This is a genomic window from Scopulibacillus cellulosilyticus, assembly GCF_042665295.1.
In the GTDB taxonomy this organism is placed as follows: Bacteria; Bacillota; Bacilli; order Bacillales; family Sporolactobacillaceae; genus Scopulibacillus_A; species Scopulibacillus_A cellulosilyticus.
The window spans coordinates 288,358-344,054 of the sequence record NZ_JBHTCO010000005.1; the positions used below are offsets into that span (position 1 = coordinate 288,358).

At 39.1% G+C, this 55,697-nt stretch carries 50 protein-coding genes and 2 pseudogenes (1 of these 52 running past the window's edge); 8 read left to right on the forward strand and 44 right to left on the reverse strand.

Features of this window, described 5'->3' with window-relative positions:
• The 3 genes in view from ACFQRG_RS07925 to ACFQRG_RS07935 are tightly spaced (at most 37 nt apart) and all read right to left on the reverse strand, a layout consistent with a single transcriptional unit that may run on beyond the window.
• A protein-coding gene (locus tag ACFQRG_RS07925) for a (Fe-S)-binding protein (protein ID WP_380965321.1) crosses the window boundary here: on the reverse strand, positions 1–958 show its 5' portion. The gene continues 446 nt to the left of window position 1, outside the view; only the first 958 of its 1,404 coding nucleotides appear in the window; its start codon is at positions 956–958; its stop codon lies off the left edge, out of view.
• A 1-nt stretch (position 959) separates the two neighbouring features.
• Entirely contained in the window at positions 960–2,276 is a 1,317-nt protein-coding gene (locus ACFQRG_RS07930; RefSeq protein ID WP_380965322.1) for an FAD-binding oxidoreductase, read from the reverse strand.
• A 37-nt stretch (positions 2,277–2,313) separates the two neighbouring features.
• Positions 2,314–3,054 carry a FadR/GntR family transcriptional regulator gene (locus ACFQRG_RS07935; protein WP_380965391.1) on the reverse strand — a complete coding sequence of 247 codons (741 nt, stop codon included), beginning with the start codon at positions 3,052–3,054 and terminating at the stop codon, positions 2,314–2,316.
• 390 nt (positions 3,055–3,444) lie between these two features.
• Between ACFQRG_RS07935 and ACFQRG_RS07940 the strand changes: the two genes are divergently transcribed.
• On the forward strand, positions 3,445–5,139 hold the full coding sequence (locus ACFQRG_RS07940; RefSeq protein WP_380965323.1) for an L-lactate permease: 1,695 nt from the start codon (positions 3,445–3,447) through the stop codon (positions 5,137–5,139).
• 132 nt (positions 5,140–5,271) lie between these two features.
• On the opposite strand, the gene ACFQRG_RS07945 is transcribed toward ACFQRG_RS07940, so the two are convergent.
• The 8 genes from ACFQRG_RS07945 to ACFQRG_RS07980 form a co-directional block, all read right to left on the reverse strand.
• Entirely contained in the window at positions 5,272–5,916 is a 645-nt protein-coding gene (locus tag ACFQRG_RS07945; protein WP_380965324.1) for an SDR family oxidoreductase, read from the reverse strand.
• A gap of 118 nt (positions 5,917–6,034) precedes the next feature.
• The gene (gpmA, locus tag ACFQRG_RS07950; protein ID WP_380965325.1) at positions 6,035–6,790 is read right to left on the reverse strand and encodes a 2,3-diphosphoglycerate-dependent phosphoglycerate mutase; all 756 of its coding nucleotides are present in this window, start codon (positions 6,788–6,790) and stop codon (positions 6,035–6,037) included.
• 217 nt (positions 6,791–7,007) lie between these two features.
• Positions 7,008–7,172 carry a Fur-regulated basic protein FbpA gene (locus tag ACFQRG_RS07955; RefSeq protein WP_380965326.1) on the reverse strand — a complete coding sequence of 55 codons (165 nt, stop codon included), beginning with the start codon at positions 7,170–7,172 and terminating at the stop codon, positions 7,008–7,010.
• A complete protein-coding gene (locus ACFQRG_RS21960; protein ID WP_465270220.1) occupies positions 7,169–7,402 on the reverse strand; it encodes a hypothetical protein in 234 nt (77 codons plus the stop codon). The genes ACFQRG_RS07955 and ACFQRG_RS21960 overlap by 4 nt, the downstream gene beginning before the upstream one ends.
• Before the next feature lie 432 nt (positions 7,403–7,834).
• On the reverse strand, positions 7,835–9,058 hold the full coding sequence (locus ACFQRG_RS07965; protein ID WP_380965328.1) for an MFS transporter: 1,224 nt from the start codon (positions 9,056–9,058) through the stop codon (positions 7,835–7,837).
• Positions 9,059–9,099: 41 nt separating this feature from the next.
• Positions 9,100–9,864 carry an IclR family transcriptional regulator gene (locus ACFQRG_RS07970; RefSeq protein ID WP_380965330.1) on the reverse strand — a complete coding sequence of 255 codons (765 nt, stop codon included), beginning with the start codon at positions 9,862–9,864 and terminating at the stop codon, positions 9,100–9,102.
• 201 nt (positions 9,865–10,065) lie between these two features.
• Positions 10,066–11,943, reverse strand: coding sequence for an ABC transporter ATP-binding protein (locus tag ACFQRG_RS07975; protein WP_380965332.1), 1,878 nt, complete (start codon positions 11,941–11,943; stop codon positions 10,066–10,068).
• On the reverse strand, positions 11,940–13,667 hold the full coding sequence (locus ACFQRG_RS07980; RefSeq protein WP_380965333.1) for an ABC transporter ATP-binding protein: 1,728 nt from the start codon (positions 13,665–13,667) through the stop codon (positions 11,940–11,942). The genes ACFQRG_RS07975 and ACFQRG_RS07980 overlap by 4 nt, the downstream gene beginning before the upstream one ends.
• 329 nt (positions 13,668–13,996) lie before the next feature.
• Here ACFQRG_RS07980 and ACFQRG_RS07985 point away from each other — a divergent pair, with 329 nt between their 5' ends.
• Positions 13,997–14,449, forward strand: a complete 453-nt coding sequence (locus ACFQRG_RS07985) for a hypothetical protein (protein WP_380965334.1) — start codon at positions 13,997–13,999, stop codon at positions 14,447–14,449.
• 214 nt (positions 14,450–14,663) lie between these two features.
• Here ACFQRG_RS07985 and pabB read toward each other — a convergent pair whose 3' ends face one another.
• From pabB to ACFQRG_RS08035, 10 genes are all read right to left on the reverse strand, one after another.
• Positions 14,664–16,406, reverse strand: a complete 1,743-nt coding sequence (pabB, locus tag ACFQRG_RS07990) for an aminodeoxychorismate synthase component I (RefSeq protein ID WP_380965335.1) — start codon at positions 16,404–16,406, stop codon at positions 14,664–14,666.
• A gap of 469 nt (positions 16,407–16,875) precedes the next feature.
• Positions 16,876–18,660: a serine hydrolase gene (locus ACFQRG_RS07995; RefSeq protein WP_380965336.1), complete on the reverse strand. Its 1,785-nt coding sequence runs from the start codon at positions 18,658–18,660 to the stop codon at positions 16,876–16,878.
• Between the two features lie 285 nt (positions 18,661–18,945).
• Positions 18,946–20,565, reverse strand: a complete 1,620-nt coding sequence (locus ACFQRG_RS08000) for an amidohydrolase (RefSeq protein WP_380965337.1) — start codon at positions 20,563–20,565, stop codon at positions 18,946–18,948.
• A gap of 5 nt (positions 20,566–20,570) precedes the next feature.
• Positions 20,571–21,824: a M20 family metallo-hydrolase gene (locus tag ACFQRG_RS08005; protein WP_380965338.1), complete on the reverse strand. Its 1,254-nt coding sequence runs from the start codon at positions 21,822–21,824 to the stop codon at positions 20,571–20,573.
• A 48-nt stretch (positions 21,825–21,872) separates the two neighbouring features.
• Positions 21,873–22,850 carry an alpha-ketoacid dehydrogenase subunit beta gene (locus ACFQRG_RS08010; protein ID WP_380965339.1) on the reverse strand — a complete coding sequence of 326 codons (978 nt, stop codon included), beginning with the start codon at positions 22,848–22,850 and terminating at the stop codon, positions 21,873–21,875.
• Positions 22,851–23,921 (reverse strand): pyruvate dehydrogenase (acetyl-transferring) E1 component subunit alpha, encoded by a 1,071-nt coding sequence (gene pdhA / locus ACFQRG_RS08015; RefSeq protein WP_380965341.1) that lies wholly within the window; start codon positions 23,919–23,921, stop codon positions 22,851–22,853. It abuts the gene before it with no gap.
• A gap of 22 nt (positions 23,922–23,943) precedes the next feature.
• The gene (locus tag ACFQRG_RS08020) at positions 23,944–25,122 is read right to left on the reverse strand and encodes a dihydrolipoamide acetyltransferase family protein (RefSeq protein WP_380965342.1); all 1,179 of its coding nucleotides are present in this window, start codon (positions 25,120–25,122) and stop codon (positions 23,944–23,946) included.
• A 184-nt stretch (positions 25,123–25,306) separates the two neighbouring features.
• Positions 25,307–25,855: a chromate transporter gene (locus ACFQRG_RS08025; protein ID WP_380965343.1), complete on the reverse strand. Its 549-nt coding sequence runs from the start codon at positions 25,853–25,855 to the stop codon at positions 25,307–25,309.
• 12 nt (positions 25,856–25,867) lie between these two features.
• Complete coding sequence (locus tag ACFQRG_RS08030; RefSeq protein ID WP_380965345.1) at positions 25,868–26,476, reverse strand: chromate transporter; 609 nt, start codon at positions 26,474–26,476, stop codon at positions 25,868–25,870.
• 385 nt (positions 26,477–26,861) lie between these two features.
• A complete protein-coding gene (locus tag ACFQRG_RS08035; protein WP_380965346.1) occupies positions 26,862–27,431 on the reverse strand; it encodes a cysteine hydrolase family protein in 570 nt (189 codons plus the stop codon).
• 245 nt (positions 27,432–27,676) lie between these two features.
• Between ACFQRG_RS08035 and ACFQRG_RS08040 the strand changes: the two genes are divergently transcribed.
• Positions 27,677–28,069 (forward strand): hypothetical protein, encoded by a 393-nt coding sequence (locus ACFQRG_RS08040; protein WP_380965348.1) that lies wholly within the window; start codon positions 27,677–27,679, stop codon positions 28,067–28,069.
• A 14-nt stretch (positions 28,070–28,083) separates the two neighbouring features.
• On the opposite strand, the gene ACFQRG_RS08045 is transcribed toward ACFQRG_RS08040, so the two are convergent.
• From ACFQRG_RS08045 to ACFQRG_RS08055, 3 genes are all read right to left on the reverse strand, one after another.
• Positions 28,084–28,644 carry a histidine phosphatase family protein gene (locus tag ACFQRG_RS08045; RefSeq protein ID WP_380965349.1) on the reverse strand — a complete coding sequence of 187 codons (561 nt, stop codon included), beginning with the start codon at positions 28,642–28,644 and terminating at the stop codon, positions 28,084–28,086.
• A 66-nt stretch (positions 28,645–28,710) separates the two neighbouring features.
• Positions 28,711–29,223, reverse strand: coding sequence for a GNAT family N-acetyltransferase (locus ACFQRG_RS08050; RefSeq protein WP_380965350.1), 513 nt, complete (start codon positions 29,221–29,223; stop codon positions 28,711–28,713).
• A gap of 542 nt (positions 29,224–29,765) precedes the next feature.
• A complete protein-coding gene (locus ACFQRG_RS08055) occupies positions 29,766–30,479 on the reverse strand; it encodes an alpha/beta hydrolase (RefSeq protein ID WP_380965351.1) in 714 nt (237 codons plus the stop codon).
• Between the two features lie 98 nt (positions 30,480–30,577).
• Between ACFQRG_RS08055 and ACFQRG_RS08060 the strand changes: the two genes are divergently transcribed.
• Positions 30,578–31,003 carry a hypothetical protein gene (locus tag ACFQRG_RS08060; RefSeq protein WP_380965352.1) on the forward strand — a complete coding sequence of 142 codons (426 nt, stop codon included), beginning with the start codon at positions 30,578–30,580 and terminating at the stop codon, positions 31,001–31,003.
• A gap of 84 nt (positions 31,004–31,087) precedes the next feature.
• Entirely contained in the window at positions 31,088–31,300 is a 213-nt protein-coding gene (locus ACFQRG_RS08065) for a methionine aminopeptidase (protein WP_380965353.1), read from the forward strand.
• A gap of 33 nt (positions 31,301–31,333) precedes the next feature.
• Here ACFQRG_RS08065 and ACFQRG_RS08070 read toward each other — a convergent pair.
• The 6 genes and pseudogenes from ACFQRG_RS08070 to ACFQRG_RS08095 form a co-directional block, all read right to left on the reverse strand.
• Positions 31,334–31,732, reverse strand: a pseudogene (locus ACFQRG_RS08070) (DUF2332 family protein).
• 213 nt (positions 31,733–31,945) lie between these two features.
• Entirely contained in the window at positions 31,946–32,032 is an 87-nt protein-coding gene (locus ACFQRG_RS08075) for a putative holin-like toxin (protein ID WP_380965392.1), read from the reverse strand.
• Positions 32,033–32,201: 169 nt separating this feature from the next.
• Positions 32,202–32,528 (reverse strand): annotated as a pseudogene (locus ACFQRG_RS08080) (DinB family protein); the annotation flags it as partial.
• Positions 32,529–32,809: 281 nt separating this feature from the next.
• On the reverse strand, positions 32,810–34,480 hold the full coding sequence (locus ACFQRG_RS08085; protein WP_380965354.1) for an IS200/IS605 family accessory protein TnpB-related protein: 1,671 nt from the start codon (positions 34,478–34,480) through the stop codon (positions 32,810–32,812).
• Between the two features lie 114 nt (positions 34,481–34,594).
• Entirely contained in the window at positions 34,595–34,810 is a 216-nt protein-coding gene (locus ACFQRG_RS08090) for a DinB family protein (RefSeq protein WP_380965355.1), read from the reverse strand.
• A 73-nt stretch (positions 34,811–34,883) separates the two neighbouring features.
• A complete protein-coding gene (locus tag ACFQRG_RS08095; protein ID WP_380965356.1) occupies positions 34,884–35,777 on the reverse strand; it encodes a LysR family transcriptional regulator in 894 nt (297 codons plus the stop codon).
• 142 nt (positions 35,778–35,919) lie between these two features.
• Between ACFQRG_RS08095 and ACFQRG_RS08100 the strand changes: the two genes are divergently transcribed.
• Positions 35,920–36,468 (forward strand): flavodoxin family protein, encoded by a 549-nt coding sequence (locus ACFQRG_RS08100; protein ID WP_380965393.1) that lies wholly within the window; start codon positions 35,920–35,922, stop codon positions 36,466–36,468.
• A 139-nt stretch (positions 36,469–36,607) separates the two neighbouring features.
• Complete coding sequence (locus ACFQRG_RS08105) at positions 36,608–36,931, forward strand: hypothetical protein (RefSeq protein ID WP_380965357.1); 324 nt, start codon at positions 36,608–36,610, stop codon at positions 36,929–36,931.
• Positions 36,932–36,997: 66 nt separating this feature from the next.
• Here the strand turns inward: ACFQRG_RS08105 and ACFQRG_RS08110 are convergent, their stop codons facing one another.
• The 14 genes from ACFQRG_RS08110 to ACFQRG_RS08175 all read right to left on the reverse strand — a co-directional run bounded on the left by ACFQRG_RS08110 (position 36,998) and on the right by ACFQRG_RS08175 (position 53,511).
• Positions 36,998–37,423, reverse strand: coding sequence for a VOC family protein (locus tag ACFQRG_RS08110; protein WP_380965358.1), 426 nt, complete (start codon positions 37,421–37,423; stop codon positions 36,998–37,000).
• Between the two features lie 314 nt (positions 37,424–37,737).
• Positions 37,738–38,484 (reverse strand): SDR family NAD(P)-dependent oxidoreductase, encoded by a 747-nt coding sequence (locus ACFQRG_RS08115; RefSeq protein WP_380965360.1) that lies wholly within the window; start codon positions 38,482–38,484, stop codon positions 37,738–37,740.
• 16 nt (positions 38,485–38,500) lie between these two features.
• A complete protein-coding gene (gene menB / locus ACFQRG_RS08120) occupies positions 38,501–39,316 on the reverse strand; it encodes a 1,4-dihydroxy-2-naphthoyl-CoA synthase (RefSeq protein WP_380965361.1) in 816 nt (271 codons plus the stop codon).
• A gap of 49 nt (positions 39,317–39,365) precedes the next feature.
• Positions 39,366–40,520 (reverse strand): acyl-CoA dehydrogenase family protein, encoded by a 1,155-nt coding sequence (locus ACFQRG_RS08125; RefSeq protein ID WP_380965362.1) that lies wholly within the window; start codon positions 40,518–40,520, stop codon positions 39,366–39,368.
• Between the two features lie 259 nt (positions 40,521–40,779).
• Positions 40,780–42,009 carry an MFS transporter gene (locus ACFQRG_RS08130; RefSeq protein ID WP_380965363.1) on the reverse strand — a complete coding sequence of 410 codons (1,230 nt, stop codon included), beginning with the start codon at positions 42,007–42,009 and terminating at the stop codon, positions 40,780–40,782.
• 125 nt (positions 42,010–42,134) lie between these two features.
• Positions 42,135–43,499 (reverse strand): aspartate aminotransferase family protein, encoded by a 1,365-nt coding sequence (locus tag ACFQRG_RS08135; RefSeq protein WP_380965365.1) that lies wholly within the window; start codon positions 43,497–43,499, stop codon positions 42,135–42,137.
• Positions 43,500–43,635: 136 nt separating this feature from the next.
• Positions 43,636–44,463 carry a molybdenum cofactor biosynthesis F family protein gene (locus tag ACFQRG_RS08140; protein WP_380965366.1) on the reverse strand — a complete coding sequence of 276 codons (828 nt, stop codon included), beginning with the start codon at positions 44,461–44,463 and terminating at the stop codon, positions 43,636–43,638.
• 118 nt (positions 44,464–44,581) lie between these two features.
• Positions 44,582–45,352: an SDR family NAD(P)-dependent oxidoreductase gene (locus ACFQRG_RS08145; protein WP_380965367.1), complete on the reverse strand. Its 771-nt coding sequence runs from the start codon at positions 45,350–45,352 to the stop codon at positions 44,582–44,584.
• 36 nt (positions 45,353–45,388) lie between these two features.
• The gene (locus ACFQRG_RS08150; protein ID WP_380965368.1) at positions 45,389–46,810 is read right to left on the reverse strand and encodes an APC family permease; all 1,422 of its coding nucleotides are present in this window, start codon (positions 46,808–46,810) and stop codon (positions 45,389–45,391) included.
• A gap of 45 nt (positions 46,811–46,855) precedes the next feature.
• A complete protein-coding gene (locus tag ACFQRG_RS08155; protein ID WP_380965369.1) occupies positions 46,856–47,980 on the reverse strand; it encodes a class II histone deacetylase in 1,125 nt (374 codons plus the stop codon).
• Between the two features lie 132 nt (positions 47,981–48,112).
• Positions 48,113–49,492, reverse strand: coding sequence for an aminotransferase family protein (locus tag ACFQRG_RS08160; RefSeq protein WP_380965370.1), 1,380 nt, complete (start codon positions 49,490–49,492; stop codon positions 48,113–48,115).
• Between the two features lie 90 nt (positions 49,493–49,582).
• Positions 49,583–51,055 (reverse strand): aldehyde dehydrogenase family protein, encoded by a 1,473-nt coding sequence (locus ACFQRG_RS08165; protein WP_380965371.1) that lies wholly within the window; start codon positions 51,053–51,055, stop codon positions 49,583–49,585.
• A 220-nt stretch (positions 51,056–51,275) separates the two neighbouring features.
• Positions 51,276–52,160: an MBL fold metallo-hydrolase gene (locus ACFQRG_RS08170; protein WP_380965373.1), complete on the reverse strand. Its 885-nt coding sequence runs from the start codon at positions 52,158–52,160 to the stop codon at positions 51,276–51,278.
• Between the two features lie 76 nt (positions 52,161–52,236).
• On the reverse strand, positions 52,237–53,511 hold the full coding sequence (locus ACFQRG_RS08175) for an MFS transporter (protein ID WP_380965374.1): 1,275 nt from the start codon (positions 53,509–53,511) through the stop codon (positions 52,237–52,239).
• A gap of 254 nt (positions 53,512–53,765) precedes the next feature.
• Here ACFQRG_RS08175 and ACFQRG_RS08180 point away from each other — a divergent pair, with 254 nt between their 5' ends.
• Positions 53,766–55,529, forward strand: a complete 1,764-nt coding sequence (locus ACFQRG_RS08180) for a sigma-54-dependent Fis family transcriptional regulator (protein WP_380965375.1) — start codon at positions 53,766–53,768, stop codon at positions 55,527–55,529.
• Positions 55,530–55,697 lie beyond the last annotated feature (168 nt).

Sequence of the window (55,697 nt, forward strand, 5' to 3'; positions counted from 1 at the left end):
TTGACACATCAACCACTTTATTTGCAAAAGCTTCAGCTTTCTCTCTATATTCCGGATCTTCGCGGAAGAGTTCAGGGTACTCTTGTAAGGCGCAGCCGCAGCCTGCCGCATTGACAATCACTTTTTCGCAGTCTTTGAATGCATCAATGTTTTGCTTGGCAAGTCTTCTTCCCTCTTCGCGATCCCCGGCATGGATATGAAGCGCCCCGCAACATCGCTGTTCTCTTGGGACCGTAACCTCATACCCATTCCGAGTCAACACTCGAAGGGTCGCTTCATTCACATCACTGAACATGACATCCATCACACAGCCGGTTAACATTGCAACCCGTTGTTTTGTTGGTCCCTCGGCGGGATTGACCTTAGGGTATTTTTTCATAACAGGCTTTTGAACTTTTGGCATAACGGCTTCCATGTCACGTAAATGTTGAGGAAGAATATTTAACATCCCAGTCTTTTTGGCAAAGCTCTCAAGACCGCTTTTTTGTAAAAATTGCAGCAAACGGCCCAATGTGTGCAAGCGATTTGGATACGGGAATATCCCGCGAAGGAAGACTTTATGCATCGATCCCTTCCATCCCTTCAGAGGCATCGCTTTACGAACCTGTCCCCGCGCTTCCTCAATTAATCCGCCGACTTGAACATTCGCAGGACAAGCCGTTTCACAGGCGCGGCAATCAAGGCAGGTGAAAACAGGATCCATAAACTGCTCATTAAGTTCGATTTTACCTTCTGATACCGCCTTGATTAAATGGACGCGTCCTCGCGGTGATTGATGTTCATGCCCCGTTTCTAAATAGGTCGGACAGGATTCAAGACACATGCCGCAATGGACACAATCCGCCCATTTATTTTCATCAGGCTGATCAACTCCTTCAAGAAAGTTACTTAAACTTTTCGATGGACAAGGGGGTATATCAGGAGCAGCCAGTGCGTCGTTAATCTTATGATTACCCATTTTATAACCCTCCTACAAAACGATTAGGATTTAACACACCGTTAGGGTCAATGGCACGCTTAATGCCTTCCAGCAAAGAAAAGTAATTTGGTTTTTCGCCCCAGATATTTAATCTCTGTCTTAATTTCAGCGGCGAATGTTGAACAACTACATAGCCCTTTTTTTGTTCGACAAACTGACGGATTTTTTCCACAGAGGCGATCAGCGTCTCATCATCACCCTCTAAATAGACACGGGAAATACCATGCCCCATCCCTCCATGAGCTTCTACGTCCAACCCATCGGATTTACCCAGTCTGTGGCAGTATTCAAGAATCGTAAACACATCACTATTTTTGCTGCCGACTTTTAAGGCTATTTTGACATTTCCTTGATCTGTGACATTCTCCAAGGAACCGTTTGGGCCTATCCTGGAAAATGTACCCCACCAATCTTTTGCTTCCTTTTGCCGGAAAATATGACAATTCCAATTCTGAGGCATGTTCGCTTTGAGCCAATTCTCTTGATAACGGACTGCTTTTTCCCGATCTTCAAATGTCACCGCAAGAGCATATGCCCTCTCACCTAATAATTGATAGGTTAGGTCAGGTGTCAGGCATTCTAGTGTCACAGGTTCGATCACAGAGTTTAATACGGATGCCATAAAAGGATGAATCTCTTTCATTTGTTCTTCGGAAAAGGTCAATACTATTAAACTTTTATATTTGGGCAATGGCCGGAGCTTGAGCGTCACTTCACTAATTACACCAAGCGTCCCCATCGAACCCACAAACAGCTTGTTCATATCGTAACCGGCCACATTTTTTACGACCTTTCCGCCAGTGCGAATCACCCTTCCGTCAGGGTAAACCACGCGAAGACCGATAACAAAATCTCTTGCAGATCCATATTTCAGCCGCTTTGGTCCGCTGTCATTTGCCGAGATGACGCCGCCGATTGTCGCATGCTCCGGCCAGGCGGGGTCAATAGGGATCATTTGCCCGCGATTTGCGAGATAATCCATCATTTCTTTTATTGTTGTTCCTGGGCGTACAGTCATTGTCAGGTCACCTGTTGTATGCTCAAGTATCCCTTTGAATTGGGACAATGAGAGCAAGATATCAGCTTTATCTGTTGTACCGCCGAATCCCCTTTTTGTCCCTCCGCTTACAGGTATAATTTTTTTTCCATTTTGATTTGCATATTTTAAAATAGCAGCTATCTCATTCTCAGACCTTGGAAAAACGTGATACAACCCGTTATTCCCTAATTGATGGGGAAAATCTCCCTCTTTTAACTGGTCTTCTTCCACTATTGTCCGTAAATCGGAAATTACCAATGTCTCCCCTCCTCTTGTTCTTATTGAGCAGCAAACATTATTTGTTTTGATGACGCCCTGTTACAGTTTGCTGCAATAATTCTTCAACATAGGATAAATGGTAAAACATCTCCTTACGCGCTTTTTCTGTATGACCGCTTTCAATTGCCTGGTAAATAGCAATATGTTGCCGCTGAATCGTTTCCTTTAATCTGTTGTCCGACTGAATAATCGTATGGCAATCAATCATCGCCTTTTGAATGCTTGATGAGACAGTTTGCATTAATTGTACAAGGATGTCGTTTTGGGTGGCTTTCACAATGGCAAGATGGAATTGATAATCAGATTCCCATCCTTGGTTGTTTTCTTCATTTTTTAAATAATCGAGAGCTTCCTTCATCTCATGCAAATGATACGGTGTATGGTAAATAGCGGCGGTTTCAGCAATGCCCGTCTCTAAAACCTTGCGGACGCCAAAAAGCTGGCTAATATCCTTTTCATTTAGAAGTAATAGGCCATCAAATAAAAGCGAGGTGTCAAATCTGCGAATAAAAGAACCCTCACCTTGCTTGACATCCAGAACCCCTTTGCCTTTCAATGTTGTTAAGGCATCACGAACAGCGGAACGCCCAACACCAAAAAGCTCGCATAATTCCCGGACAGAGGGAAGTTTGTCTCCGGGATTGACTTGGCCTTTTTCAATCCACTGTTCGATTTGTTCAGAAATGCGATCCGAAACATTTTTTGTTGTTTGTTTTTCCGCCTCAAACAGATGTGCCCCCTCCTTTATTTCTTTCAGTTATCAGATATCTGATAAGTTAAATCTATTAAAACATCGGGATATTTATTCGTCAACTGACAATTTAGAATTTTTTAATAAATATTTTTAAAATTGAACTATAATCTATACATTGAAAAGACCATTCTTTTTCAGGTTTGAAACGGGTTTTAAACAACAAACAGAATTGTGTTGCAATTCAAAAAATAAAATGGTAAAATTTCTAAAAATAAGAAAGGGGGAATCTTTTTAGGGTAACATCAATTAATTACCCTAGATGCAGGCGATAATAGGCTTCATAATGAAAGCGCTGTCAATATTTCTAAAGAGACTTGGCATCTCCGTTTTTAACGATAAAAGGTTAAAGTGTGACTTAAATATCACTAATCTTAAAAGAATTAGGAGGTACATATGAACTGGACACAGGTTTATAATCCAACAGGAAACATGGTTTTGTCTTTTATAGTGGCACTTATTCCGATTTTATTTTTCTTTTGGGCACTTGCAATTAAAAAGATGAAAGGCCATTATGCTGGATTATTAACAGTTCTGATTGCTATATTAGTCGCTGTCATCTTTTATGGCATGCCAATCTCTCTGGCGATCGAATCAACTGTTCTGGGTGCGGCAAATGGCTTATGGCCGATTGGATGGATTATTGTTGCTGCTGTATTTCTTTATAAGTTAGCAGTCAAAGCTGGACAGTTTGAATTGATGCGGAGCTCGATTGCCAGCCTGACAGAAGACCGCCGGCTGCAGGCGTTATTAATCGCCTTTTCATTCGGTGCATTCTTAGAAGGGGCTGCCGGGTTTGGAACACCTGTAGCCATTGCTGGCGCTTTGCTTGCGGGCATAGGCTTTAATCCTTTTTATGCGGCGGGACTTTGTTTAATTGCCAATACGGCACCTGTAGCTTTTGGTGCCATTGGCAGTCCGATTATTGCCGCCGCTCAGGTATCAGGAATTAATTCCGATATTTTAAGCCAAATGATCGGCAGACAGTTACCTGTATTGTCCGCCTTTGTTCCGTTCTGGCTAATATTTATTATGGCCGGTTGGAAGAAAACAATCGAAGTTTTACCGGCAATATTGGTTTGCGGGCTTTCCTTTGCCGTCACTCAATTTTTAACTTCCAACTACCTGGGTCCCGAGCTGCCGGATATCGCTTCATCTATTGTCAGTCTTGTCGCACTCGCCCTTTTTCTAAAAATTTGGCGTCCAAAATCCATCTTTCGTTTCAAAAATGAAGAACCTCCCGAGAACAAAACTCCAAATAAAACAGCTTACGCCGGGAGCGGCTTGGGAACAACAGAACAAGCTGCAGCACTTCTTAAAAACAAAAAACACAGCGGAGTGCAAATCTTCAAGGCCTGGTCACCATTTCTTTTATTAATCGTGATAATCGGACTTTGGGGAGGGTTTAATTCTGTAAAAAAATTATTAAGCTATGCTACTGTTGAATTCCCCATTCCCGGATTGAATAATGCTATATTTAAGGCGCAGCCTATCGTCGATCACTTAACACCGTATGCCGCCTCCTATAAATGGGATATCTTAGGTGCAGCAGGAACGGCCATTTTGATCACTGCATTTGTTACGAAATTTATATATTCAATGCCATGGAAAATCTGGTGTCAGACATTTATTGAAACGCTGAAGGAATTACGTCATCCGCTGATTATGATTGCTTCTGTCTTGGGATTAGCTTACATTTGCAACTATTCCGGCATGAGTGCAACGCTCGGGCTTGCGTTTGCCTCAACAGGGGTTTTATTCCCATTCTTCGCACCATTGCTTGGATGGACCGGTGTGTTCCTTACCGGTTCAGACACCTCGTCAAATGCCCTTTTTGGTAATTTACAAAGGATTACCGGTCAGCAAATCGGTGTCGATCCGACATTGCTTGTAGCGGCTAATTCCAGCGGGGGTGTCACAGGAAAAATGATTTCCCCGCAATCGATCGCTGTTGCCACTGCAGCCACCGGGCAAGTAGGAAAAGAAGGAAGTTTGTTCCGTTTTACAATGAAACACAGTTTGTTATTTGTTCTTATCGTAAGTGTCATCACTGTTCTGGAAGCTTACGTGATCAGCTGGATTATTCCGTAACCTGCTCTCCATTCTTAATTTTAATGCGGATAAGACTGGTGCGGTTCATAAGGAAAGCCCGAGATAAACTCGGGCTTTTTCAAGTTAATTTAGCTAATTAATCACGACAGACCTGTGATGGTAATTCCACCTTTATAAGGATTTTAATGCTTCAGGAATTGGCGTGCTTCCGGAAACAAGATCAAAGGAACGGTTAAACGTATTTTCCTCAGTAATAGCTGCCAATAAAGTATTCGCTACATCTTCGCGGGGAATAGAACTTCTCGTTAGATTTTCTTTTGCTGTAACCTTTCCTGTCCCCGGTTCATTTAATAATCCTCCGGGTCGAACAATCGTATATGTTAAGCCGCTTGCCTCGAGGATTTTATCTGCATAGTGCTTGGCAACATAGTATGGCTTAATTTGTTCGTTCCAATTTTCGCGGTTGTTCGCTTGAAGGGCGCTTACCATTATAAAGCGTTTGATGCCAGCTTGTTTAGCTGCTTCAATCGTTTTTGCCGCACCATCAAGGTCGATAAGCAATGTTTTATCATACCCTGTTTTACCGCCTGATCCGGCTGTAAAGATCACCGCATCGCATCCTTTGGCCGCTTCTACAATTTCAGACACCGTTCCTTCCAGATTAGCAACCTTAGTTTCGGCTCCTATCTTCTCAAGATTCTCTGTTTGTTCCGGTTTTCTTACCATACCCCTAACAGTATGTTCACTGCTATTTGCCAGAAGTTCTGTCAGCTGACGGCCAATTTGTCCGTTTGCACCTACGACAAAGATCTTCATTTCATCGACTCTCCCTTTTCATAGAATGATCACTATCTTCTTAAGTATCAAAAACATTATAAAGTTATTCAACAATTCTGCTTGGCTGAAATTCAAAAGTGTATTTCATTAATTTGTTTTATTTTTTACTTGGCATATGTTTTGGAATCTCATCCTTAGGAATTTCACCATCGTTTCCCAAATAATAATGCCTCATCGGTTTTAGATGTTCATCTAATTCATAAACAAGCGGTACACCCGTTGGAATGTTCAAGCTCATAATGCCATCAGCCGGAATATTATCCAGGTATTGTACGAGCGATCTTATAAGCGATCTTATCGTATTTCCATGAGAAGATATAATAACCTTCTGACCTGATTGGATTGCCGGTGCTATCGTCTCATGCCAGTATTTTAAGACCCTTTTTTCAGTATCTGCAAGATTTTCAGTTAGAGGAAACTCTTGTTCCTTTAAATCTTTATATTTAGGGTCCGTTGCTTCATATCTTGGATCGTTTTTATGCAACTCGGGAGGTCTGACATTCATTGATCTTCTCCATAAATGTACCTGTTCATCGCCATATTTTTTAGCAGTCTCAGCTTTATTTAATCCCTGCAGTGCACCGTAATGCCTTTCATTTAATCGCCATGACTTATATACCGGAACCCACATAAGGTCCATTTCATGAAGAACAATCCATAACGTTCGGATAGCTCTCTTGAGAACAGACGTGTAGGCCGCATCAAAGATGTAGCCATGTTTCTTTAAGATACACCCCGCATCCCTTGCTTCTTTCAGTCCTTTTTCCGAAAGATCAACATCTGTCCATCCAGTAAATTTATTTTCTAGATTATACAGGCTTTGTCCATGACGAACGAGTACAAGTTTTATCATAATGACTCCTTTCAACAAAAGAACACACATTTAATTGTAATATTTTAAACTGGTACTTATTCTTTGTTTTTACATCCCGTCTATTCAGAACATACCACTTGATTACGATTTATAAACATCAGCAAGAAACGAAAACTATGTAAAAATCAAACTGGTTTTCCTTTATAGTACGGAAAACCAGTAATCAGCCGCTATATCATGCAGAAATCTAAAATTATTAACCGTGACTTTGCCGTGCGGTTATCTGAAAAATTCTTTCAAGTTCACTTAAGGTAAGACGATATAACTGTCTATTCGATACCTTATAAATTCCGGCATCGAGCAATTTTTCAATGTAGTACTGTTTTTTTGCTTCAATGGCCTCACGTAATTGATTGTTCACCCTACTTCCCCCCTCTTTATACCTTCACAAGAACAGACTCTTTTACAAAAAGAACGTAACCCCGTCCCACCCAATCCAGCTTGATAACCCGGCAAAGCAGTAAAAGAAATAATATCAGCATCCCAATGAAACTTCCGGGGATTGGCAAATGAAACAAATATGCCAGACCGTTTCCAATCACTAAAAAACCCGAAAAGGATTAAAAGTTGACTTAACCATTGCCATTTCAATGATCCTTCCCTCCTAACCCTGTCATTTATTTTCCTTTTCAGTTTAAGAAATTCTAAATAGGATTTCAGTATTCTTGTTATAAAAACTGACATGCTTTTTAATTTATGTTATTTAATGTCAGCTTTTATAACATCATCTTGATTAAATTTGAAATAGAAGCTAACTAATGACTTCCTTCAACGTTAAATCTTTTTAGAAATAAAAAATCCAGACCCCCTTAAACTAAAGAAAGTCTGGATTTTTACTTACCTTCATTTAGGAGAACGGTACTTAAATATGGCTGCACGGACATTTTGGATGTTTTTGTTGGAATTTTAAAACTTTAGATACCCATTAAAAGTGTAATTTCTTTGTTGGAAATATAAGCCAATCCCCTAGCACCAAAGGAGATTGGCTTAATTATCTTATACGTTCTCTATGATGTGCTATTTCTATTTATCTTTTAAAACTTTAGCCCTGCGACGATCAATCACATAACTAACTACCGTTATAATTAACCCAATTATTGTTACAAGAGACGCTATCCATGGAACGGTATGCAGACCTGTATGATCAACGGCGAACCCGCCAAGAAATGCACCGCCGGCGTTTCCTAAATTGAACGCTGATTGGTTGGATGTTGAAGCTATCGTCGGAGCATCTTTGGCTACGTTCATAATCCGTACTTGTAATGAAGGGACGATCCCAAAAGCGGCGATTCCCCATATAAAGATCGTTGCAACTGCTAAAATTTTATGTCCATCAGTTATGGAAAACACAGCTAAGATAATTGCTAATAGTGTAAGATTAACGATTAAACTTGGCATTAAACGCCAATCTGCCAGCTTCCCGCCGAGAATATTTCCAATTGTCACCCCAACACCAAACAATACAAGGATTATTGTAACGCTATGTTCTGCAAATCCTGTAATTCTCTCAAGTATAGGTGTAATATAAGTAAATGCTGTAAATACACCGCCAAATCCGAATATGGTCATTAACAATGCAATTGAAACCTGCGGATGCCGGAAAATATTGATCTCTTTACGAAGACTTTGCTGATTATTTGTTTGGACACGCGGCACTAACATCATAATACCTATAAAAGCGATCAATCCTAAAAAGGTGATGATCCAAAAGCTTACCCTCCAGCCGAATTGCTGGCCTATAAATGTGCCGAACGGAACCCCAAGGATGTTAGCAAGTGTCAGACCTGTAAACATAATCGCGACAGCACTTGCCCGTTTTTCCGGACGCACCAGACTTGAAGCGATAATAGAGCCTACACCGAAAAATGTACCGTGAGCAAATGCTGCCACAATACGGGCGATCATTAAGAATGTATAATTTGTTGAAACCGCAGCAAGCGCGTTACCAACAATAAATATAGCCATTAAAATACAAAGAAGCGCTTTGCGCGGCGTACGATAGGTTAGCGCGGTTAGAACAGGTCCGCCTACAGCTACGCCAAGAGCATAACCGGTAATGAGTTGACCGGCTTTAGAGATTGAAACATGCAGATCACCGGCAACATTAGGGAGAAGACCCATAATGACAAATTCGGTCATACCGATGGCAAATGCTCCTATTGTTAATGCTGCTAGAGCAATCGGAAATCCTTGTGTCCGTTTTTTAGGACTGGCTGCTATATTATTTTGCTTTGTTTGTGTACTCATTTTTTACAACTCCTTCCCAATTTTGATTAAGTAAAAAAATGTTAACTATCATTTCTAGCTATTGCCGAAGAAATTTTACCTGCACATTGCTTAACTAATTGACCATAGGTGTCATCCTTCTGCTTCGAGACGCGAACCGAAGGGCCTGAAAGTGCGATAGCTGCAACGACTTTGCCGTTTTTCCAAATAGGGGCAGCTATACAACGGTTCCCGGGTTCTCCTTCTTCATCATCTATGGCATAGCTCATTTCTCTTATATGATGAAGCTCCTTCTCAAACCGGAAGCGATCCGTAATTGTGTTCTCGGTATATTTTTTATAGTCTAAAGCCTTGACGATTCTTTTTTGAACGTCTTCGGTTTGATAAGCAAGAATACATTTTCCTATTGCACTCGTATGGATATCGCTTTTGTTTCCAATTTCCGAGTGTGTGCGTGTTGAATAATGCCCGCTCACCACTTGCGTTGTAACAACTTGTAAACCGTGAATAATACCTATATAGATAGTCTCATTCGTCTTTTCGCACAGTTCCTGCATGGCAGGTACTGCACCCCAATTCCAATCAAAATGAAATGGCGCCTGATTTTGTTGCAAGACAGTTAACACAAGCTCACTGGAAACTTGATAACGATTTTGATCATTTCGTATAATGAAATTGTTTTGTTCCAATGTGTTTACTAAACGATAAGTCGTACTTTTATTGAAACCAAGTGTTTCCATAATCTCTTGAACTGTAATGCCGGGCCGTTCCAGCAACAACCGAAAAATATCTAATCCTTTTTTCAAGGTACCAACTTCATTTGTCAAGGCAACCACCACCCTAATCATATTAAGGGACTTTTAAAAACCGATTTTCATTATATGAGAGGGACTTATCAGTGTCAAATAAAGAAAACCCTTTCTTGAAAATTCCCTATAAAAGGGAAAAGCAAATAGTTAAATACAAAAACGCACCCTGGCCATGTATGTAAAATACAGGCTTTGGGTGCGTTTTTTTAATCTTTTAATCTATATAATTTCTTTGCTTGTACTTCTCCCAGTAAACTGACTGTTATAAAGATCGGCATAAAAACCGTCTTTTGCGAGCAGCTCCTCATGGTTTCCTTTCTCTATCACGCTGCCATTATTCATTACTAGGATAAGGTCAGCGTCCCGAATAGTCGACAGTCTGTGGGCAATGACAAAGCTCGTTCTTCCTTTCATGAGTTCGTTCATCGCCTTTTGAATATACACTTCCGTCCTTGTATCAACACTGCTTGTTGCTTCATCAAGAATAAGGATGGCTGGGTCGGCCAGGATGGCGCGGGCAATGGTCAAAAGCTGTTTTTGACCTTGGGAAATATTCGATCCATCTTCATTCAAGACCGTATCATAACCGTCAGGAAGCGTTCTGATAAAATGATCCGCATGTGCGGCAGTTGCCGCTTCGATAATTTCTTCTTCTGTTGCTTTTTCACGTCCGTAGGCAATATTGTCCCGTATTGTTCCGTTAAATAACCATGTATCTTGAAGCACCATACCAAACAGGCTGTGCAGATTGCCTCGTTTTAATTGTGTAATGTCAATGCCATCAATGGTAATTTTCCCGCTGTTAATTTCATAGAATCGCATTAATAAGTTTACTAGAGTTGTCTTACCGGCCCCCGTTGGTCCTACAATAGCGATTGTTTGGCCCTGTTTGACATCAATATTCATATCTTCGATAAGAATTTCATCTTCTTTATAGCCGAATTTGACATTCTTAAATTGAACATGGCCTTGAGGAGACTGAATAACTTTAGCATCTGTTGCTTCAGGGACTTCTTCCTCTTCATCAAGCACTTCAAAGACACGCTCGGCTGAGGCAATTGTTGATTGAATAATATTGGCGATATTTGCTATTTGTGTTATCGGTTGGGCAAACTGTCTCGCATATTGAATAAACGCTTGAATGTCCCCGATTTTAATAGCATTTTTTGTGACGAGGATACCGCCAACGACACAAACGAGTACATATCCAATGTTAGTGATAAAGCTCATAATCGGCATAATAATACCGGAAATAAACTGCGCCTTCCAACCCGAGTGATAAAGCTTTTCATTAATATCATTGAACTTGGCAACCGATTGTTCTTCTTTACCGAATGCTTTTACAACTGTATGGCCTCCATACATTTCCTCTACATGACCGTTAAGTTCGCCAAGCGCTTTTTGCTGTCCCATGAAATAGGATTGCGACCTTTTAGCAATTGCTTTAGTAGCGAGAAAGCTAAGCGGCAAGGTTATAAAAACGATCAATGTCATTAAGGGACTGATCGTCAGCATCATCACAATAATGCCAATGAAAGTAATGACGGATGTCATCAGCTGCGTCAAACTCTGTTGTAAAGTATTACTGATATTATCTACGTCGTTTACAACTCTGCTTAAAATCTCACCGTGAGTTTTCGAATCAAAAAATTTAAGCGGCAAGCGCGAAAGCTTATCATTCACCCGGTTGCGAAGATCATAAACAATTTTCTGGGCAACACCTGCCATAATATATTGCTGAAAATAACTGAACAAGGCACTTAATATATATAAACAAGCTAATATCAAAAGGATATCCAATATGTAATGAAAATCAATTTTAGCGCCCGGCACGCCTTTGATTTTCATCATGATACCCTCAAATAGTTTCGTTGTAGCCTTCCCCATAATTTTCGGTCCAAGTATACAGAAAAAAGTACTAAGAACAGCTGTTAGGAACACTATAAGCACTTGATATTTATGCGGCTTAAAATAACCAATAAATCGTTTTAGCGTCCCTTTAAAATCTTTTGCTTTTTGTACTGGCATAAAGCGTCCGGGTCCGTGCCCTCTTCCCCGTCCGCCGATCGGCATTTGATTTCTTTGTTGATTACTCATGCGATTTCCTCCTCTGAAAGCTGTGAGGAAACAATTTCTTTATAAACTTTGCAAGTTTCTATCAGCTCTTGATGATGACCGATTCCGGCAATTTCTCCTTCATGTAATACTATAATCCTGTCAGCATCCATGACTGTACTAACCCTTTGAGCAACAATCAGTACCGTAGCATTAACCGTTTCCTCTTTCAATGCCGAACGCAATTTGGCATCTGTTTTGAAATCAAGGGCCGAGAAGCTGTCATCAAAAGCATATATTTCCGGTCTTTTTACAAGCGCACGGGCAATCGAAAGGCGCTGTTTTTGCCCGCCGGATACATTAGTACCGCCCTGCGAAATTACCGAATCAAAGCCGTCTTTCATATGTTTAATAAATTCAGTTGCTTGGGCAATGTCAGCGGCATGCTGCACCTCATCATCTGTTGCATCTTCTTTTCCATAACGAATATTATCCGTAATCGTCCCTGAAAAAAGCACTGCTTTTTGCGGTACCAGACCAATTTTTTCTCTAAGATTTTTTTGGGACATTTCTCTTATATCCACCCCGTCTACTAAAATACTGCCGCTGTCAACATCATAGAATCGAGGAATGAGATTAATAAGCGTTGATTTTCCTGAACCCGTACCGCCAATAATGGCTGTTACTTCACCTGGTTTCGCGCTAAACGAAATGTTTGACAGTGCAGGCTGTTCAGCGCCGGGATAACTAAAGGTTACATTCTGAAATTCAACGTAGCCTTTTTTCGTATCAGCGTCCTTAACCTGTATTGCATCCTTAATATCAGACGATGTATTTAATACTTCGTTAATCCTAACCGCTGAAGCGGACGCTCTGGGAATCATAACGAACATGATAGAAGCCATTATAAGGGCAAACATGATTTGCATAGCATATTGGAGAAATGCCATTAAATCACCGACTTGCATATGTCCATGATTAATACGGAGCCCGCCAAACCAAATAATAGCGATTGAGGAAAAGTTAAGAACGAGCATCATCAGCGGCATTAACGTGGCCATAATTCTATTAACCTTGACTGCTGTACTTGTCAAATCCAGATTCGCTTCGTTAAAGCGCCGTTTTTCATGATCAGTACGATTAAAAGAACGAATGACCCGATTGCCTGTAAGCCCTTCACGCAGTACGCGGTTTAATTTATCCAATTTAACTTGCATGGCTTTAAATAAGGGCATGCCTTTCTTCATGATTGCCAATATCGCAATAGCAAGGATCGGCATTGCAACAACGATGACCAATGACAGCTTTGCATCTTTAGAAACAGCCATAATTATCCCGCCGATACACATGAGCGGTGCACTGATCATCATTCTCATCATTACTGTTAATACTTGCTGTACTTGTGTAATATCATTTGTCGTCCTTGTAATAAGCGATGCTGTACCGATTTTATCAAACTCTTGAAGTGAAAAATTTTCAACATGCGTGAAAACCTTTTGACGCAATATTTTTCCGAAGCCTACTGAGACTTTGGAGGAAAAATAGCTTGCTGCAATCGAAACAACCATCCCCCCGGCAGCAACCAGCAGCATGAACCCGCCAATTTTTAATATATAAGGGATATTTTTCTTCACAATCCCTGTGTCTACAATGTCTGACATCAAAGTCGGCAAATATAGATTAGCAAGGGATTGCATAAAGGTAAGCACTAAAACAATACTGATAGAAATACGAAAAGGTTTTAAAAACCTAAAAAGTCTTATCATGCATGATCATCTCCACTCCATAGTGAATGGTTAATATCGTTACATTAATATAAGTATAACTTAAAAAACGCAGCCATACCTGAAGGGTTTGTTCTTTACTTAAGGATGCTAATAATCCATTAAAAGAGTAGGTTACTTAATAATTTAATATGTAATCTATTAAGAACCTTAATTGTATTTAGTGCGAAACGATATTGTCAAGCATAAAATTATATTTTAATCTAGTAAAGTCCATGAATATTGCCGAAGGAAATCGCTGATGCATGTAGAATAATTGTATTTAAAATCATGCCTTTCTAACACTTTAGTGCATGACTGGAGGTGTTTACATGACTAAATGGTTTTCTGTTATGGAGATTGAAAAAGTAACAGGTATTCCTAATGCCCTTGTAAGAGGCTACATACGAAATCATGGCCGCCATTTAATATTAAAAAAGAAGCATAAAGATTTTCTTATTGCGAGTGATTCGGTTAATGTTGTAGAAAGCATATACCTCCTTTATACGAATGGGATGAATACTGAACAAGTAGAAAAATGCCTTGAAGAGATTATCGTCCCTAAGACCGCAGCTGTAACCGATGAAAATGGTAATACCTTACAGGATTTGAACGAAGCTGTTATTGAACAGGTATATGAACAAAATCTGTTAAACCAAAGGCAAAAGCAGGCAGTAGATGAAAAACTAAAAAAACGCGATGAGAAACTAACCACGGTTCTGAGACGGAAAAAACATATTGAAGAAAAGCCCGGTTTTTTCAAACGATTATTTAACAAGAGCTGAATTTAAAACCGGAATAAAATGAGATCGATAAATCTATTTAAATAATAAATGTATGCTTTCCTTTCAGCTTAGAAATATAATGTAACTCCCACATTAAGATTTGCAGGTGGGAGTCGTTTTGTTTATACAAAGCCAAAGCAAATCTTAGGGTCCTTTTTATAGCAATATCCGTTTGAACTAAATCATTGGAGATCTTGATATTGTTAAGGAGTCCTTAAATCAATTTTACTTGAACCCAACCTCTGACACTGTTAATAAGCCATATAGATGAACAAGCTTTTAAATCATCAATTTTAAGTACACGTTCTCTTATTTTCCCTGATGAAAGCAGTTCATCACGAAAAGTTCCTGCCAGCAATCCGCTTTTACAAGGGGGTGTCCAAAGTTCGCCATCTAATTCTAAGACAACATTCCCAATCGTAAATTCTGTTAGTTCCCCTTCTTTATTCCATAAAAGGACATCAAAGACATTAGAATAATTTAGCCGGCATTGATCATATACTCTGCGATGTGTTGTTTTATGGTACAGAAAAGGGTTATCTTTTGAAATCGGCGCATCCGCTAGAGCGACATGCTTAGGCTCTGTTAATGAGGTTATCATTTGTCCTTCAACACTTACTTTCCCATTTTGTGAAACTAATAAGCGAACTTTATAAATTCCCTTATTGTGAGATTCAGCGAATTCATTTAAAGCATTATTAATATCCTCTACTGATAAAGGAAAACAAAAATATACCGCTGATTTCTGCAGCCGGTTAATATGCCGGTCAAATAAATAATAATGTCCGTTTTCTAACTTTAAGCTTTCTATTAAGTCAAATTCAGGAAGTTGGTTTGTTAATAATTCAGCCTTTGTCACCATCTCGTTATATTCGCTTTTTGTCGTTGAGTCCCATGTTATGCCGCCGCCAACACCATATTCCGCTTCATTTGTATTCATATTAATTACTACTGTACGAATCGGTACATTAAAAACAGCTTCACCTTTAGGAGACATAAATCCAATAGCGCCGCAATATACTTCCCGCGGTGAATCTTCAATATCAGAAATAATCTGCATAGTACTGACCTTTGGCGCGCCGGTAATTGATCCGCATGGAAAAAGAGCGGAAAATATATCCTTCAGTTGAATTTCCGGCCTTGTCAAAGCTTTTATCGTTGATGTCATTTGTAGAACTGTAGGATATTTTTCAATTTCAAAGAGTTGACTAACTTCTACCGAACCGGTTTCAGCGATATTCCCTAAATCATTCCTGAGTAAATCAACGATCATGACGTTTTCAGCACGATTCTTTTCCGACTCAAACAGCCATTTCGCATTTTGTTCGTCTTCTTCCCATAAAAGCCCGCGCTTTGTCGTTCCCTTCATTGGACGGGTAACAATTTCCTTGCCGTCCCAACAAAAAAACAGCTCCGGTGATGCTGATAAAATCCGGTATGTACCAATATTTAAATAAGCACTATAGTTAGAAGACTGAGCTCTTGAAAGTTGTTTGTAAAAACTTAAATCATCACCTTCAAATTGTGAATGTAAGCGCATCGTATAATTGACTTGATATGTAGCACCTTCACCTATCTTTTCTTTTATTTTGGAAATTTCACTTTGGTAATGATCGAATGTTGTTGCGGATTCCCAGTTAGAAACAGAATATCCACCATCACTTGGTATATTATCTATCATTTCCGGCTCTTGAAAGACGCCAAACCACAGTAACGGCATTTTGTTTCCGCTTTTTACTGAATAAGCTTGATCAAAGGCTGGTGCCGCTTCATACGATAGATAGCCTGCCGCGTAATATCCGGAATTAACAGCATTCTGTACTTTTATAAGCGCTGGAACAATTTCATCTATAGAATCAACAACAATGATTTCTTTAGGATTTTGAAAGCACATCGGGTTTTTCTTCCCGTCCTGGCCGGTAAATTCAAAAAATAAAAATGGACTTGCCACATTCATCTCCTCCACTAGTTAAAATGAGTCACGATTTGATTCTATACTAAATCAATCTGAAAAGCATTTTAAAATTCTATTTTTACACTTAAGTTAAATAACTATAAATATATTATGTAAACCATTGTTCGTTTAAAAAACTATTAAATACTTTATAACAGAAAAAATTGTAGAGGTAATTAATCGAAATTTCATATTAATATCCGATATTTATCATCCTTTCCAACCTTTAAAATCGTAAAGCCACATTTTCTATTAAAAATGCGGCTTACAGCTATGCCCAAAATAAATAATAAAAAGTTGGGTTATTCTTAAGATACCATCGGATTCCAAAAAATAGAATAAGATAATTCTTTATGAATATGTTCTTAGGGATCTTAATGACAAGCTACTTTTGCTAAAGTAAAAAGATCACATCACTTCTTCTTAAAAATTAAAAAAACTAACTTTTTCAAAATAGAAGGATTTTCACCAATTAGTTATTTTCATCACCACTGCGCTCACTTCGTTTTAACACAAACGTCCCATTCGGTTGCTTGAACCTGGCCTCGGAACAAACACTGTTCCCGTCTAACACAAACTGAATCCCGTAGCCGGACAGCCCTTTTATTTCAAACTCATCATGGCTTATTGGAACCAATTCAAACATAGGTTGACCCGGCACTGTAACGGTTAATGCTTTTCCTCCACGAAGTTCAACTAAAGCCGACTGACCGGCAAGATCGTATTCACCAATGTATTTCTTCCATATGTCAAGATTTGGGGGATTTGACGCAGCTTTTCTTACAAATTCAATCGGTTCAAGCATCTTTTCAAATTGAATGGCTAAGCGATTGATCTTCCCGCGCAGGTCACTATAAAACTGGACCTTGAATTCTTGGGTAAGGATACTCTCTCCGAATGTGAACGAAAACACATCGTAATGAAAGTGCTCAAGTTGCAATGGTTCTGCGAATGCATGATAATGTACATACAGTTGGTTGTCTTCTTCCGCAATCGTGATGGTCCCATAGGCCGGATGCTTAAATTCACCTGCATAGGCCGATTGATCATGGGATGGCTTTGCATTTAGAGCCCGATCCATTTTACTTTGTCCTGCTCCCTCGCGCATTGAAGCAATAAGCTTATCCAACTCCCCCTTCATTAATGTGTTCCAATTAACGGTTGGAAGTCCCAACAGCTTATCAAATATTGTGTATGCCGCGGCCTTCGGGAGCACACTGTTTTCCTGATTGGTCAGCACTACGATCCCAATGTTTTCTTTTGGAACCATTGCAACAATCGAAGTAAATCCATCGATATTTCCACCGTGATGCACGATATGATGACCTCGATATACTTCAGTAAACCAGCCCAATGCGTAACTCGGGAAGAGAATCCGCTCGTCTTGAGAAGGTCCGATTGAGATTTGCGGGTTGTGCATTTGTGTAATGTTATTTTCACTGATCAAAGAAGACGACCGAAAAGTTCCTTTACCGAGATGCAGCCTGACCCACTGTGCCATCTCCGTAACAGACGAATTCATGGATCCCGCCGGCCCTATCGTATCGATATTGGCGAATGCCGTCTCTTCAATCTCTTGATTGACAACCTTGTATGGCTTGGAAAAATCATGATCACGTTGAGATTCGTCTACGGAGAAATTGGTCCTCTTCATACCGAGCGGTTCAAGAATCCGTTCCTTAACGAAGGTCTCCCAACTTTGCCCCGTTATTTTTTCTACAATGTATCCAAGCGTCAGATACATCATGTTTTGATATTGAAAAGTTGTCCGGAACGGTTTCGAGAAGGCAAGATGCGATAAACGATTTATGATTTCTTCGCCGGAGAGCCGCGCCTTGTACCAGACCAAGTCATGCCGCGGAAGGCCAACGCGGTGTGTAGCGAGATCCCGCAAAGTGGCGTTTTCACTCGCATATTTGTCATGGAGCTTAAACTCTGGGAGATAAGATACTACAGGTTCGTCCCAATTAAGTTTGCCATCGTCAACCAACATCCCGATAGCCATGGTTGTGAATGCTTTCGTACTCGATCCGATAGCAAACAGTGTGTCCTGTGTGACAGGTAAGCCTTGCTCAATGTCCCGTACGCCGAAACCATCCTGAAAAATCACGTCGTCATCTTTGATCACAGCCAAAGCCGTACCCGCAATGTGGAACTCTTCCAAACTGCGTTTTATATACTCTCGAATCGTTTCTAACTCTTGCTTATGTATTGTCACACTGGGACAAGTTATTTGTCTCACACATATCAATGACACCTCTATATTCTTTAATTTATCCTACACTATCACTACTTATAAGGAATTGACTTCCTGCCTGTTTAAAGTGTGTCGTGTAAAGATTTTAGCTGATATATTTGAAAAATTATCCTTAATAAAATTTCTTTACTAATAACCAAATTTCCTTTATTTATTGTTTCAATTCACGTGGTATAAAAGTGATGTCCCCCATCCTGTCAAAGTTAAATAAAAAAAGCCGATTCCTACTTAAAGGAATAATCGGCTTGAGGGTTTTACTCTTAATTCTATTCAATTCCAGTTCATTTACTTCTGTCCTATCTTTTCCCTTTGATATAAAATTTCACCATCAATCATGGTCAGTTCAACCTTTAGATCCTTAATCTTTTCTTGTTCAACATTAAGAATATTGTCGTTTAGAACAACGAGATCAGCCAGTTTTCCGACTTCAATGCTGCCTTTTATATTTTCCTCAAAGCTGGCATATGCCCCGTTCCAAGTGTAAAGTTTTATAGCCTCGAGTACGCTTATACATTGATTTGCGCCAATGTCAGCACCCGTCTGACTCTTTCGGTTCACAGCCGTATGAATGCCTAATAATGGATCAAAGTGAGTGACTGGCGCATCTGAACCGCCGGCTGCGATAATATTTTTATCAATAAAATCACGGGCCGGATACATATCATTAACCCGTTCACCATAGTTATGAACATAAATGTCGCCAAATTCGTATGGAAAAGGCGGATTTGGAATTGGTATAACCTCAAGCTTCTTGATTCTCTCTTGTAAGTCAGGTGAAGAAATCCCCGCATGCTCAATACGGTGACGATGATTCTTGCGCGGTGACTCTTCTAACGCTTTTTCAACGCAGTTTAAATACATTTCAATGGCCAGGTCGCCTTGGGCGTGAACGGTAATTTGATAACCTTTTTTATGTGCATCACCTAAGATGCGATAGATTTCTTCCTCCGTATAATATAAGATCCCTGAATCATTTGGATCACTCGTATATGGCTCCCTTGTTGCAATAGTTGGACCCGTACTGCTTCCATCCGTAAATAATTTCGCCGGACCGATTCTGAACCGCTCATCGCCTGTTCCCGTTAACACACCGGCATTCACCATTTTATCAACAAATTCATGTGAATGATTTAACGAACAAATGAAGGCATATACTCTGACACGAACATCATTGTCATTAATCGCCTGCTGCAATATTCGATAACTATCCGGTCCATAGGCCCCAGCTTCATGAATACTCGTAATGCCCGAGGCAATAAAATCGTCGGAAGCTATCTTCATCCCTTGTCTTAATTCGTCTTCCGAATAGGTTGCGACATCATTCATATACATATTGGCGGCCTCTATTAAACGGCCAGTGAGTTGTCCGTTTTGATCGCGCTCAATAATACCTCCCTCAGGATTAGGCGTTCGTTCATCAATTTCTGCTAACTCCAGCGCTTTATTGTTTACAATGCAAATATGGCCGCATGTTCGGGTAACGATGATTGGATGATCAGTTGAAATGGCATCCAGTTCATCAATGGTTGGGTAACGTTTCTCCTTAACAGCCGTTTCATTAAAACCAGAAGCCCGTATCCATTCACCTTGAGCTGTTTCATCCGCTTTACTTCGCAATTCAGTAAAAATATCTTCTATAGAATCGATATGTTCAGCTTTACAATTGACCCCAAGCTGATTAACACCATACATAGTTAAATGCAAATGCGAGTCTATGAAACCTGGAAGAAGCGTCTTCCCTTCCAGATCAAACACTTCAGTTTCTTCACCAATATACTCCTGAACTTCTTTTATAGAACCAACCGCTATAATCCGGTTATCTTTAACGGCAACACCCTCAACGATCCGATTATTATTGTCTATCGTAATCACTTCACCATTTATAAATACAACATCAGCATTCATCCATATCACCCTTTCATTTTATTAATCATTTGAACAGTTGTTTGATATAAAACTTCTGTACCAATGGTGATATCCTCATAAGTTGCATATTCTTTCGGATTATGGCTAATTCCGTCTTTGCAGCGGACAAAAATCATTCCGTAATCACAGGCATAAGACATGACCAAAGAATCATGGAAAGGACCGCTCATCAGTTCAGGCGGATTTAAACCTTGCTTTTTACTCTCATTTCTAATAATATCTTTGATCCAATCTGCGCAATACCTAGGTTCAGAGTTGGTATCCTCTTTAATACTGCAACTCAAACTATTTTCCCTGGCAATGTGACCTATTATTGTTCGCAGTTCAGTTTCATAGCGGTTTCTTCTTTCAAGATCTATATCTCTTAAATCGATAGTAAACGTCACTTTTTCTGGAATGATGTTGCGTGAATTAGGGAAAACCTCTAAATTTCCGACTGTCCCTACTGTAGGCGTCTCGGAATCCTGCTTGGCAATCTCATTTAAAGCTGTAATGACTTTAGCGGCTCCAACTAAAGCATCTTGACGCATAGACATCGGAACGCTGCCGGCATGTCCGGCAAAGCCTGTCATTTCCACAGTCAGCCAAAGCGGTCCGGATATTCCTGAAACGATGCCGATCGGTTCATTTGAATGATCAAGAATCGGTCCTTGCTCAATGTGCATCTCTAAAAAGGCGCCGATGCTTCCCTCTGGATATTCAGATTCCTTAAATTTTGCCGGGTCACACCCAAAATCTAGCAACGCTTGCCTTCGCGTCACGCCGTCTTTATCCGTTCTCTCTAATTCACCATCCTCCAATTTTCCTGTCATACCGCGAACGCCAAAAATCCCTTTATTAAATCGGCAGCCCTCCTCATCACAAAACGAGACGACTTCAATGGGAACATCCGGGACGATATGCTGTTCATGCAATGATTGAACCACTTCTATGGCGCCAAGGACACCAATCGTCCCATCGAATCTTCCCCCATAAGGCTGGGAATCAATATGTGAACCCAACATAAGTACCGGTAAATGAGGATTTTTTCCCTCCAATCTGCCAATTAAATTTCCAAAATGATCAATTCTTGTTTCCATACCCGCTTCATTCATCCATCCTTTGACCAATTCAACCGCTTGACGATCTTCTTTTGACAGAGCCAAACGGCATACACCCGTTTCGCCAATTTTTCCGATTTGGGACAACGCTTCAATTCTTTTTCGCAATCTGGTTGCATTAATCGTTTGGACGATCAAACCTATCCCTTCCCCTCGTGGAAAATTTTAAATTTTCTTTCACTATAATTAATACTGTAAAACTTCCTCAATCCCTTTAAAAATCCGTTCCTTATTTGGCAGCCAATCATCTTCAACCGTTGGGACAGGGTAGGGTGTATCATAACCCGTGACTCGAATGATTGGAGATGCAAGATAAAATAAAGCGTGTTCACTGACTAAAGCAGCAATTTCACCGGCAACACCGCCGCTTTTTACAGCTTCATGGACAATAATGAGTCTGCTTGTTTTTTTAACTGATGCCAAGATCGCCTCTAAATCTAGTGGCTGAATCGTCCTGAGATCTATAACCTCTGTGCTGATACCTTTTTCGGCAGCTTCTTCAGCTGTTTTTAAAGCGAGAGAAACCATAGCGCCCCAAGCGACAATCGTGACGTCCTCTCCTTCTTTGACAACCTTGGCTTTCCCAAGCGGCACTTGATAGCTTTCTTCCGGTACTTCCATTTTAAAAGCACGGTACAGCTTTAAAGGCTCCAAAAATAACACCGGATTATCGTCACGTATTGCAGATATCAGCAAGCCTTTGGCATCATATGGATTTGATGGTGTGACAACCTTTAATCCTGGTGAATGCAAAAACAATGCTTCAAGACTATCAGAATGAAGTTCAGGTGTTCTTACCCCTCCGCCATACGGGCTGCGAACTACAATCGGTACAGAAAAACGTCCGCCGGAACGAAATCGAATTCGAGCAGCCTGTGCCGCAAGCTGATCCATTGTTTCGTATATAAATCCTAAAAATTGTATTTCCGCCACCGGTCTAAACCCATTAATGGATAATCCGATCGTCGTACCGACAATGCCTGATTCCGCAAGCGGTGTATCAAATACTCTATTTTCTCCAAACTTTTCTTGAAGGCCGTCTGTCGCTCTAAAAACGCCTCCGTTTTTGCCTATATCCTCCCCTAAAAGGATCACGCGTTCATTATTTTCCATTTCTTGTTCCAACGCCTGGTTAATCGCCTGAACCATTGTCAATTCCGCCATTTAAACCCTCTCCTTTATAAACGCTTTTGCTTCTTCTTTTTGCATTAGCAGCAATTCGTGAGGTTTATCATAAACATGGTCGAATATCTCATCAAGAGTTGGAGGCGGGGTTTCTTCAGCTGCTTTAACAGCCTGGTCAATGTCATTTTTGATAGTTTGCAGTTCATCACGTTCTTTTTCTTCTGACCATAACTTGTTATCTGTTAAAAAACGCTTAAAGCGAACGAGCGGATCTTTGTTCTGCCAAGCTTCAGCATCCCGTTCTGATCTGTATTTGGTCGGATCATCTGCAGTTGTATGCGGTCCTTGCCGATAGGTAATAGCTTCGATCAGTGTCGGCCCGTCGCCGTTCCGCGCACTGTCTGCAGCCGCCTTCATCACTTGATAGACGGCTAAGCAATCGTTGCCATCAACTTGAACACCTTTCATGCCATAGGCCAAAGCTTTTTGGGCGATAGACCTACTGGCGGTTTGTTTATTACGGGGAACGCTGATCGCCCATTGGTTATTTTGACAGAAAAATACCGCAGGCACTTGGTTAACGGATGCGAAATTTAATGCTTCGTGAAAATCGCCTTGCGAGGTAGCGCCGTCACCAAAATAACAAGCTGAAACAACCTTTTCCCCTTTCAGCTTTGAGGCCCACGCACAACCTGCCGCGTGAAGCGTTTGCGCACCGATAATAATTTGGATTGGGAATATGTTTTCATCAGTTGACCCGCCAACACCGAAGTTTCCTTTTGAGCGGAGGATGTTTTGTTTGAATGTGGCTCCGTGTACGAGTGTTGCTGCAACCTCTCTATAGCTTGGAAACATCCAATCATCTTTTTCTAAGGCTAGCGCACTGCCAATTTGGGCGGCCTCCTGTCCCTGAAAAGGCGCATATGTACCGATACGTCCTTGCCGCTGCAGCTTGACCATACGAATATCAAATTGCCTAGCTTTTAGCATCCACTTATACATTGATAGCAGCAATTGGTTATCGAAGGATTTGATTTTAATAGGATTATAATCTCCTGTTTCATCTAAAAGCTGAACCATCTCTATTTGTAATTGTTGTTCATCAATCATTAAATCCCACCTCATGATTTTTTTATCTGACATCAAGCAATAACATTTCTGGTTTTTCTAAGACGTTCTTGACGAAATTCATAAACCGTCCCGATGGCTCCCCGTCAATCACCCGATGATCAAACGTCAAAGACATCCCCATCATTTGCCGGGCGACAATTTGATCATTATCGGTCACAACCGGTCTTTTCTGAATGGCATGAACCCCCAAAATAGCAACTTCCGGGTAATTGATAATCGGTGTCGCGAACCAGCCGCCATTTGATCCGGTGCTTGAAATCGTAAATGTACCATCGCGTACATCATCAAGTGATAATTTTTGCGTTCTGGCTTTTTCCGTTAATTGTGATATGTCTTTGGCGAGTTCAAAAATGGTTTTGTGATCGGCATTTTTAATGACCGGAACAACCAGACCTTCTTTTGTCGCAACGGCAATACCGATGTTATATCTTTTTTTGAGAACAATTTCATTTGTTTCATTATCTAATGATGAATTGAATATTGGGATTTCTTTTAACGCTTTGATTACAGCTTTGATAATAAAGGGAAGGTATGTCACTTTAGGATCATCTGGTCCAAGGTTTGCTTGAATAGCTTTTTTCGCCTCAACTAGCTTTGTCACGTCAACTTCGGACATGCCTGTGACATGCGGAGCAGTATAGTAGGATTGCACCATTTTTTCGGCGATTTTTTTTCTTATGCCTCTGACCGGAATGCGCTCCTCTATTTTAGAGATTTGGTGAGCTGTTTGCGTGTTATCCAATGTCGAAGAAGATGATTTATTTTTCTTTTCGTTTAAGTATTGATAAAGATCTTGCAGCACAATTCGTCCGTCTTTTTCCGATCCGGTTACTTTAGTAATATCAATACCCAGTTCACGTGCTTTTTTCCTTACTGTAGGCGCAGCAATCACTCTTTTTCTTGATTTTTTCTGCAAATCTTCATTAAGTGAGAGATGGGAATCATGCTGTTCTAAGGTGACAAGAGTCTCCCCAACAACAACGCTATTTCCTTCTTCCCCCGCCATAGACAGAACAGTTCCTTTAACCGGAGAAGATATTTCAACAGTTGCCTTGTCTGTTTGCACCTCGGCAACAGGCTGATCCTCTTCAATCCGTTCACCTTTCTTAACTAACCATTTAACGATTTCAGCCTCACGAAGTCCTTCACCAATATCGGGCAATTTAAATTCATACGGCATATAATTCCCCTCTCTTTTTTGTCTATGACTTAAAAACTCTTACAAATCAATGATATAATCTTCTGAATTTATAATCAATATTTTGAAAAAAATCACAAAAAAATTGACGTTAGACTTAATCTAACGCCTTATTTATCTTGTATATTATTTTTAATTTGTTAATACATAAGGACATTTTTGTTCATTAAGCCATAAACCAGCCGCCAAGTACACCGATAACGCCGAAACTAAGTATTAAAACAAGGGGATGGACTTTTTTATAAAATAATAAAAAGAGTGCGATTATCAGCATGATGATACCGAATAAGCTTTTCCACAAATCCGAACTGACCAGATGATTTTGTATCGCGAACCGGCAAGCTGCAAATAAAATAAAAGCTGTTATCACCGGCCGCAAACCATAGAAAATAGATTTCGTAACGGGATGATCTTTAATTTTATAAAATACCATACCCAAGATGACAATAATTAATAACGAGGGTAATGAAATGCCAAGAGTAGCAGCTATAGCTCCGGCAACTCCGGCTGCTTTATATCCGACAAAAATTGCTGTATTGGTTGCAACAGGGCCTGGGGACATGCCTGCAACAGATACACTATCAGTAAAGGCAGATGATGAAATCCATCCGTGACTGACAGATTCATGCTCAATAACAGGAATCATCGCGTAACCGCCTCCAAAAGAGAAGACGCCTATTTTAAAAAACGTTAAAAATAAATCGAGCAACATCATATATTTCACCCCCTACTGATTCACTGAATGGCGGCTGATTTCATTATCCTGTTCTTTATTGACGCTCTTCTTATGTTTTATCCAGCCGATCGTACCGCCAAAAGCACCGCCCATCACCAATATAATAATAGGATTCATTTTTGTAAGAAAAAGTAATAGAAATGTTCCAATCATAAGAAAAAGACATACAATGTCTTCAACGGAAGATTTTATTGTTCTTAGCCCAGCAAATAGAATAAGGCCCACGACAGCAGGGGCAATGCCAAATAAAGCCCAACGAACCTGCGCTACATCTTTAATAATTAAAAAAAATACAGCCAAACCCAAAACGATTAAAAATGTTGGCAGGAGCATGCCAAGGCTTGCAACAAACACGCCGGGAATACCTGCGATCCGGTAACCGATAAATGCAGCGGAATTCAACGCTACTGAACCCGGAATGGTTTGAGCAATTGACAATACATCTAGAATTTCATCTCTCTTACACCAATGGTAACGATTAACCATGGCTTCTTCCAAAGCAGGTATAATCGCATAACCGCCGCCAAAGGTAACTGGACTGATTTTACAAAAAGCAATAAATAATTGCCAAAGTGTTTTTAGAGATAGTCTTTGCTGCATGTTTGCCCCCCTTTTCAACTAATTTCCGCCCATTTAAAATTAATTCAATTTCTAAAAGTTGTTTGATAAAGGTTCTTTTTATTTTTTGCTTATTATAATGTTAATCTTAATTGACTTTATATAATAATGTCATGACATTCCTATAAATCTAGGTTAATTGAATTTTGTCAAAATGTTAAGCCCCATTATAATTATGGGGCTTAGTTCATCTTAATTAAATTATCATATTACCTTTCAATAAAACGGTATACAATCGAATCCTCTCTCGATTCATAACCAAGCTTCATTTTTCATTAAAAAGATTCAACTTTGGAAAGACATTGATGGGCAGTATTGAATTGTTACAATTTCATTGTTATACTCTCCTCGATTCATATACTGAATGTTACTCGGTAACCTCGCTATTTATCTGTGATTCAGAAAAATCAAAATTAATATCTTCTGCAGCTTGCAGTTCCACAAACCAGCTTGAGAGAACCTTGTTATGATGCTCAATAATTTGCTGTGCGTTAAGGTGCGGGGAGTCCCATGTTGTATGTGCATCTTTGACTAATATCACATCATATCCCAAACTATAAGCGCTTCTGCAAGTCGTATCAACGCACATTTCTGTTGAAACACCGCATATCACTAAATGAACAATCCCCATTTTTTTCAATTCTGAATGTAATTTAGTTTTGTAAAAAGCGTTTGGCGTTTCCTTTGCTATAATCCAATCTTCTTTCTCAGGTTTGATGGAAGAATGAATCTCCCAACCCGGTGAGCCTTCTTCAAGAGGGTCGTTTTCTTCGCTGCTTTGATGCTGAACATATATAATCGGAATCCCTTTACGGCGGGCCTTTTCAGCAAGCCTTTTAATTTTTTCCAGGCATTCATCGCCGTTATGTGCAGGGGTGTCTTTTGAAAACATGGCTTCTTGAACATCAATTATTAATAGCGCGGAATTTTTTATCATTAGTCTCCCCCTTCGTAGTTGCCTGTTACTTCAGTAAACCTCTCTCTCTATCTTTATTCTTTTCTCTTTCTTGTTTACTAAATCCTCCATTTTTCACACTTGATTTAGTTTTTGAAAACAATTTTGGCAAGTTCAAATCTTGTTCTAGTTAACTTTTATACTTCATACATTTTTTATAAATCAGCGTTTATTTTCAGAAAATAACTGCCACAATAAAGTTAGAAAATAATTTAGGGGCGTCACTTATGAATATTTTAATAAAAAATGGCCTGCCAATCGTATCTTTAAAACTGCAAATTGGAAATAAGTCAACTATTTTAAGTAACGTCCTTCTTGATACAGGATGTGCGGTATCTGTATTTGATACAGACAAGTTAAAAGAAATTGACTTATTTATTAATTATACAGAAGGAAAGGCTGTCAGAATGTACGGCATTGGCGGTATGAGCGAGTGGTGTTATGAGCAGGCGATACCCTCCATCTTTATTAATATGCATGAATTTAAAGGTTTAAAACTGCAATTAGGCTCAATAAATAACACACATGGGTTTGACGGTATTATAGGCAACGACATCATGATGAAAATTGGCATGGTCATTGATTTCCGCCAACTTAAAATCTTAGAAGTCCCATCCTGATTTGATTGAGATTTTTATAGCAGACTCTTTTCATGCCATACTTGTGTTATTTTAGATTGCATATGTTCATCAAAACTCAATTGATAAATATCCGGATTTGTGAGTTTTTCCCACTCTTTAGATCCAAAGCTTGAATCATAATGTTTTAGTATCAACGCCATCAGACAACCATGCGTGACAACGACATAAGTTTCCCGATTCGATTTTAAAATATTATCCATGCAACTTACAGCTCTCTTTGTTGCCTCTAATGAAGATTCTCCGCCTTCAAATTTAAGAGTCATGTCATCAAAAGACCTTCTTAATTTTTCTATCCAATCTGGCAGATCACACGTGCTTAACACTTTCTCCGATAAACGACGGTCCGCATGAATGGGTATGCCTGTCTCATGGGACAATGGTAAAATTGTTTGCTGTGCTCTTAAAAATGGACTGCAATATATCTCATCAATATCTTTATTAGATAAATATTGAGCAAGACGCTTAGCATCCAGATGCCCCTCTTTAGTTAATGGCGCTTCGGGTGACTGACCTTCAGCTTTACAATGTCTTACAAGATAGATTTTTTTCGACATATTTATTACCTCTTCTACAATTTTTTCTTTCCAGTAATTAATAGTCTTAAAATTAGACACCAAATACTATTTTTTAGCATCCAAATGATAATGCAAAATATATTGCATGCCCTTTGGACCCATTCTTTTATTTCCTTTATCTTGAAAGCCTGATTTTTCGTATAACTGTTTGGCTGCAAGATTTTTTTCATTAACTGCTAAGACGATCTCATCTATATCCGGAAAATGTTCTATAACAAATTCGGGTACCAAGTGCATTGCCTTCTTACCATAACCTTTTCCCTGATGGATATGGTTAATTGAAAAAGAGCGAAGCAATATTGCGTTAGGATTATCAGTAAAAGACCTAATACCCTCACCGTAATGCAGGATGAAAAAACCTACAGCTGTATTTCCTGATAAAACGACTACTGGATGCATCTTTTCATCTTGGATGGCTTGATCTATCGCTTTATTTGGCAACCGGGTAAATTGCATTTGTTCATCCGGAAGAGAAAAGCCTCGAAGCTCTTTACCATGCTCAGGTTGATAGAAACATAGGTCGGTCATTATAATCTCCTCAAAATTATTTGTTAACATCGTATCATCTCCTTGGATAGCAATTGCTTGATAGATAAATGACATTTTTACTGCATAGCTCTAGGTCAAACATCACTATCTGCCTTGGAATTTAGAAAAAAGTGTATTATAATAAACAATTATGAATAATATAAAAATGAACGCCGGTGGGGCCCGACGTTCGATACAGATACGCCGCAAGGTTTGCGGTGGCTTTGAGAGAAAAAAATAACCTATTTTCCCTACTGGCCGGCAGGGTGGGTTACTTTTTTCTGTTTTGGATCAAAACAACCAATGCGGCAAACTGATCATTAAGGTAAGTGCCTCATAAGTTGTCATCCGGCAACACCCCCTTTCCCGTTGTGACATATCACAAAAACGAGAATCGGTTAACGGTGCCGCCGCCCACCCTACTTATGCAACTGTATTATTATTGTATCATAATTTTCAGATATAGGGAACAAACATTCCTTTTTGAGGTGGATTTAATTTTAGAACTCTTCAACTGCCCTCCTATTTACAATATGTTTTTCATACCAATTTCCCGCTAGTTGTTTGAGAGTTTACAAATGTCCTAAAAAGCTGTGATTGGCGCCATCAATAATCTCCAATTTTGATTCTTCTGGGAGATATTGCATGCCTTTTATTGATCTTTGTAAAAGAAGGCATTCCTCTTCATCGTTTTTGTCATTTCCATGAATCATTAACACCGGACAAGCTACTTGTTCTAATAACTCTTTTTGATTAATCTCTTCAAAGGCTTTTAGCATTTGTTTATCCACTAAGATGTTTCTTCTTAATTTATCATCCCTGCGTATCGTTATACAGCCTTTTTCTTTCAATTCTCTCATCTGTTCCCTTGAAAAATATTCATGCCAATTATATTTCATAGCATCCGTTAAAGCACCTGATAGAACCATTGTAATGATTTTAGATGTATAGCACTTTAAACAAATCAAGCTGCCAAGGCTATGACCATAGAGTGCTATCTTTTGATAACCTCTTGACATGACAAAGCTGATTGCTGAATTTAAGTCATCAATTCCTTTATCTGCGGTTAAGCTATCGTTGTCACTTTCACCGCAGCCGCTAAAATCAAATGTTAAAGCATCAAAGCCTGATTCATTAAAGGCTTTAGCTAATATGTCAAACCTGCCCTTTGAAAATTTATCTGATGTAAACCCATGTACCATAATAATGATTGCTTTAGACTCCGATGAAAATAAGTGCCCTATCAAAGTCTTATTTCTGGAATTTTTAAAGGCCACACGTTCCATAACTTAATCTCCTCTATAAAATGAATATGTATGTTAAAAACTTTTTGTTGGGAAACCCTTAATTATAGAAATGTTTTAAAGAAAGTAGTTGATTCGGCATGATGACTTTTCGCGGTGATGCTCATAAATTTTATCTTAAATTGAAAAAAACGGTTAGTAATGATAAAGAAATATCCAATCTTCCTGAAATTAAGGAAATTCGTTCTATTGATCATTTTTATGATCAATTAGGTGATACTGACTTAACAATGATTCGCTATCGAATGCTTAAAGAAAAAGATGGCAACGGTATCATTCCGATTTTAATTTCCGCTTTGCCTTGGCTTGGATTTCTTCTTTCTAAACAACTGCAAACTTTCCTAATGAAAAGCTACCTCTATATCTTCATATTTTTAGTTTTATATACTGTTATCACCATCGCCAGCATCATTGTCCATTATAGAGAAAAAGCATGGGCGGCCATACATATAGATATTATTGATCATAAATTAAAACAAAGGCGGGAAAAGAATAAAAAACCTTAAATAGCGAATGACCCTTTAAAAGTATAATAAGTTAAAAACTAACAAACACTAGAGGCAGCTTATCTAATATGAGGTGAAAAAATAATGGGTCTTTTTAATGCTATTTCAAATTGGAAATCCGAAAGGCACGGAAAACATGTTTCACAAATGCGAGCTTTAGGCAGGTGCCCAGATTGTAACGGAAAAGGATTCACAACTTTATTCAATTATGAATTCTCAGCACCATTAGACTGCCAAGGCTGTAACGGCAGCGGTTTATATTCGGATTGGGCTAAAAATAACGAAATTGATGATTAGCCGTTCTATTTCTTAAAAAAATTTTGCATTTCCTTAAAAAGTTCGGATCCAGGTTGGATATAAATAGGTACAGCGCCTCACTTCGTTTGTTTGCACCCGTTTAGTTTGAAGAACTGAAACGATTTCATTTCTATTTTTTGTCAAAAGTCTTTAAAATGAAAAAGTGATTGTTCAGGTTCTATAGGATTATCAACAACACTGCTATAGTATTCTCTTAACCCATGATCTGCCCCTTTTTAATAACAGATTCTGAACAGCGCCAAAGAAAAGATTGGGAATCGGCTGTCCAGGGTTAGCATTTGATGCCATTTCAAGCAGTTCTTCATCTTTAGCAATGTTTAACGACAGGTGATAGTATAAATTACTTGAACCGCTGCATTCTTTTATTGCGAAATTTTTGAACAAATTAGAGATAGCTTCCTTATTCATCATTTGTTCTCCTAGGAATAAACGATTATTTTTTATATGTGTATAATTTGTTTTTGTGCTATAATACACATAGAAAAGGAATATATTGAATAAGTTAATAAAGTCGACAGTGTTTTAAGACACTGCCGACAAAACAATAGACCGAACCCCATCAAGAGGGTTAGGCTGCACTAAGGAAAATAATCCCCTGAGTACCTGCCAAAGCACATGAGGGGATTATTTCTTTTGGTTTTTGTTGGACATTATCAGAGCAATAAGTGCTCCGAAAGACATCATCAGAGACAAAGCCTGATATATATCCATAGGCAACACCTCCCTTCCTGGGAAGTCTCCCAAAAAGAGACACTTCAGAAAGGTCAAAAGTGCGCCTTACCCCTCATGTGAAATCAATCTATTGTATTATGTCATCCAAACTATTACATGTAAATAGACTTAAAATAACTAAATTCCCATTTTTCAATAAATAAAGGGTCTAATCATCAGTTCCTAACACATCTGTATTTGGAGGCTCATAACCCAATTGGCGTGCCATAGCTGCAATTTGTCCCTTGTGATGGAATTCGTGAGTGATCGTATGTGTCAGTAATTTACCTGGTGTAATTAATAACTTTTCTCCTTCTCTCCAAGGAATCTCCCTATGAATTGGCTCATCCATGCGATGTCCCAGCACTTCAAATACCTCATTAACAAAAGAATCTATATGTTCAAAGCGTATCTTTATTTTATCCAAATCAAATTGCTTCAGATTTTCTTTTGGAGTAAGCGGTTTTTTCGTTTTTATTGAACAACTCCCACCTAGCGGAGCTTGAGATGGGAGATTCTAGTTAAAAAAACCTAGAATCCCCTCCGTTCAACAAGAGGGTACAACCATACCTATTATCCGACGTATTCCTTCGAATGACCAGTTTGTGTCTTCTTTTTAAGCAAGCACAAGAAGGTTCACCATCTTCAAATAAGCATAGAGGTTTCATACAGCACTCATTATAATGCGCCCAGCTCCTAGAATAGCCATCTGCTCCGGTGACTAGAGTAAAAGACTGGTACAATGGTGCTTTGATTTTATTTAATCATAAGTTAATATCAAGCTAATGCCTTAAATAACTTTTTTCGTTCATTTTCTATGAGATTGTGATCATGTAGGTTAATACTTTGATAAGGGGTATTGACATTGAAAAGTGTGTAAAAAAGATGAGTTCTAATGTTTAGCTTTTTGTTTAACGTGTACCAATGACGCCAATGATGAACGTTATGACGAACGATATATTGATGAAGGATCTTTGGCGGTTTATCTTTGTATCCGAGACCGCGCCTTCCTATAGTGAATGCGGCGGCTTGATGAATAGATATACCAAATTTGCGCATATATTTCAGTTTTCCGGCGACAGATGTATATTTCGGATTAACTTGAATCACATCGATGCCCATTTTTTCTGCACGGCTCGTGACCGCAATGATCATCTTTTTATAGGCAAATAGACTCTTTAAACGGTTCGCTTTCTTATCGGCATATCTATTACCCGTTTTAGATAGCGTTGTATCCAGATTTTCGAGAACAATGGGCTTGTTTTTTTGAACCGCTATATCGACTAAACCGATGGCTTGGGCTTCTATGACTTTTGTTATTTGACCGCTTGTTTTACCTTCGATAGAAAATTTTAATTTTCCACTTTCAAGGTAGTTGCCGTCATTTGTGAGGTCAGCCCAAGCAAAGTGGTCAACATTACAATCCACGCCGATAACGCCATCAGAAGTACTAAAATTAACATATGGGTTAGGTGTAACCTCTGCCAAACATTTGATAATATAGTAGTCTCTGTGATCCTCAATTGACCACGAGATCGGTTGGCCATCGGCTTTTTTGTTTTTACAGGCTTGTTGGGTTAAAATCACGTTGTTGACAATCTCTTGTCCGTACGGGAACAAAACGAACGGGATAGTAAAAGCTTTACCTCTCATGGAGGTGAAGCGCAATTCCTGATTCTCTATATTGTACTGGAAAACAAAATTTCCAGACTTGGCATCCTTCCGGCCAGAAATCATCATTTGTTTCGTCCGTGCTTGATGAAAGATTTCTTGCCATTTTTCATGGTTTCGTTGATATTCTTCTATAGTAAATTGTGACTTAAACAACTTTTTACCGCCAAATACGCAACTGGGTATATGAGTTTTATATTTTTGTTTCCTTTCTTCCAGACGGTAGAGACGAAAGACTAAACGTCCGATCTGCGACTTTGTATGTTTAATTTGAACATCAAGATACTGGTGTTCAAACAAATAATCATTTAACCAAATCCGGGTTTCATTTTTTAAATGAAGGGCAATCATGTTGTTTATCTTCAAAAAAGGGCTGTTTTTAGGCAGATGAAGTTTTCCTTTGATTAAACTGTCTTTGACTTTAAGAAGCTTTGTTAGTTTTATTCGTTCCTTTTTTAATTTTTTCTTTAGACCTTTTATCTTTTCGTCCGTTTGTTTGATATATAATTTTTGTAACTCTGTTAAAGAAGAGGATAGGGCTAGAGTCTCTTGACGGGCACTGTTGGCATAGTAATCGTTCAGACCAAATTTTTTCTTTAACACTTTATGTAGACTTTCTTTATTTAATTGACGGCCCCAACGTTTTTCCCGGACCAAAGTATGGAACGCAAAACGCTTGGCATGGTTGAACGTTTGTAGCACACCATTTAATTCATGAATGAGATAGCAAGGTAGCTCGTTTTTATAGATTCTTCTAGAAAAATAAGCCTTTTTCATTTTTACCTCCAAAGGGAACGTGTGTTCTGAACCTTAACACTATTATAGATTATACAAAAAACAAAGGCAAGTACAAAATGGCAAAAGCCCAAAAGCATCCGATTCATCCCCCACCTAGCAAAGCTTGAGGATGGGGTCTTCTCGGATAAATGATAAAACAAATGAACCAAGCCAAGCGTTATAACAGTCTGCTACGTGAACCAGAGTGTCCCGTACGCTTTGCCAACCAAACCCCATTTGGCGGGTAAAGTCTTTTGGCTCTAGTTCAATGCAAAAATCAAGAAGTACACCCCGAGTCTGTCTGACCCATTTGTAATCATTTTGATTCATAATAGACACCTCATTAAAGAGTAATTTTATGGACCAAGTATTTGAAATAATAATTTTTCAACAATTAAACAGTTTAATTGATCCCTTTAAATATTTTACGAGTTAACTCAATAAAAGCCTGAAAAGGAGGTGTCATCCATTTATCCTTGTGCCAGGCAATTTGGGTAAAAATAGGAGATTTAAAGTTTTTCCATGCTAGCTCTTGGATACTGCCCTTTTTAATATCATCCTCAACAACCATCTTGGGTAATATCGCTATACCAAGCCCGGCAATGACACATTGTTTGATTGCTTCTATACTAACGAATTCGAATTTATTTAATGGATATACCCCGGCAGATTGGAAAGATTCTTCAAAAACTGTGCGGTAAGAGCAACCGGTTTCAGTAAGTAACAGGGTTTCATGTTCAAGATCCTTTAGGGAAATTTCCGTCTTAGCCAGTAAAGGATGATCTGGAGAAGCAACCATCAATATCTCTTCTTGTATTAGCGGCTCTATTTTTAAAGCATTTGCCGGCTTTGATATATCCATAATGAAAGCTAAATCGAGCAATCCTTCAAGCAGCTGCTCTCTTGCCTTTTCATCTGAATGAGCCGGCTTAAATATGAGCTTAACGTTAGGGTGCTGATTCTTGAATTCTTTTAGTATAGGGGGAAGACGGTAAGTGCATTGACTTTCCTGTGCCCCAATAATAAGAGTGCCAGTTGTTTCTTTCCCGCTTACAGCCGATTTTGCTTCATTATTTAACATAATCATTTTATCCGCATAAATTTTAAACTTTCTTCCGGCTTCTGTTAATACTAAACGTTTCCCCAGCCGTTCAAATAATGGGTTTCCAAGTTCAGATTCAAGAGCTTTTATTTGGGCGGTTACACTTGATTGAGCAAAATTTAATAGCTTAGCTGTTTGAGTAAAATTTAAATTCTCTGCCGCTGTTTTAAAGGTAATTAGTTGTTTTATCTCCAAATTCCCATACCTCCGTTAATTTTCTAAATCGAAATTTACGATTAACGTAATCGAAATAATCATCTTTATTAATTAATTATTTCATAATAAGATATGGGTAATCAATCGACAGTTTAAGTAAAATGTAAAGGAGCGGTTAATGATGACGATTGCAGTTATTTATGGAGGGACGCGTGAAAAAGGCAATACTGAGACTTTAACAGAGAAAGCGGTTCAAGGGTTAGAACTTGAAAAAATATATCTTAAAGATTATAGCATTCAGCCTATTGAAGATCTGCGCCATTCACCGGAAGGATTCAAGAATGTAAATGATGATTATAACTCAATTATTGATCGTATACTCGAACATGATATTCTGATATTCTCTACTCCTATTTATTGGTACAGTATGTCGGGAATAATGAAGAACTTTATTGATCGTTGGTCACAAACATTGAGAGATTCGAAATATCCCGATTTTAAAAATAAAATGTCTGAAAAAAAGGCATATGTGATTGCGGTTGGTGGAGACGAACCATCTTTGAAGGGATTACCTTTGATCCAGCAATTTCAACATATTTTTAATTTTATTGGTATATCTTTTGACGGATATATCCTTGGAAATGGGAATAGACCCGATGATATCCTTCAAGACAAAGATGCATTATTCGCTGCTAGCCAATTGAGAGAAAAGTTTATAATCAGCGACTAAAAGTACATTATGCTCTTGTTGGAAACAATAGGCCCTTTATTCCGCATCGCTTAATTTTTAAAAAGTACAATCACCCCAAACATAAAACTTATTTTCAATCATACTTTTTACAAACCAATAAAAATGGGGTGCTTAGTTCATGTCTTATCTGCAAAAACCTCTTTTTCCAAACAGAGTTGATCCGGATAACGATATGTTTTTAGGTGAAACTTTTGTTCAAATAAAAGGCTGGGATGGGTATCCAAGCGTACATTTAGTTCGTTCCTATAGAACAATTAGCGAAGAGGCAGAAAATAATTATTATCATATATTTGAAAATAGATGCGGTGCTAAAGTTATTAATTACAACAAAGAACAATACGATCAAGTAATGAATTATGTAGATATATCCGATCAATGGTCGATCTTTTACAAAGAAAAGGCCGGCTTGTCGCCTGTCCCAAAATCCTTTAGGCATCTCTAAAAAGGTAAGTGCAATATCGAAATAAAGAATCAACAATGTTGATTCTTTATTTCGGCGGCTAAAAAATTAGATATTATCAGAAGTTTGAGTTGAAATCTGCCAAGTGACACCAAATTTGTCTGTTACTTGACCATATGATGGGCTCCAGAAAGTTTCTTGAAGCGGCATTAATACTTGACCGCCTTCTTGCAGCTTTTCAAATACTTCTTTTGATTTTTCAACATCGTTTATGGTAATAGCTACTGTTACTTGCGATCCAATTTGGTATGGTTTACCCGGAAATGTATCAGAGAGCATGAGATCGGTATCGCCAACTTTTAAATGTGCGTTTAAAACACGATCTTTGGCCTCATTAGGAATTTCAGGGTTTTCAGGCATGTCTCCGAAGGTCTGAACGCCAAGAACTTTTGCATCCAATGCATTTTCATAAAATTTAACAGCTTCCTGGCCGTTACCATTCATAATTAAGTATGGATAAATTCCTAAAATCATAAAACACACCTCTTTTTTTAAAGTTTTTAATAATAATCATAATATGGCTATAAAACCATTTTTTATTTATTCTTCACTAAATTAGAAAATCCTTCTGTAACATAACTTTCTATTATAAAGTTAATGGAACCTGATAACGATTTCAAATTAAGTTGACATAAGATTTTAATAAGAACATAAACACCCGATTTACCTAAAAAGGCGAATCGGGTTCATTATGAAGTACTGGTAATATTTCCCTCGTTAAAACTTGAGTTCTTCTATTAGATTCCTGCATCCTTGAAAATACTCCAGGAACTGCCCCTGTTCAACTTTCAAATCATCGTTAACCCGCCATTGACAGAGAGCGTTTGCCCTGTGATATAGTCTGCTTCATCTGAGGCGAAAAAGGCAACGGCACCAGCGATGTCACCAGGTTTAGCCAGACGTCTAAATGGAATAGATTTTTCTAACGCTTGTGTTATACCTTGATTATATGAACTAATTTCCTTAAATAAAGGTGTGTCAGCTGGGCCAGGTGCAATACAATTGACGTTTATTTTATGCCTTGCCATTTCTCGCGCCAAAGTTTTTGTAAAGGCAATGACTCCGCCTTTTGCGGCTGAGTATACAGCTTCCCCGCTAGACCCGACCCTTCCGGAGTCAGAAGCAATGTTAATGACTTTTCCATATCCATTCTTGATCATAAGCGGTAAAATTTCTTTACATGTATGAATTTGCCCCATCAGATTAATGTCGATAATCGTTTTCCATGATTTTGGTTCACTTTTCAAGAAAGGTTCAACTTTATCCCAGCCAGCGTTATTGACTAACACATCAACCGTTTCAAAATGTGTGAGCGACTCCGCTACAGCTTCTTGGACGCTTAGCAAATGAGTCACATCACAATAAACCGCAACTGCTTCTCGCCCTTTTTCCTTTAACAACGTAACCGTTTCTTGAGCATTCTTCATATTTACATCTGATACTATTATTTTCATTGACTTAGAAGCTAATGTTCTGGCAATCTCTCTTCCGATCCCTCTTCCTGCCCCGGTAACAAATGCTGTGCGTTGACTCATGCCTATCACTCCAATTTTATTTTCTGAACTTCATAAAATCTACCGGTCTCTTTTCAAGGAATGCGTTCTTTCCTTCTTCTGATTCCTTAGTGTTATAAAACATCGCGAGACTCCCCATTGAGATTTGAGTAATGCCTTGGATATTTGCGCTGTCCGCATTAAAAGAGTATTTAAGCATTTTAAGTGCTGTCGGGCTCTTTTGGAGAATTTTTTCAGCCCATTCAATCGCGGCTTGTTGCAGCTGATCAGCGGGTACAACTTTGTTTACGAGTCCCATTTCTTTTGCTTCCTGTGCAGAATATTGTTCACACAAGTACCAGATTTCCCGTGCTTTCTTTTCACCGACAATTCTTGCCAAATAAGCGGAACCGAACCCGGCATCATAACTCCCAACCTTTGGACCGCTTTGGCCAAACTTTGCCGTTTCTGACGCAATCGTTAAATCGCAAATAACATGAAGGACATGACCTCCACCTATTGCATACCCATTAACTGCTGCAATAACTGGTTTTGGAATATTACGGATCGTTTGGTGCAGATTCTCTATTTCCAGTCCGATGCCGCCCCCCAAACCTCCGGAATAATCGTAACCGCCTTCATCCCCTTTTTCCTTTTGGTCCCCGCCAACGCAAAATGCCTTTTCGCCTGTTCCCGTTAAAATAACCACACCAATCCTGTTGTCATCCCAAGCATCACGGAACACCATAATTAATTCCTGAATCGTCCTTGCCCGGAAAGCATTGTATACTTTCGGCCGGTTAATCGTAATTTTTGCAATCCCATCAGCCTTTTCATATAAAATATCTGTTAAATTCACACTGAATACCTCCATTTTTCGGTTGTTTTTTGAGACCCTTCTATTTATATAAATAATCACCAGATTAATAGGTTCGGAATTCTTTCCCGAAAATCGCCTTTGCGATAACCATTTGATTGGCTTGAGCTGTGCCATCACCAATTTCTAAACCAATGACATCACGCAAGCGCTGCTCAAGCGGCATTTCTTTCGTATAAGCATAGTGGCCGTTCAGCAATAAACATTCGTGGATCGCTTCCTGACTATACTTTGGACCTAACCATTTTACAGATGATGATTCTTTTGAGTGCTTCAATCCCTGATCACGCAGCCATAATCCGCGATATGCCTGCCACTTCACAAATTCCAATTTGGTGTAATGAGTAACAATCGGAAATGAAACGGCTTGATACTTTGCCAACGGTTTACCAAAAGAATGTCTAATTTTTACATGCTCTATTGTCTCATCAATACTTTGAAGGGCAGCCCCGACACACTGTAATCCGATTAACAAGCGGCTGAGATCAAACCCATTCATCACCTGAATAAACCCCATATTTTCAAGACCAATTAAGTTCTTCTCAGGAACTGCAACATCATTTAAGTAAATTGAACCCCGGCCAATCGGAATATTGCCCATATCTTCATACTCTTTACATTCAACCCCTGGAAGATCTCTGGGGACAATAAACGCACTAATACCACGATTACCTAATTCAGGGTCAGTTTTTGCAAATACAATAAATGCATCGCCATATGCTGCGACACTAATACCTGACTTTTCTCCATTAAGGACATACTCTTTTCCTTTATGTACAGCAGTTGATTTAATCCCGCCAGCATCAGTTCCGGCAGCTGGCTCTGTAACGGCAATGCCGACAACCTTTTTACCGCCAGCTATTTCAGGAAGCCATTCCTGTTTTAATTCCTCCCGAGCATGATGATTAATAATTTCTCCTATTAAACCATTCAACATGACCCCATAAGTAAGATTAAAATCACCCCGGCCAATCTCTTCTGCCGCAATCCCGGTTGTTACACAATCAGCACCGTTTCCGCCATACTCAACTGGGATCCTTAGACCATTTACACCTAACTCCGCAAGTTTTTCCCACAAATGCCTTGGAAATTTACCTTCCCGATCCCATTTAGTGTAATGAGGCAGCAATTCCTTCTTTGCAAATTTTTTAAGAATTTCCCGAAAGTATTCTTGTTCTTCGGTGAATGAAAAATCCAACAAGCTATCCCCACCTTGTATAAAAAAGCTATCTTATATTAAGTTTATAAGTTATAGATTCAAATTATGAAAACAAGTCATATAGAAAACTTGAGAAACACAAATCAGCTTATGCGTGAAGGAATATTCTATCTGTGGGAGTTGTTAAAATGAATTGAAAAACTCTGTTAACTTCAAATAATATGGGCACTTCCCGCTGCATAACAAAAGCACTAGAATTATTAGTTACTCCAGTGCTTTCCCGATTCCTAAGTATTTATTATTAAGTATTTGGCTGATTAACAATATCAGCGGAAACTTTGACTGCCTTAGGTTTAGTTTCAATTAAGCCAAAACCTACTAATGCAGCAATGAAAAACCCTATCGCCCCGCAGATCATAACCATCCCCAGTCCATACATATCAGCGAATGAACCTGCGACTCGCGGAACAATAGCGCCCCCGATCAACTCACCGGCACCCATAATAAGCGCATTTGCTGTGGCTGCCAGGTGCTTAGGTACAGTCTCCATCGGAATAATCGTCATATACAAAGGAAACATCCCGCCCATGACGCCCGTGAGCAATACATAAGCTGCGACGCTTATCCATCCGCCTTGGAAAAAATATAGAACAGCCAACGGAATGATAGATAAAAAACAAAATATAATCAGTGTCGTTTTTCGACCGATATGGTCAGCGATATAAGGAACCGCTATGCACCAAAAAATTCCGATCAGTCCTGTTCCTGAACTTAACAATCCCATTGTTTGATTAGATAGATGTCCTACTTCAACCCAATAAAGAGGCGCAAACGTTAACATGATCCAGTAACCGCCCATTGCCAAAATAGAGATTAATAGATTCAGGACAACATTTCTGTATTTGATAACTTTTACGAAATCTTTCCACTTAATCGTTTCCTGCTCTTTAATTTCAGAAGGATCTATTTCCTTAGAAAACTTTATAAGAAAAATCGCTAGTAAAAAGCTTGGGATACTGGATAAAATAAACGCCATATGCCAGTTAAAATGAACGACTAATTGTGTAACTATAATGGGACCTATGGTACTTGCTAATACCGAAACTCCGGCATTTACTATTCCTGAATTTCTGCCGAATTTTTTTGGATTCCCCTGCATAGACAGCATTGACATGGCAATTGGTAAAACAGGACCTTCACTGGCTCCAGTTAAAAACCGAAAAAATACTAATGTTTCAAATGAACCGGACGCTGCGGAAAGTGCTGAGAATAAGGAAGCTGCAAATACAAAAATAACTAACCATTTTTTTCTGTAACCCGTTTTATCTGATATCATTCCAAAAATGATAGCGGATGCCGCATACCCTACGACCTGCCAAAGATTTATTGTACCTAAATTAGCATTACTCAGATGAATCTCTGGTGCAATGGTAGGAAATAAGAAAGTAATTGCAAGCCTATCCAGAAAAACAAAACCCCATGCAAAAAATAATAAAGTAACTAAACGACGTTCATATCGCTGACCGCCCATTTCCTTATCCTCCTTCTTAATGTTCAACATTAAGATTGTAAACATTTCGAAAACTGACCCTATATCCATTCGAAAGCTTAAATATCAGTCTATTGATTGCCCAATCTAAAATAAAAATAATTGTGCTACACTAATTGCTTTACACATTCCCGGAAAGCTTCTGTATGCTTATCAACATTTTCTTCCCTCGTTTGCGGACACATGAGTGCCATATTGTGAAATGGTGTCATCAATACGCCTCTGTTAAGCAGAAAAAGGTGTATGGCCGCTTGCAGCCTTGGGTCGTTAGCTTCAAGCGCCTCACCGCCATTTAGTGGTGCTTCCTTGCTGAACATGTACTCAACTCTTGCTCCAATCCGTGTGACATGCCACGGTAAATGAAATTCACGAATGATATCGGTCACACCTTTTTCAAATCTTTCAGCCATAGTTTTCATATGAGCATAATTATTATCAGTCATCACTTTTTCTAATGTGGCACGAATGGCTCGAAGTGTAAGGGCATTACCTGCAAGTGTCCCTCCGAAACCGCAATGGTTAATTTTATAATTATCTAACTCCGTATATTTGTGCATGACTTCGGCCACTTCAGTTGACATACCATAAAAAGCGGCCGGTATCCCGCCTGCTATGGCTTTCCCCAGAACTAAAATGTCAGGTTCCAATCCATAAGCGCCTGTGTAGCCTTGCGGGCTTGTAGAGATGGTATGCGTTTCATCAATAATTAATAAAGTCCCTGTACGCCGGGTGATTTCCCGAAGTGCTTCATGAAAACCTTGTTTTACAGGAACCATGCCAACATTGGTCATTATTGGTTCAGTAAGTACACATGCAACGTCTTGAGAAGAAAGCGCTTCATCCAATGCCTCTATATCATTAAATTCAATAACCTTTGTTGTCCGATTAAAATCAGTTGCGTTCGGATGAACACCTGGTTGTGATATCATTTTGCCGCTTGCCATAGACACTTGTGTTTCATCAACCGATCCATGGTATTTGCCATTAAATACAAGAACTTTATCACGTCCGGTCATGATTCGGCTGATTCTGATCGCAAATCGGTTTGCATCAGTCGCTGATGTAGTAAACTGCCAGTAAGGGAGTCCAAATCGTTTTTGTAAATTCTCCCCAATCCACACTGCATCTTCAGTTGGCAACATGACAGTACTTCCTTTATACACTTGATCACTGATCACCTTAGAAACATCCTCATTTCCGTGCCCAAACATAGCTCCGCTGTCACCAAGGCAAAAATCAGCGTATTCATGGTCATCTACATCCATTAACCAAGCGCCTTTAGCCTTTTTTAGATAGAGCGGAAATGGAGAAGCCCAATTACTCATCCAATGCATTGGAACACCATGGACAAGGGACTGTTTCCCTTTCAAGTGCAGGTCCCGGGATCTCGGATTCTTTCTGGAAAACATATTTTCCTCGTTTTTTAATAGTTCAGTTATACGATCTTGTTCAATTCCGGTTAATGTATTCATAAAACACCTTCCTTTAATCTTTAATTTGGCACCGAGTAAAAATTTTTGTTTTTTTAAGGGTTTTTAAGTTGCGCGAATTAAAAGAGTTTCCTAGTATAATTGGAAACTCTTTTTAAAATTCGTACAGGATACATTATCATGAATTAATAGGTTGTTCTTTTTGATTTACTATCTTGGCATATGATCCAACAGGGAAATTGGAAATACGGCCGGCTTGATAACCTTCATAACCGTAGATTTTTCCATATGAACGCATGGCATCCAGATCTTCTATCACAACACCTGCTGTAGGGATAACTTTTTCCAACCAAAGAAATAGGTAGAGATTGTTGTCAACTTTATAGTAGAAGCATCGATCAGTATCACACAATCCTTTCTCATTTCCAGAAACACAATGCCAAGTATAATAGTTTTCGTTTAAATAAGTGTGCTGGTAGACATCTTTCGAGCTGTAAATAAATTCGATAGTTTTACCGATCAAATCAGTTGTCGGACGATGCTGCGGTGCATCATCAGTAAACGGTTTATCTACGGACACGTGTTCGAATACAGCTTTAACCGAAGTAAGCGGTACTCCTTGATTGGCACGATCAAGCATTGGTATTGCAATCTCTTCTGCAGTTGGCAGGATACTTGTTATTACAGTTGCAATTTTTTGTCTTAGGTCAAGTACAATGGAAATTGATTTTGTATCGCCATAAGAGACAATAAAGTCAATAAAATAAATGTTTTCTCTTGGCATCACCGCCGTATAAGAACAAACAAATTTTTCCTCGGCCTCCCCATCTATAATGGCCCATTTAAGCGTTTCGATATCTACAAAAGTCAGTTTTGACTTTTTACCATTTTCGTAAAACAGAGTTAAACTTTCACCAACTAATCTGTCAGTAGGCTGCATGATATTTTCACTAAACCCAACAGAAAGTTCACCAACACTAATGTAATCTTTTTTTCCATTACTCATAATGATTGATTTTCCTCCTCGGGACAAAATAACTTTGAATTTTATAATTAAATTTTTTATATTCGATCAATTAATGAAGGTTCAAACTTTTAACCTCTGACCCATTACATAAATGCAGTCATTCCAACGTTAATGAGCCGCCATCAACCGGAATAACAGCTCCAGTAATGAAAGAAGCTTCATTTGAAATTAACCATGCTGCAGTATTTGCAATCTCTTCCGGATTGGATGGACGGCGGGCTGGTATAAGTTTTGTTACTCGCTGATAAGCCTGTTCCAATGTTTCTCCGGAATCTTTTGCTAAACTTTTCATTTCTTCATCAGCCATTTCCGTTCTTACCCATCCAGGGCACACAATATTCGCCCTGACATGACGGTCAGCATAATCAACTGCGATTGATTGGGTCAGCGCAATAATGCCGGCTTTTGAAGCGCAGTACGCTGGAAGTGAAGGTGCTGTTTTAAGTCCGGCAACAGATGAAATAGTTACTATGGATCCTCCATTTTTAGATAGGTATGGCAATGCAGCCTTTGAGACCAAAAATCCTGAAGTAAGATTAATTCGTATAACCCTTTCCCAGTCTTCAAAACTTGTTTCAGTTACCTTACCCTCATGATTCACGCCTGCGTTTAATATTAGAGCATCAAGTCTGCCGAACTTTTCTATAATTTGCTTGATTAGACGATCAACATCATCCTCAATACCAACATCAGCTTGAACAGCTGTACCGTTAATACTATTGGCAACTTCTTCTATACGTTTTTGACGCCTGCCGCAAACGACAACATGGTGAGTTTGAGCCAATTTACCAGCTATAGCGGCGCCAATGCCTGATCCGCCTCCTGTAATAAGTGCAACAGGCTTTGTCCTATTATCTTTTACACCCATCCGAACCCTTCCTTCCAGTTATGGTATATTTGATCCTTATATATGAGTCTGATTTTCCTTTTTAAAAGAAACGATCGACTCATTTGAGTACTCTACTTCTTTTTCTAAGAGCTCCTCTAAAGGTGTCGTTTTGAAGAGTTTCGTTTTCATTGCAAACTTAACCCAACAAGCGGAATAAATAATTGTAACTAATAGGAAAATGATCGCATACATGTAGATTCGAACTTTTACGGCTGGATCCGGAAATATGTTAAACATCATATAAATAATCCCTGCGATCCCAATAACCTGAAATGTGATGCCAAGCGGCGATTTAAAAGTCCTTATCACATTTGGATATTTAAATCGCATAATAATCACGTTTAGATGCGCAATGATATAAGTAACCATCCAACAAAAAGCTCCGGCTAATATAAATGTCGTAATGGATTTACTCCCTGTTACGCCAATGATAAGGAAGATTAGAAAAAGACTGGTCATAAAAACAATAGCGACCCAGGGACTTCCCCATTTATTTAACCTGCCGAACATTTTTGGCATTTGACCCTTTTGCGCCATTGAATACAGCATTCGCGGAATTGCACATAAAAGCGTGTTAATCGTGCTTCCCGTTGCAAAAACTGTCACAATACCAATCCAAATTTGCCCTGTTTTCCCTAAAATAGCTGTTGACGCTTTAACATGCGGATCTGCCGCGCCTGCTAAAGTTTTTAAAGGGACATATTTAATGGCAGCGTTTCCAAATATGAAATCAACAACTAATATGATTAATAGACCCATGATCATAGACATCGGAATATATATCTTAGGCTTTTTTATTTCTTCTGCCATAGGGCAAACAAACTCTATGCCAACAAACAACCAAAATGCCAAAGCAGACAGACCGAGAACTCCCCAGCCCATAGTGTTAAAATCCAAAGATGTTTTAATAGGTTGTCCACTGCCAGTTCCTGTAAGTCCTATGATGCCAATAGCAAAAATAGAAACAATCATTACGCCTGTTAAAATCATTTGTGACCAACTATAAAATTCTATCCCGCGGATATTAATTAAACCAAGTATGACGACAAAAGCAATTGAAATAAATAAAGGATGAACAGAAGGCAGAAAAGTATCGTGAATAACCAAACCCGCAATGTGAGCTTCTGCACTTCCAGCAAACATATTGACAAGTACATAGCCGCTTATTACTGAAATCATGCCTATAAATGGCCCCATGGTGGGAAGCGTATAATGGTTAATGCCGCCCGCTTGCGGAACAATCGAAGAAAGTTCCGCAAATGAAAGTGCCACGAATAAATTTAATAGCATAGCGGCAACCATCGCAATAATAAAACCCGGTCCGGCAATACCAAATCCCTGAGTTAAAGATACTAAGGCAGAGGAAGATACAACAATACCTACGGCAGTTGCAACTGCCGGCCAAAACCCTATCGTTCTTTTTAATTGATTATCCAATATTTTGCCCCCTTACCCATATCAACCTTTTTGATAAGCGAACCGCTATTTAACCATTAAACCCCAAAACTCGGAATGATGTTTTGCAATTTGATCTATTGCTTCCTTTTGGTGTTTGGCAAGGACATCAGAAGGTAAGCCATCAATGACCATTTGATATGGATCTTCTTCAACTTTACTCTTCAGCCCGCTAATAGATTCAATAACTCTAAGAGTACAAAACGGTACATAGGCCGAGCTGTAGCCTCCTTCGTGACAAACGACTAAACGTCCGCCGCAATGGCGTTCTGCAATATTTTTAGCAATGGCCGCAATCTTACCAAAGCCTTCAGCTGTCACCATCATTTGTGCTAACGGGTCAAATGGACTCGGGTCTTGCCCTGCGGATACCAGTACAAGCTCGGGCTTAAATTGTTCTGCGATTGGCTCAATGATTTTCTCAAATGCGTAAAGGTAACCTGCGTTACCCGTACCTGCAGGCAAAGGAATATTAATATTGTATCCGCGTCCGTCTCCTTCACCTGTATGTTGAGTCAATCCTCTGTCTGGCGGGAAATTAAATTCTTGATGAAGGGAAACAAACAACACTTCCGGGTCATCATAGAATGCGTTTTCCGTACCATTGCCATGGTGTACATCCCAATCCACAATCATAATCCGTTTTAATCCGTACTTTTTTCGAGCATACTTGGCTGCAATTGCCACGTTATTGAACAAACAAAAACCCATGCCTATTTCCATTTCAGCATGATGTCCAGGCGGTCTGGTCAGTGCGTAAACATTTTGAACATCACCATTCATTACTGCATCTACCCCGGTAAGCGCGCCGCCGGCTGAAAGACACGCTATTTCATAAGATCCGGTCCCTACAATAGCAATATCTCCAGCATCTCCGCCCGTTGTATCACTTAATTCCTTAACCTTATCAATATAAGAAGACACATGATTTAATTCAATTTCTTCGCGTGTAGCGGTACGCGGCTCTATTGGCTTTAATTCCTTTATGAACCCGCTTCGCTCTAAAAGATTTTTAACCCGTCTTTTTGTTGCAGGATTTTCAGAATGGACATCTGATTCTACCCATCCGCCGGGCCGCAAACATAAAGCTCCGTTTCCCGTATCATGCCAAAAGTAACTTTCGTCGCATATGAAACCCGTTTTTAATGTCATTGTTATCCTCCAAATTCAATTTGAAAAATTTCATTTTTTCACAATGTAAATTAGTATCCAATAACAGCAACAGGATATTATTGATTAAGGTCTCTTGATGATAAGAGACCTTTTTGAAAAAAATATCTTGAATTAACCAAGTTTCTTTTCGAAAGCTGTGAGTGAATCGTCGATAATACTGATGATGTTTTCAACTTCCTGTTTGTTAACAATAAGCGCAGGAGCGATGGCTATAATATTGTCACCGTCCCATTCCGCAGTCCTTAGAATAAGTTTTCTGTCAAAGCACTCATCAACAAGTTTGTGAGCTGCTAAAAAGGAAGGATCAAAACGTTTACCGCTTTCAGGGTCTTCGTAAAGCTCAAAGGCTGCCAGCAAACCTAAAGCTCTTGTTTTCGTTACAGTCTTATGTTTTTCTTCTAAGTATTTTAAGCCTTCTTTAAGGACAGCTTCCATATTTTTAGCGTTAGCTACAATATTATCACGTTCAATAATTTCAAGGTTTTTCAAGGCTACAGCGCAGGCAGTTGGATGTCCGCTGTATGTGAAGCCATGGAAGAGAACATCATCAGATTTGACGAGTTCATCTCTAATTTTTTCTTTCATTATGACAGCTCCCAATTGGGAATAACCGCTTGTAATACCTTTAGCAACCGTCATAAGATCTGGGACGACATCCCAATTATTAACGCCGAACATTTTTCCTGTACGTCCGAAACCGGTAATGACTTCATCAGTAATCATTAAAATACCAAATTCGTCACAAAGCTTTCTTACCGCTTGCAGGTAACCTTCAGGCGGGAAGAAAACGCCGCCGGCTCCTTGAACTGGTTCTAAGACAACGGCTGCAATTGTTTCAGGACCTTCTTTTTCAACGATATCTCTTATACAGCCTTCATAATTCGGATCGCTTTTATCTCCCAGTTCACAATTGGTTTGATGTGCTTTGGCATGGAAGAAATCAGGCGCTTTCGCATTGACAAAGTTTTGGAATTCTGTCATGCCGGTTGCACTTGTGGCTCCCAGCGTCGTTCCGTGGTAGGCGCGTTCAAGTCCAATAATTTTAGTCCTGTTAGGTTCGCCTTTAACCTTCCAGTAGTATCTTGCTAATTTAAAGGCTGAATCATTGGATTCTGAGCCGCCGGATGTATAGAATACAACATTTAGATCGCCTGGCGTAAGCGTTGCCAATTTTTCTGCTAATTCAATGGCTCTTTCATGAGAATTACCGAAGAATGAAGAGCTGTAAGCCAATTTAGACATTTGTTCTTGCGCGGCTTGAGCTAATTCCTTTTGACCATGTCCTAAATTGACATTCCAAAGCATCGACATACCGTCAATGTACTCTTCACCGTTGACATCTTTAATATAAATACCTTTTCCTTCAGAAACGATAATAGGCGGGCCTTGTTCAAAATGAGCTTTTACCGGTGTTGTCGGGTGTAAATAATGTTTTTTATCTAATTCAGCCAACTCTTTCATTCTATTTTTTGTTGATAGATTTCCAGACATATATAAACCCTCCAATATAAAATAATTAGTTGTTTCGACAATTATATTAAAATTTCGAACAGATGTGAATATTTTTATTTAATTTCCGAATTATAGACCGTACCAATTTATGCCTTGCTCGCTTAAATCTACCCAGACATGTTTTGTTTGTGTATACATATCCATCGCTTGTACTCCCAGTTCCCGGCCAAAGCCGCTTTGCTTTGTCCCGCCAAACGGAGCGGTACTGTCAAGCATATTGTACGTATTGACATATACTGTGCCTGCTTTCAAACCGCGAGCCATACGGTGGGCCCGCTTAATATCATTGGTCCAAACTCCGGAAGCCAAACCGTATACTGTATCGTTGGCTTTTTCTAGCGCATCTTGTTCATCCTTAAAACGAATAACAGAAACGACCGGTCCAAAAATTTCTTCGCGGGCAATTGTCATTTCATTTGTTACATTTTCAAAAATAGTCGGTGTATAATAATAACCATTTCCGGATTCTTTAAAGCGTTCTCCCCCTGTTAGAAGGTTAGCGCCTTCTTCAAGACCTGCCGCAACATACCGTTCAATGGTATTAAGCTGCTGTTCGGAAACTTGAGGTCCCATTTGCGTTTTTTCATCAAGCGGATTGCCTACCCGAAGAGATTGAACTTTCTTTAAGAAAAGATCCATGAATTTGTCATAGACGGCGTCTTGTACAAACAATCTTGATCCGGCAGCACAAACTTGACCCTGTGCAAAATAAATGCCAAACATTGATCCGTTGACTGCACTCTCGATGTTTGCATCTTCAAAAATAATATTCGGTGATTTTCCGCCAAGCTCAAGCGTTACAGGTTTTAAATTTTTACTCGCTGCCTGCATAATCATTCGTCCTGTTGCCGTAGAACCGGTAAAAGCGATCTTATCGATACCAGGATGGGATGTTAAGGCTGAGCCGGCTGATTCACCAAATCCAGGGACAACATTGATCACACCATCTGGAATACCGACTTCTTCAAATAATCGGACAAGCTCGAGAATGCTGATTGGCGTTTGTTCAGCCGGTTTAATGACAATCGTATTACCTGCTGCCAGCGCCGGTGCAAGCTTCCACATTGTTATCATTAAAGGAAAATTCCACGGGACAACCGCGCCGATAACACCAAGCGGTTCCTTTAAAGTATAATTCAAACGATCATGAGGAGATGCAAGCGTATCGCCTTGGACTTTATTCGCTAACCCTGCATAAAATTCTAAAACATCTATTGTAGCTGGAATGGCTATATTTTTAGTTTCATTAATTAATAACCCGCTGTCTTTTGATTCTATTTCGGCTAAATAACCCAAATTATCCCACATTTTTTGCGCCAGTTTATATAATAATCTTCCGCGATCACCAGGTGCCATTTCCTTCCATGGACCAGATTCAAAAGCTTTACGTGCAGCTGCAACCGCTTTATCTACATCCTCCTTTCCCCCTTCGGCAATAATGCCATTTAATTCTCCAGTACTTGGATTAATAGATTCAAACGTCTTTCCTGATGCAGCATTCACCCATTTACCATCAATAAATAATTGGTAAGACTTTGCCATAACTCTTCCCCCTTCTTAATGACAGCTTTTAGTATGTTTGTTGATTTATCATCATTCACTATTCATTAATGCAAGTCTCGTGCCAATTTTAAAATGACCGTTTTTACGCTATTTTACAAAACTTGACATGCTTCAAAAAAACACAGATTGTGTCGTTTTGAAGCAAATTTTCTAAAAAATAAAACAGTTGCCGGCTGCCAGCAACTGTTTTATAAAAAAATTATAAAGTAAATGTTATTCCTTCATCAGCAATAAAAAATCCTCTTTCCTTAATGATGTCTCTTTTTGGGTCGTCAAAATCGACAACAGGGTTTGTATGATTAAAATGGGTAAAATAAACTTTTACAGGATTAGATTTTACAACGTCCTCCAGTAAATCCATCGTATTCGTGATACACGGATGCGGTATTTCCCGGTAATCAAGCCCTTCAAGTGCCGGTTCTTTTTCTGAATAAAAGGTGGCATCCAATAAACAATAATCAACATTTGCCGCAACCTCTTTTAAATCTTTATCCCATTGTTCCCAGCGGTCAATATCAGGAATATAAAGACATTTTTTATTGGGTCCCTTTATAATAAAGCCAAATGTTTCCGAGTATTCATTTCTATGAGGGATATCTAACGGTGTTATCTCTACACAAGATTCCAGTTGAAATGAATTTTTCTTTCTAATATCTTCTATTTGAATGTTTTCTAAATCTACAAGTTGTTTCCATGGTACATCATTTCTTAATACCTCTGCCATTTTTGCACCAGCAAAAACGGGCAATTTATTAGTATATATGGCTTCACGTCCAAGAAACATAAGACCCGTGTAATGGCCAATGTGCGCGTGGGTCAATAAAATACTGCTCATTAATCCCATATTAGGATAATCTTCTTTCATCATATTCATTTGTTCCCTTACATCCGGTGTTGCATCAATCAAATGCCATTTTTGTTTCTCGGGCAGCACAATAGCAAGTGCGGCGGCAAACCGTTTTAAATGAGGGTTCTCTAAAGCGGCACGGCAATGATCGCAGTAACAACCAGCATGAGGCACCCCTGCATCTTGAGCGGTTCCAAGTACCTTAATTATCACTTCGTTTGTTAAGTTTGTTGTCATAATCATCTCTCCTATTCATAACCTTTTTCTTATCTATCAGAAAGTTAATTAATTACCTATTCTAAATTTTTGCACATCAATTAAGCGACGAATCTTTTACAATGGCAGGTTCTAAATGTCGCATTTTTTTGTCAGGATCGACGAATAACGAAAACAACAGCCCGAAAAGTACGAGTCCTGCGGCGATAAATAATATGGAGTGATCAAATCCAAGTGTGACATTGTGTCCCGCTGATTGTAAAGCAAAACCTGTCATCATCGGTCCTATAATACCTGCTATATTCATAAATGATGTCACTATACTGGCCATTAAACCCGCTCTTTCAGGAAGCAAACGGATCATGATTTGCGGCAGCATGATGAATGCTAACTGCGAAAGCCCTATTCCGAAGCCGAATACTATAATGGCCCAAAGCTCTGAATGGGCAAGTACGAGTGAAGATAAAATTAAACCAGTGACAACCATTGAACTTCCGGTCACCATCACTCGCGACTTTCGAAAATCTTGATTCTTAGCAAACATCCGATCTGAAAAATAGGATATCAGTGTAGATACAATGATCATGATAACACCTATCGCGCTAACAGCCCAGCCCATTCCCTCCGGGGTTAAATGAATGACTGAGGTAAAATAATTCGGCATCCACACCGCTGACCAAACCGTCAACCACATGGAAGAAAAACCAATAAGTAATGTAAAAATGCAAGCCGGTGACAACAAAATAGGATAAAATTCAGACCAAATAAATTTTTTCCTAGGAAAATCTTTGTCTTCACCTAACTCAGTCTGTAATCCTTTAAATTTAGGCTTCTCAGGACAAAAGATCCAGGCAATAAACACAACAAAACCAAGAATGCCTAGGGATGCAAAAGCTATTCGCCAGCCGAAGTGAACAATCATAGTGACTAAAACAGGCGCCCCTACCAGTGATCCTACATTAGATCCATTAATAAATATAGATGCAGCTAAACCGCGTGATTCCGGGGCAAACCATTTTTCGATATGACTCATAGCTGTCGGCGTAAAGGGACCCTCACCGGCACCAAGTAAAGCCCGGTAAAGAACGAGTACTGATAAACCCGTAACAGCAAATGCACCCAATTGAAGAATAGACCAAAAGAATATCATAAATCCCAGCATTTTCTTTGTACCAACTTTATCTGATAATGCTGCACCAATGACACCTACAATCGAAAACAGCCAAAATGCGGCTCCTCCAGCTATCCCCCACTCACTATAAGTAAGGTGAAACTCTTTCATTATTGGATCAGCCGCGAACCCCATAATAGATTTATCAGCAAAATCTATTAAGAGCCCTAAAGACAATAATGCCAGAACAAACCAACGCATAAAATCACCCTCCCGCTTCCAGGAACACTTACATGGATTGATATTCTTTTTCACTTTAGTGAATGCAAGTTTTATACCAACTTAAAATATTGGCCATTAAGCCCCGCACTTAAAAAACATGCTCCAAAAAGAAGCAGTGTGTTTCATTTAGACACATTCTCTCTTAAGCTGCAAAATCGACTATTTTGAATATATTAATAATTTGATATAATAATAGATATGGTTGAAATATTTATATAAGGGAGCGAACACCTATGTCAGTTCCATCAAGGGTATCAAGAAATCAATTGATAAAACAATCTTGGAAGCGCTGTCTCGAAAGAAATATAAATCCCGGTGATACACCGCAAAAACAAGTGATTAACTCCGAATACATTAAAGACCTGCAATTAGAAAACGAAAAATTAATCCACATTGCCAAGCCAACCTTTAATAAATTGCAACCTTATATAAAACAGTCAAATCATATGGCCTCATTAATTGATCAGAAAGGACGCATTATCTACGCAATAGGCACTCCGGAGTTTTTGAATTTTAAAAATACAAACAATTTACAAATCGGTATCAATTGGGATGAACAATATAGAGGAACAAACGCTGTAGGGATTGCTCTAAAAGAAAACACGCCTATTTTAATTAAAGGTGACGAACACTTTTTTGTTGAAAATCATGCATTAACATGTGCTGCCAGCCCGATATATGACTCAGATGGCAATCTCATTGGCGTCATCAACATTAGCAGTGAATCACCCTTTTTTAAAAACGAATCCGTAACGCTTGCCCAAGTGGCGGCGGAATCTATTCAAAATAAACTTATTTTTGAAGAAATGGAGTATGAAAAATTAATTACTATTCACGAACTCAATCAAGTTGCCGACAAATATACAAAGCCCTTGCTCTCTCTGGACAATAACGAACATATTATCCGTGCAAATGAAGCTGCCAAAAGGCTTTTTGGTTCAGATTGTATTGGAAAAGAATTTAAAGAAAATACTCAATTTAAATACGAAGTTATTAGCGACAGGACAAACAAATATTGGAAATCTATTCTTCTGGATCCAACTAGGAAACAAAAGGATTCTCGGAAACAATTATATACATTTCATAATATCTTAGGGAATTGCCCTAAAATCAAACAACAGATAGAATTAGCCAAGAAAGCGGCAATAACTGACCTGCCCGTGATGCTATACGGGGAAAGCGGAACCGGAAAAGAGATGTTCGCACAATCTATCCACGTAAAAAGTCCAAGAAATAACAAACCATTTATTGCTGTAAACTGCGGTGCTATTCCAGAAAATTTAGTAGAAAGTGAACTCTTCGGGTATGAAGCCGGCGCTTTTACCGGTGCAAACCAAAAAGGAAGCATTGGTAAATTTGAAGCTGCCAACGGCGGAACAATATTTCTTGATGAGATTGGCGATATGCCCTTGCGTGCTCAGGTAACATTACTTAGAGTTTTGCAAGAAAAAAGCATCACACCGGTTGGAAGCACTAAAAGTAAATCAATTAATGTCAGAGTTATAGCCGCAACACATCGCAATCTTTTGGAGGAAGTTGAAGCAGGACGTTTTCGAGATGATCTTTACTACCGTTTAAAAGGCGTTCAATTAACACTTCCATCCCTCCGCGAACGGGAGGATAAAGTTGAGCTTGCCGAACAGCTGTTAAAACAAATCCATCCGTTTAAAGAACTGTCAGAAAAAGCAAAAACACTGATTTCAAAATACCATTGGCCCGGCAATATCCGCGAATTAGTCAATGTCTTACATACAGCTTCTTTTTTGGCAGATGGAAAAGACATTCAACCCGATGATTTACAGATACAAGTTAAAAATACCATTAGGGAAGATTCGTCTGTACGAACTTTGGCAGAATCGGAAAAAATAGCTATTGAACATGCTTTAGAAGAATGCCAATGGAATATCAAAAAAGCTGCTGAACGCTTAGATATTACACGTAACCGGTTATACCGAAAGATGGAACTTTATGGAATGAAACGCGAAAAAACGTTGTAAGTCGCTATCCGTATGTAAAATAAGCATTTTAATCTTAGAACAGAACAAAATCGCTAGCGCGACTTAATTACTTCCCAAGTGTAGCCTTATCACTTGGGATTCTTTTTTGCTCGTCGCATAGTACCTTCACAAAAAGGACAGACTACCTCTACTTCTTCATGTTTTTCT

Excerpts from the sequence above, each read along its gene's own strand:
- ACFQRG_RS08075 (WP_380965392.1), bottom strand. The coding sequence starts at position 32,032 with ATGGATATATATCAGGCTTTGTCTCTGATGATGTCTTTCGGAGCACTT.
- ACFQRG_RS07975 (WP_380965332.1), bottom strand. The coding sequence starts at position 11,943 with ATGAGTAATCAACAAAGAAATCAAATGCCGATCGGCGGACGGGGAAGA.
- ACFQRG_RS08105 (WP_380965357.1), top strand. The coding sequence starts at position 36,608 with ATGTCTTATCTGCAAAAACCTCTTTTTCCAAACAGAGTTGATCCGGAT.
- ACFQRG_RS08090 (WP_380965355.1), bottom strand. The coding sequence starts at position 34,810 with ATGAATCAAAATGATTACAAATGGGTCAGACAGACTCGGGGTGTACTT.
- ACFQRG_RS08085 (WP_380965354.1), bottom strand. The coding sequence starts at position 34,480 with ATGAAAAAGGCTTATTTTTCTAGAAGAATCTATAAAAACGAGCTACCT.
- ACFQRG_RS08025 (WP_380965343.1), bottom strand. The coding sequence starts at position 25,855 with ATGATGTTGCTCGATTTATTTTTAACGTTTTTTAAAATAGGCGTCTTC.
- ACFQRG_RS07985 (WP_380965334.1), top strand. The coding sequence starts at position 13,997 with ATGACTAAATGGTTTTCTGTTATGGAGATTGAAAAAGTAACAGGTATT.
- ACFQRG_RS08030 (WP_380965345.1), bottom strand. The coding sequence starts at position 26,476 with ATGCAGCAAAGACTATCTCTAAAAACACTTTGGCAATTATTTATTGCT.
- ACFQRG_RS08100 (WP_380965393.1), top strand. The coding sequence starts at position 35,920 with ATGACGATTGCAGTTATTTATGGAGGGACGCGTGAAAAAGGCAATACT.
- ACFQRG_RS07965 (WP_380965328.1), bottom strand. The coding sequence starts at position 9,058 with ATGAGTACACAAACAAAGCAAAATAATATAGCAGCCAGTCCTAAAAAA.
- gpmA (WP_380965325.1), bottom strand. The coding sequence starts at position 6,790 with ATGATAAAACTTGTACTCGTTCGTCATGGACAAAGCCTGTATAATCTA.
- ACFQRG_RS07945 (WP_380965324.1), bottom strand. The coding sequence starts at position 5,916 with ATGAAGATCTTTGTCGTAGGTGCAAACGGACAAATTGGCCGTCAGCTG.
- ACFQRG_RS08155 (WP_380965369.1), bottom strand. The coding sequence starts at position 47,980 with ATGACATTAAAAACGGGTTTCATATGCGACGAAAGTTACTTTTGGCAT.
- ACFQRG_RS08160 (WP_380965370.1), bottom strand. The coding sequence starts at position 49,492 with ATGTCTGGAAATCTATCAACAAAAAATAGAATGAAAGAGTTGGCTGAA.
- ACFQRG_RS08000 (WP_380965337.1), bottom strand. The coding sequence starts at position 20,565 with ATGAATGCTGATGTTGTATTTATAAATGGTGAAGTGATTACGATAGAC.
- ACFQRG_RS08180 (WP_380965375.1), top strand. The coding sequence starts at position 53,766 with ATGTCAGTTCCATCAAGGGTATCAAGAAATCAATTGATAAAACAATCT.
- ACFQRG_RS07980 (WP_380965333.1), bottom strand. The coding sequence starts at position 13,667 with ATGATAAGACTTTTTAGGTTTTTAAAACCTTTTCGTATTTCTATCAGT.
- ACFQRG_RS08040 (WP_380965348.1), top strand. The coding sequence starts at position 27,677 with ATGAATATTTTAATAAAAAATGGCCTGCCAATCGTATCTTTAAAACTG.
- ACFQRG_RS08060 (WP_380965352.1), top strand. The coding sequence starts at position 30,578 with ATGATGACTTTTCGCGGTGATGCTCATAAATTTTATCTTAAATTGAAA.
- menB (WP_380965361.1), bottom strand. The coding sequence starts at position 39,316 with ATGGAGGTATTCAGTGTGAATTTAACAGATATTTTATATGAAAAGGCT.
- ACFQRG_RS08130 (WP_380965363.1), bottom strand. The coding sequence starts at position 42,009 with ATGGGCGGTCAGCGATATGAACGTCGTTTAGTTACTTTATTATTTTTT.
- ACFQRG_RS08135 (WP_380965365.1), bottom strand. The coding sequence starts at position 43,499 with ATGAATACATTAACCGGAATTGAACAAGATCGTATAACTGAACTATTA.
- pdhA (WP_380965341.1), bottom strand. The coding sequence starts at position 23,921 with ATGATTGATGAACAACAATTACAAATAGAGATGGTTCAGCTTTTAGAT.
- ACFQRG_RS08020 (WP_380965342.1), bottom strand. The coding sequence starts at position 25,122 with ATGCCGTATGAATTTAAATTGCCCGATATTGGTGAAGGACTTCGTGAG.
- ACFQRG_RS08055 (WP_380965351.1), bottom strand. The coding sequence starts at position 30,479 with ATGGAACGTGTGGCCTTTAAAAATTCCAGAAATAAGACTTTGATAGGG.
- ACFQRG_RS08035 (WP_380965346.1), bottom strand. The coding sequence starts at position 27,431 with ATGATAAAAAATTCCGCGCTATTAATAATTGATGTTCAAGAAGCCATG.
- ACFQRG_RS08050 (WP_380965350.1), bottom strand. The coding sequence starts at position 29,223 with ATGTTAACAAATAATTTTGAGGAGATTATAATGACCGACCTATGTTTC.
- pabB (WP_380965335.1), bottom strand. The coding sequence starts at position 16,406 with ATGAATGTGGCAAGTCCATTTTTATTTTTTGAATTTACCGGCCAGGAC.
- ACFQRG_RS08140 (WP_380965366.1), bottom strand. The coding sequence starts at position 44,463 with ATGAGTAATGGAAAAAAAGATTACATTAGTGTTGGTGAACTTTCTGTT.
- ACFQRG_RS08010 (WP_380965339.1), bottom strand. The coding sequence starts at position 22,850 with ATGGCGGAATTGACAATGGTTCAGGCGATTAACCAGGCGTTGGAACAA.
- ACFQRG_RS07940 (WP_380965323.1), top strand. The coding sequence starts at position 3,445 with ATGAACTGGACACAGGTTTATAATCCAACAGGAAACATGGTTTTGTCT.
- ACFQRG_RS08170 (WP_380965373.1), bottom strand. The coding sequence starts at position 52,160 with ATGACAACAAACTTAACAAACGAAGTGATAATTAAGGTACTTGGAACC.
- ACFQRG_RS08065 (WP_380965353.1), top strand. The coding sequence starts at position 31,088 with ATGGGTCTTTTTAATGCTATTTCAAATTGGAAATCCGAAAGGCACGGA.
- ACFQRG_RS08045 (WP_380965349.1), bottom strand. The coding sequence starts at position 28,644 with ATGTCGAAAAAAATCTATCTTGTAAGACATTGTAAAGCTGAAGGTCAG.
- ACFQRG_RS08165 (WP_380965371.1), bottom strand. The coding sequence starts at position 51,055 with ATGGCAAAGTCTTACCAATTATTTATTGATGGTAAATGGGTGAATGCT.
- ACFQRG_RS08110 (WP_380965358.1), bottom strand. The coding sequence starts at position 37,423 with ATGATTTTAGGAATTTATCCATACTTAATTATGAATGGTAACGGCCAG.
- ACFQRG_RS08175 (WP_380965374.1), bottom strand. The coding sequence starts at position 53,511 with ATGCGTTGGTTTGTTCTGGCATTATTGTCTTTAGGGCTCTTAATAGAT.
- ACFQRG_RS08115 (WP_380965360.1), bottom strand. The coding sequence starts at position 38,484 with ATGAGTCAACGCACAGCATTTGTTACCGGGGCAGGAAGAGGGATCGGA.
- ACFQRG_RS08145 (WP_380965367.1), bottom strand. The coding sequence starts at position 45,352 with ATGGGTGTAAAAGATAATAGGACAAAGCCTGTTGCACTTATTACAGGA.